Source organism: Streptomyces sp. NPDC042259 (genome assembly GCF_055582085.1).
This window is the reverse complement of record NZ_JBVJDW010000010.1, coordinates 280,440-326,779: the sequence shown is the minus strand read 5'-3', so window position 1 is coordinate 326,779 and position 46,340 is coordinate 280,440. Positions and strand designations below refer to the sequence as shown.

The following is a 46,340-nucleotide window of genomic DNA, read 5'->3' as shown; positions in this document are numbered from 1 at the left end:
GGGACCCCTACGACCCCGTCGCCAACATCACCGCCTCCTGCAACTACGCCGCCGACAAGTACGGCACCATGGACAACGTCAACTCCGCCTACTGAGGAGTCGACACCCCACGCCGAAGGGCGGCGGCACCGACACCGGTGCCGCCGCCCTTCGGCGTACAGCGGTCCGCCCGCCTCAGCGGTTCTTCGCGTGGGTCAGGGCCTCCCAGGCGACGAAGAGGTCGTCCGTTCCCACGTCCCGCAGTCGCCGCGCGACCCGCTCGGCCTGGGGCATCGAGATGCCCTTCCGGTTGTGGAAGTGGTTGAGGACCACCTCGGTGTCCGGCCCCATGTCGAGGTCCAGATTTCCGCCGCACAGCCAGCGCGGCACCTCGGCGCCCAGCTGGTACCGGGCATGGAGGGTGAGCGCGGCCCGCAACCGTTTACCGGCCTCGCCGTAGAGGTCGACGCCCTGGTGCCACGCGGTTTCCGCGATGTGGGCGGTGGCGGCGAGGGAGTAGCCGATGTGCGTGAAGTTCCGGCAGGTCTCCTGGCCGAGGCCGTTGACGAACTTCCGCTGCCCGAACCAGTACCCCCTGATCCCTTCGGGGGTTCTGATGTGGCCGCCCGGCGGGCGCTTGGGCAGAGGACCGTCGGATGTGAGATAGAAGTACGCCGGGACACGGGCCCGGAAACGGCGCACGGCCCTGTTGAAACCGCGCCGGTCGTCGAGGAACACCGAGATCCCCATGGCGGCGTCCGTCATGGCCAGTTCCCAGTTCCCGTTGTAGTCCGGTGCGGTGACCGTCACCTCTCGGAGGTAGACCGTGCGCAGCATGCCCGCGAACCGCTGTACGCGCTTGCGCGGCCAGCCGCCGTAGGTGTGTCGCATGATCTCCCCGGCCCGCGCCCAGGAGCTGCCCGCCCATGCCGCCTGCAATCCGGCGTTGCCGTCGGTGTGGTCCCGGACCACGGCCGACCAGGCGTCCATGATCTGCACGGCCTTGCGGGCGTGCGCGCGGTCCCGGGTGACGTACCAGAGGAGCGCGTGCGTGTACGCCGCGATCGCGTCCTGCCGCTCCTCGACGCACCCGTGTCCGGGCCGGTCGTCCGGCGGGCACTCCACGATCCGCACGGGCATCGCGGTGTAGTACGGCGACCCGTATCTGCTGTGCCGCATCGCGGCGAACATCGACCGCCACTCACCGCCGGCCTTGACTCGTTTGCGGAGGCGGTTGAGCTGAGCCCTGCTCACCAGCACTCCTGGATGGGTGAATCCGCGCGCGGCGGAGTGCCGTACCACCGGCTCCGCCGTGCCGGTGGCCGCCGCCGGTGGGACCGGCGACGTCAAAGTAGCGAGCAGAGCAACGGTCAGAGCCGTAAGGCGGAGCAACAGCCTGATGCCGTTGCCGCGTAGTCCGGACACAGCACACCTCCCAGTCGGTGCTGTAAGCGTCGCCCGACCTCGGGCCCCGGCGCCGGGTGGAGTACGCCAATGGGAGACCGGGACCGTGTGCCACGCCCACGTTCGGGCGCGTGGCACACGAGCGCTGACGGCCCGTCTACATTCGTCGGGGACGCCAGGCGCGGCCATGGTCGCGGACCGTCAGGTCACCCCTGCCCTGAGGGCGTGTCAGGGGGCGGGGGTGAAGACGAGTGAGGCGTTGTGACCGCCGAAGCCGAACGAATTGGTCAGTGCCGCCTTGAGTCCGCCTCGCCGGGGCCGGCCCGCGACGACGTCGAGTTCCACCTGCGGGTCCAGGGTGTCGAGGTTCTGTGTCGCGGGGATGACGCCGTCGCGGACCGCGAGGATCGCGGCAAGGGCGCCGATCGCTCCCGCCGCGCCGAAGAGGTGGCCGGTCATGGACTTGGTCGCGGTGACGGCCGGGTGGGTGCCGATGGCTTCGGTGATGGACTCGGCCTCGACGAGGTCGCCCTGGGGTGTGGACGTCGCGTGGGCGTGGACGTGCTCGATGTCGCGCGGGGACAGTCCCGCGGCCGCCAAGGCCTGGCGCATAGCGCGTATTTGGCCGTCGGCGTGTGCGGCGGTGATGTGGTACGCGTCGGAGGTGACGGCGGCCCCGGCGAGGGTCGCGTGGGCCCGGGCCGCTCGGGCAGCGGCGAACCCGGCGCGCTCCAGGACCACCACGGTGGATCCCTCGCCGATGACGAAGCCGTCACGGTCCACGTCGAAGGGCCGGGACGCCCGCTCGGGGTCGTCGTTGCGCCTGGAGTGGGCCTTGGCCTGGGCGAAGCCGGCCAACGGCAGCGGGTGGACACAGGCCTCGGTGCCGCCTGCCACGACCACGTCGGCCCGGCCGAGCCGGATCAGGTCCATTCCCATCGCGATCGCCTCGGCCCCGGACGCGCAGGCGCTGACCGGGGTGTGGGCGCCGGCCCGGGCACCGAGGTCGATGCTCACCCACGCGGCGGGGCCGTTGGCCATCAGCATCGGCACGGTGTGGGGGGACACGCGCCGCACTCCGGAGGCTTCGAGTATGTCGTCCTGGCCCAGGAGGGTCAGCGCTCCCCCGGTACCCGTGCCGATCACCACGGCCAGCCGCTCGGGGTCGACCTCGGGGCGGCCCGCGTCGGCCCACGCCTCGCGGGCGGCGACGAGCGCGATCTGCTCGCAGCGGTCCATGCGGCGGGCCTGCACCCGGTCCAGGACCTCCGTCGGTTCGGTCTTGAGCCTGCCGGCGATCCGCACGGGAAAGTCGGCGGCCCACTCCTCCGTTATCCGGCTGATCCCGGACTGCCCGGCCAGCATCGCCGCCCAGGTCGAGGTGACATCCCCGCCGAGCGGCGTCGTCGCCCCCAGCCCCGTGACCACCACATCGTTGGTGCCAGCGTTCACCGTACAAACCCCCTTGTCGCAGAGATACAACTCCCCGTCTGGATGGTGACGGGGAGCAATCGGCTCAACGTCCACACTGACAGGGGGTATGGGCGGGATCGGCTGCCGCGCTCCACGGAAGTTGACCTTGAAGTTTTGTAGGGAATCGATAGTTTCAGAACGTCACGCCAGCGGGACGCGCGGTACCGTCCCGGAGGTACCCGGTGGCTGACACGGCCGGCGAACGCACGGTGGATTCAGCGGCCTGGTACGGGCCCCAGGGGCCGCTGATCAGCAACGATGAGGCCGGCTGGGTCCGTCACCCGGTCCGGCGGACGGCTGCCTGGTCCGCTCCGAAGGGGCCGCTGCCCTAACCCGGTCGGCCGTTCTGCGCGGCGTCGAGGTTGTCGGTGAGCCGCTGGAGCAGCCCCCGCAGCGTGATGATGTCCTCCAGCGGCATCCTGGCCGCCTCGGCGATGCGGCGCGGGACGGACAGGGCCCGCTCGCGCAGCGCTTCCCCCTCCTCCGTGAGCCGTACGGTGACCGAACGCTCGTCCTCGGCGCTGCGTTCGCGGCGCAGCAGGCCCGCCGTTTCGAGCCGCTTGAGCAGCGGGGAGAGCGTCCCGAAGTCGAGTCGCAGCCGCTCGCCGATGGCCTTGACCGGCTGGGGGCCGTGTTCCCACAGGACCATCATCGCCAGGTATTGCGGATAGGTCAGGGAGAGGTCCTTCAGGGCGCCGCGGTAGACGCCGCCGAAGGCCCTGGACGCGGCGTGCAGGGAGAAGCAGAGCTGGTGGTCGAGGCGGAGCAGCTCCGCGTCGTCCGGCAGCGGGAGAGGCGGCGTGGTCATGGCTCCAGAATAGTCCCGACCCAATTAGATTGTGCACAACTTAATCGTGTGCAATCCTTCCGGTGTGCGGCGGGCACCCCAAGCCCGCCGAACCGAATCGAAGGGACCTTCCATGGACGCGCTGTACACCGCTGTCGCCACCGCCAACGGACGCGAGGGCCGGGCCGTGAGCACGGACGGGCAGATCGACCTGGCACTGGCCATGCCCCCGGCGCTCGGCGGAAACGGCCAGGGAACCAACCCGGAGCAGCTCTTCGCCGCCGGCTACGCGGCCTGTTTCGCCAGCGCGCTCGGCCTGGTCGGCCGCCAGGCGAAGGTCGACACCAAGGACGCCTCCGTCACCGCCGAGGTATCCATCGGCAAGGAGGGCCCGGGCTTCGCCCTCGCCGTCACGCTCCGCGTCGAGCTGCCGGCCGACCTCGCGGGCGAGACGGGCACCCGTCTCGTGGAGCAGGCGCACCAGGTCTGCCCGTACTCCAACGCGACGCGCGGCAACATCAAGGTCGACCTCGTCATCGAGTAGGGACCGCGTGGGAGTGGCTCGCACCACCCGCCGGCGGCCCTCCCCCGCGGCCGGCTCCCACGCCGTAGGGGATCACGCCAGGAGCAGGGGCCGGTCCCACATCGGTGCCACATCGGTGGCCGCCGCCAGCAGGGCGAGGACGACCCCCGCCGCGCCGTCGAGGTACCCGGGCCCTTCGGCCGGGAGCGCGGTGGGCGTGGCGAGCAGCCGCTCGGCGAGCCCGGCCGCCGCCCGCGCGAGGGCGGGGTCGCCGGTGTCCGACGCGAAGAGGGTCGTGATGTGGAGCAGCCCCGCCACCCCGTGACACAACCCCGGGGCGTCGTCGGTCCGCCGTCGCGCCGCGGGCCGCCGGAGGGCGGCTTCGAGGGCCCGCACCGCGAGGGCACGCAGGGCGGCGTCATCGAGTGCCGTCCCGGCGAGCCACAGCGTTCTGGCGACGCCGGGACTGCCGTAGCACCACGAGGCCCGGGCGGTGCGGCGGTCCCGGGGAGCGGGGCGGCCGGGGGGCGGGATCATTCCGGGCCAGTCGGGGCCCCACGCGTCGTCGGTGCGCTGTGCCGCCAACCACCGGGCCACGCGGGCGAGGGTCTCCCGCTGTCCGGGGACGGTGACGCCGGCGTCGAGGGCCATGGCAAGCAACGCGAGCGGTCCCGGAATGCCGTGCGCCAGGCCGCAGTTGAGAACGCCATGGGGGAACTCCGCACGCGTCCGGGGGTCCCTCAGGGCCTCGGCGGGGGTGTACCAGTGGGGTGTGCCCGCCCGTTCACCGCACAGCGTCACGAGGGACGTGAGGACGGCGTGCAGCGCGTCACGGGCAGCCGGGTCCTGGCGGCGGCAGAGCAGGTACGCGCCCGCACCGGTCACACCGGAGATGACGTCGAAGTCCCGGACCGGTATGCCGTGCGCGGCGCCGAGAGCCCGGGCCCGCCGCCCCGCCTCCCGGACGACGCCGTCGTGGAGACGACACAGCGAGGGGTCGTCGGGTGACAGCGTCCAGGCGGTGAACGCGAGACCACCGAGGCCGCCGAACAGTGCCGGTGTGCTCGTACCGAGCCGCTCGGCGCCGCGGAGCGCCGCGCGGAGATAGCCGTAGGCCATGGCGCCCCAGCCCGCCCCCGGCACGCAGGCGTCCAACTGGTGGTAGGCCAGGGCGAGTCCCGGTCCGCCTCCGGCGAGGTCGGGGTGGACGCGGCGGGGCGTGGGGCGCGGTCGTCCCGCCATGGTGGTGACGAGGTCGAGGGCCGCGGTGGCCGTGTCGGGCGGCAGTACGGCCGTCCATCGGGACACGTCGGCTCCTCGAACTCGCGGGGTTACCGTGCGGCCGTCGAACCGTCCGGCTTTGCCGCCTGCGGCGGCGGGGCGCCCTGCGGGCGCGTCCTCAATCGCCGGGCGGGCTGAATCAGCCTGTCCGGCGCTTGAGGACACAGCACAGCAGCCTGTCCGGCGCTTGAGGACACAGCACAGCAGCCCGTCCGGCGCTTGAGGACACCGCCGTCCCGGGCCACGCCCTCCGGGCGAACGGCGCTGCTTTCCGACACGGCCTAGCGGCAGCGAGGCGGCTCCGTGCAGCCGTCCGTGCGGTCGGTGGTGAAGATGGTGTCGCAGCACATCATCGGCTCCAGCGACTGCTCGTCCGTCTCGGGCAGTTCCTGGAGTTCCAGGACGTCGGATTCCATGGTGGGGTACTCCTTCCTGAGGGTGCCGGCTGGTCAGCGGTCGTCGACCAGCCAGGATCGGTTGCCGCCGTGGGTGAGGCGCAGCAGGAAATCCAGCACGCCGGCCAGGCCGACGCCGTAGCCGGCACCGACCTCGCGCAGGGTGTCGTCGGGCACCAGCAGACGGCCGTCACGCCGGACCGCCCGTGCGCACAGACAGGCGGCGACCTCGGTCGCCCGGGTGCGGTAGTGCTCCTCCCCCGTCGCGTCGGCGAGGTCGAGCAGCAGCTCGGCGTTGCCGGCCGCCCCGTGGCAGGTGCTGGTCCCGGTCCGGTGGCGGTCCCGGTGCACCGCCCGGGCCGCGCGGTCGGCGTACGCGCGAAAGCGCGCGTCGCCGGTGACGGCCCACAGCCGGACCAGGAACGTCCCGATTCCGGAGGCGCCGTGGCACCAGAAGTTCAGATCGGTCCGGTCCGTCCGGCCCGGGCCCCTCGGCCAGACGGCCGCGTCCCCGCGTGGCACGGCCACGGCGCACAGGGCGTGCCCGGCCCCCGTGGCGATGTCGATGAGGTCCGCCCGCCCCAGGTCCCGCCCCGCGGCGAGGAGGAAGGCGGCGTTCCCGGCGAGGCCGTGTCCGAAGCCGTACAGGGTGGAGCCGGCGAGTTCGCGGCGGTGTTCCGGGCCGACGGGCCAGTCCACGCCGCGCCCGGCCCCCGCGGTCAGTCGGACGAGCCGGTCGGCGCACTCCGTCGCGCGGTCGGCGAATCGCGCGTCGTCCGTGGCGTGCCACAGGTGCAGTTGGGCGAGACCGGCGCCGGCGAGACCGTGGCAGATGTCGGGGTTGTGCCAGTCGAGCGGGATGCGCAGGGCGTGCTCCACGGCCCGGTCCGCCATCGCCGGGTCGTCGAGTGTCCGCGCGGCGTCGTGGAGCGCCCACACCGGGCCGGAGCGGCCGAAGTGCAGGCCGGGCAGGATTCGGCCCGGCTGGGTGAGCCGTCGGTCCAGCCACCGGGCCGCCGTCCGCAACACCGGCTCGGCGGTGGTCTCGCCGGAGCGGACCGCCCGGGTGAGGACGGCCAGCACACCGGCCGCGCCCACGTGCACGTTGCGGGGGTCGCAGTCGGGGACCGACCGCGACCGCGGCCACAGGTACTCGGCGTCCGGTTCGGCCGTGGCCGCGAGGTGGGCCAAGCCGTCGGCCACGAGCCGGCCGACGGCGCCGCGCGCCGGCACCGGTCCCGCCGACACCGGCGCCTCGACGGGGTCCGCCCGGAGGAAGGCGGCGGCCTTCTCCAGCGGCCAGCGGGCCGGTCCGTCCGCCGTGAGGCCGACGACGAGGGGGCCGAGCGCCCGGAGCGCGGGCGTGGCCGGTGCGGCGGTGTCGACGATCTCCGCGAGCCGGTCACCGGCCGGACGCCGGGGCGGGGAGTCGTCGGCGAGCAGCGGGATGATGCCGGTGGCGGCGTACAGCAGGGTGGCTCCCAGGCTGTAGCAGTCCGCTTCGGGGCCGGGCGCGGGTGGTGGGGTGCCGCCGTCCCGGCCGGGGCCGTCGAGGTACTCCGGGGCGGTGAAGCCGGGTGTGCCCACGACGTGGGCCCGTTCGTCCGCGCGGACCACGCATTCCATGTCGACGAGGACGGGTGTGCCGTTGGGTGTCATCACGATGTTGCCGGGCTTGACGTCGCGCAGGACGAATCCGGCCGCGTGCACCCGGCCGATCATGTGCGTGAGTTCCCGGGCCAGCTGCCACAGGGCGGTGACCGGCATCAGGCCCCGGTCGTCGCGGGCGATGCCGTCGGTGGTCCACCGCTGCAGGCTCTTGCCGTCGATCAGGTCTTCCACGAGGAAGACGTGGCCCGCCCACTCGAAGACCTCGCGGACGGCGGGGGTGATGCGCAGGGGTGCGAGCCGTCGTAGGACGTCCGCCTCGTATCGCAGCCAGTACCGGGCATCCTTGCCGTCCGAGGTGGCTCCGACGTGCGGTCGTGCCTCCTTGAGCAGGACGTCGTCACCGGTCCGCCGGTCGTGTGCCCGGTATACGCCGCCCCGGTTGGAGTGCCGGACGGCCTCTCGGACGAGGTAGCGGCCGGCGAGGAGAACGGGCCCGCCGCGGCGGCGTCCGGCGGTGACGCGTCCGGGTGGCGCGAAGGGGAGGCGGGCCCAAGGGGGCGGGGAGAACCACGGGTTGCGCTCGTCCGCTACGAACGTTCCGTCGGGTGCCTGTAGCCGTCCTTCGTAGAGGCCTTCGTCGTTGAGTTCACGGGGCCGGGCGAAACAGCCGTAGCGGTAGTGGACCAGACTGTCCGGCCGGTACCGCCGGTCGGACAGGATCGCCGGTCCGGCGAGTGCCCGCGTGGCTTCGTGGAGCTGCCCGGCCAGGACGCGCAACTGATCGTCGTCGAGGGGATAGACGGTGAGGAATTTGCCCGACTGCGCGCGTGGCGCCCGGACCGAGGTGAGTTCGGCGGTGACCCGTGGTGAGACGGCGAACTTGAAGGCGCACTCGTGTGTCACCAGGACACGGGCCGCGTTCTCCAGAACGCGGGGCGCCGAGGCGGGGGTCGCGGACAGGTGCAGTTTCCAGCCCTGCTGCCGGGGCGTGTGACGCGGCGGGGTGACCATGCACCAGGTTTCGCCGTCGTGCAGCGTCCATCCGGAGGGACGATCCCGCAGCACGCGTTCGGTGATCGACCGATAGCTCACCGCCATGGGGTGAGCATGGCAGCTCGCCGGGCGGCGGGCGAGAGGCTGGGGAGGCCCGCTGCCCGGCGCCCGGGCGGTACGGCTGCTGCGGCACGCTTCGGCGCGTGCGGCGCGGACGCCGCTGTGTGCCGCCTCTTGCCGGGGGTGCGACGAAGGCGGTACGCGCGCTGCCGGCCGGGGCGCCGTCCCCGCCGCGTCCCCGTACGGACGTACCGCCGGGCGCCCCCAGGTGGGGCCGATCCCGCGTCGTGCGGCTCGACGCCGTCCCACCCTCGTGCCGATGACGTCGCCTTTCGCCGACGGGTCGCGGCGTGCGGGGCCGCTTTCAGCGTGCATGCTGGATGCGTCGGTTCACACGTGTGTGCGGTGACTGGGTTTCCGGGTGGCGTCATGTGCTGGAGTGCGACGGCGGACCTCGTGGCGGGGAGCGGGATCGCCGCGATCGGGGTGGTGTGCGTGGTGGGGTCGCGCCGTGCCCGCGATCTGCCCCTCGGTGCGCTTCCGTTGCTGCTGGGGGCCCACCAGATCGTCGAGTCCGCCGTCTGGCGCTCCGGCGGCGGTACCGGCCCCGCGACCTTGGCCTGGGCCGTCATCGCGCTGCCCCTGCTGGCGGTGTGGGTTCCGTTCGGCGTCCTGCTCGCCGCCCCGCCGTCCGCCCGGAGCCGATTGGTGGTACCGGCCCTCGTCGGACTCGCCACCTGCGGTGTCCTCGCGTACTTCCTCGGCACGCGGCCCGTGACGGCCGAGGTCCGCGGCCACACCCTCGGCTATGTCCTCGACCTGCCGTACGCCCCGCTGATCGTCGCGGGCTATCTCCTCGCCACGGTCGGCTCTCTGCTGCTCGGGGGTGATCCGCGGTTGCGTCTGCTCGGGATGCTCGTCGCGGCCGGGGCGGTGGTCTGCGCGGTGCTGTGGCGGCTGGAGTTCATCTCCACCTGGTGCGCCTTCGCCGCGGTGGCGGCTGTCGTGATGCTCGCCTGGGTACGGCGCCCGGAGGGGCCCGCGCCGCTCCCCGGGTCCGCTGCCCGGAGCCCGGCGGGCCGGTGACCGGGGCCGGGCGGGCCGGTGACCGGGGTGAGGCCGCGAGGCGCTTCAGGGGTGATCGCCGTCGGGCATCAGCCACGGTTCCCGGGGAAGAGCGCTCCCCGTCTCCAGCAGCGTCTTCAGGTTCGACAGCACCGCCGCCCACCCCGCGGCCGCCGCTTCCCGTTCGGCTTCGTCGGCCAGGTTCTCGTGGGTGAGGGTCAGCCGGAGGATCTCGCCGTACGGCTGGATGTCGAAGGTCACCCGGGACGGTTCACGGGAGCGCTCCGCGTGGGGGTCGGCCCAGGTGGTGACCAGCCGGGCGGGCGCCTTGCTCTCCAGGACGGTGCCGACGACGTCGGCGGTCCGCGAACCGTCCGTCCGCCGGTGCTCCCAGGGGGAGCCGACCTGCCAGTCGGAGACGTTGCTGTGGCCCCAGTACTCCGCCGACAGGTCGGCGTCGGTCAAGGCCCGCCACACCTTCTCGGGTGTGCTCCCGATGTAGGTGACATAGACGCATACCGGCTTGGCCGTCATGGTTTCCTCCCGTACCCGCGTGCCGGAGGGGCACCCTTGACACGGTAGGCGCGAAACACCCACCGGTCGCCTCGGCCGCCCCCGGGTGGGGGAACGACCGCTCAGCCCGACGTCGTGCGATAGCGTCCGCGGAACTCCGCCAGCAGTTCGTCGGTCACCTCCGCGCCCGCGGCCACCGCGGCGTGTACGTCGCGGAAGTACCCCTCGTACCCGGCGGGGGTGTACAGGCACAGGGCCCTCGCCGTCCGCGTGCCCGCGTTGCGGAAGCCGTGGGGTGTGCCCCGGACCGCCGCCAGCAGGGTGCCGGGGCCGGCGGTCACCTCGCCGTCCCCGTTGTGGAGGGTCAACTCGCCCTCCAGGACGTAGAAATACTCGTCGTGTCCGTGGTGGACGTGGGGCCGGGCGCCCACGGTCCCCGGTGCCAACGTGAACTCCTCGAAGGAGAACCGGCCCTCGGTGTGTTCGGCGGTCAGCCGGAAGAAATGCCCGACCCCCGCCACGTCTATCAACTCCCCTTCCTCGGGGCGGCGAAGGAGCGGGCGGGGCTGCGCGTTCTCGTGTTCGATCACCGTCGCATGATGGCAGGGATGCCGGCCGGACGTCACGGGACAGCGCACCGGCCGCCCCCTTGCGCTGTATTGACCCCGCCCGACGGGGGCCGCGAGACTTGACCGCCGGCAGCCTCCGGCACCGGCGCCGACCGACCGCCTCACGACGGGGGACGTGGTGACAGGACTGGTGATTCCGCACGAGGTCTGGGGCAGCGGCTCCGAACGGTGTCTGCTGTTGCACAACTGGTTCGGTGACCGGACGAGCTTCGCGCCGCTGCGCGCGCACATGAACGGTGACGCGTTCAGCTACGCGGTCCTCGACTGTCGCGGCTACGGCGAGGCGAGGGACGTCGACGGCGCGTTCACCATGGAGGAGATCGCCGGGGACGCCCTGGACGTGGCCGACCGTCTGGGCTGGGAGACCTTCTCGGTCCTCGGCCACTCCATGGGTGCCAAAGCGGCCCAGCTGATGCTGCTGGACGCGCCCGGGCGCGTCCGTTCGCTCATCGGGGTGTCCCCGGTGCCCGCGTCCGGATTCCCCCTCGACGCACAGACCTGGGGGCTCTTCGCCGGGGCCGCGGAAGATCCCGGCAACCGCAGGGTGATCATCGACAACACGACGGGCGGGCGGCGTGACGACGCCTGGCTGGACGCCATGGTGCGCCGCTCCGTGGAGAGGTCCGCACCGGCCGCCTTCCGCGCGTACCTGGACTCCTGGGCGCGCGATGACTTCCACGAGCGGGTGCGGGGCAATCCCACGCCCGTGCTCCTCGTCGTCGGAGCGCACGACCCGGCGCTGGGTTTTGAGGCGATGGAGACCTCGTGGCTGCGGTGGTATCCGAACGCGGAACTCGCAGTCCTTCCGGACGCGGGTCACCATCCGACGGAGGAGTCCCCCGCGGCCACCGTGGCGGCCGTGGAGCGATTCCTCGCCCGGTGACACGTGACGTGGGGCTTCCGGGGGTGCGGAAAACGGCCGTCGATATCGCGCCACGGTGCGGCGATTACCGCCGGACCACTCCCCCGAAAACCATCGGCCCCACGCCCCGGAGACGGCCAGCCGGAAGCATTTTCACGCCGTTCAACGGGCAGCAAAAAAGGCGACCACCGAATCAGTGGCCGCCTTTTGAGAATTACCTGCGGAGAAGATTTACCGCATCCTTATGCGGGTTCACCCGCGGTCGGCTTGGCCGTCTTCGCGCGGCGCTTCCGGGACTGCGCCGGCACCTGCTGAGCCTCCCGGGACGCGGCCGCGAAGGGCTCGAGTGCGGCCAGGTACTCCTTGAAGGTCTCCTCGCCCATGTCCAGCTCACGGCGCTCGTAGACCACGCACGGCCGCATGGCGATCTCCGGGCTGCCGTCCTCGTTCTGCTCCCCCGTGGCGTACTCCTCGGTACCCATGGCCGGAACCAGAAGCTCGACCGAGAAAACACCCTCGGTGACATCCGGCTTCAGGTCGTCGTGCTGGAGCAGACGTCCGTAGGTTGTCGTCGTAAGCGTCTGGCCGCCGACTACCGTAGTGGTGACAGCCTCTTCCACTCCCGGCTCACCCTTTTCGGATTCGTCGACCTGGACAAACTTGACGGCCATTGCGGTTTTCCCTTCTCGAAGACAGTCCAAATGATAGGCGAAAGTATGCCAGTTGAGCCAATCCGCAATAGAGAATGACCCCTTTTGGGCGAAGGATGATTTTTGGTGTCGCTCGGCGTCTCTTCCGGTGGGCATTCGTACGCCCGCCCCCCGGGGCGGTAAGGGGACGAACGGACAGTCACACATCCGGAACCCCCTCGTGGCGAGACCCGTGTCGCCGCCCGGAGCGGGGCGGGAGACCTACGGTGGTCCCATGCCCAGAGTGCGCGACTACCCCCTCCGTCTGAAGCAGCCGGTACGCGACGTACAGGCGTTCCTGTCCAGCGTGGGCGGCCTGCGGCCCTACGCCCTTGCGTCGGCCGATTTCGAACCGCTGGCGCCCGGGGAAGAGGGCGCCGACGTGCTCGCGTTCGTCAACAACGTGCCCGCCGCGGAGCTGCCGCCGGAGTTCGGCGCGGCGTTCGGTGAGGGCGTGCTCGCGGAGCTGGGCGCCTGGTCGTTCAACGGCGTGCCGCCGTACGCGGTGCGGGTGCGGCTGCGGGACGCGCGCTGGCGGGAAGGGGAATCGACCGCCGCCGGCTTCGCGTGGGCGGGCCGGCGTGCCGCCCGTGAGGCGAGCCACTGCATCCACGAGGACGTCCTCCCGCGCCCGTACGTCACGCGCTGGCCGCCCGCCCGCACGGCGGCGCACCCGGTGCGCGCGTACGACGTCCCCGGCCCCCGGCCGAGCGTGCCCGGCCGCGCCGTCCGTGATGTGCGCGTCCGGCTCGTCACACCCGCCGCTTGCGGAGCCTTCGCCATCGCCACCGCCGACTTCGAGCCCCTCCCCGCCGACTCGGGCCTGCTCTTCGAGTTCGCCGCCCAGGTGCCGGAGGAACGTCTGCCGCGTGAGTTCGCCGACGCGTTCGAGCACGGGGCGCACCACACGCTGTGCGCGTCCGGTACCCGCCGGGTGCCGACCATCGCCTTCCGGGTCCGGCTGCGCGACGCGAAGTGGCACGAGGTCGACTCCCACGAGGTGATCTTCGCCAAGGCGGGCCGCAGGGCCGCCGCGGAGGCACTGCGCTGCTGCGCGGAAGGCGGCGCCCCGCGCCCCGTCGACCCCTGGCCCGCGCACCCGTGAGCCGTGCGGCGTCCCATCTGACCGCCCCGTCGTAGATTGACTGCATGTCAGGGCCTTCCGCCCGCCTCGTACGCCGTGGGCCTGTTCGTCACCGCGCTGGTGCCGCGGCGGCGTCTGGATGGCCGGCCATCAGTTCCGGCCATCCCCGGCCTTGTCGTCATGGCTCAAGTGGCACTCTCCCCCTCGTCCCTCCCGGCGGTTTACCGTCCCTCGGTCGGCACGGGGGTCGCTTACGGAGAGAGGCTCACAGACTTGTTCTACTACGTGTTCAGGGCCGTGGTACTGGTGCCGTTGCTGCGGTGGCTCTTCAGGCCGAGAGTCGAGGGGCTGGAGCACGTGCCGCACACGGGTGCGGCGATCATCGCGGGGAACCATCTGTCGTTCTGCGACAGTTTTCTCATGCCCGTGATGATCAAGCGTCGGGTCACCTTCCTGTGCAAGAAGGAGTACTTCACGGGCCGGGGCGTCAAAGGCCGGCTGACCGCGGCGTTCTTCCGGGCCAACGGGCAGATCCCGGTGGACCGGTCCGGTGAGGGGGCCGGCCGGGCGGCGGTCGAGGAGGGCCTGCGGGTGCTGGGCAGAGGGGAACTGCTCGGCATCTACCCCGAGGGGACGCGCTCGCACGACGGGCGGCTCTACAAGGGGAAGGTCGGGGTGGCGGCCATGGCGATACGGTCGGGGGCGCCGGTGATCCCGTGCGCGATGATCGGCACGTTCGAGTCCCAGCCGATCGGGCGACGGCTGCCGCGTCTCACCCCCATCACCATCCGCTTCGGGAAGCCGCTGGACTTCTCCCGCTACGCGGGGATGGAGGAGCGGCGCGAGGTGCTGCGGGCCGCCACGGACGAGATCATGTACGCGCTTTTGAAGCTGTCGGAACAGGAATACGTCGACCGGTACGCGGCCGAGGCCAAGGCGGAACGGCAGACGCCCGTCCTGGCCCGCCAACCGCACTGACGCCCTGCCCGGCCCGGTCGGCCCGGTGTACTGCCGGGCCGGCCGGGCCGGTCCGATTCCGTGCCCCTGAGGAGGGCGGTCTCGTAGGGTCGTGGCCATGCTCTTGTGGATCAACGGACCCTTCGGTGGCGGAAAGACGCAGACGGCGCACGAGATCCGGCGCCGGCTCCCCGGCAGCGTCGTCTGCGACCCCGAACACCTCGGCTTCGGTCTGCACCGGATGACACCGCCGTCCCTGCGCGGGGACTTCCAGGACCTCCCGGCCTGGCGGCAGGGGGTGTACGAGGTGCTGGACCGGACACTCACCGCGTACGAGGGCACGGTGATCGTCCCGATGACGGTCGTGGAGCCCGCGTACTTCCGGGAGACCGTCGGCCGCCTGCGGGAACGCGGGCACGACGTACGGCACTTCGCGCTGCTGGCCCGGCGGGAGACGGTGCTGCGGCGGCTGCGGGAACGCGGCTTCGGGCACGCCGTGCGGCTCGTCGCCGGCCAGGACGCGCCCCTGCGCCGGGAGAGCTTCGCGGTGTCGAAGCTCGACCTGTGTCTGGAGCGGCTGCGCGAGGAGGAGTTCGCCGAGCACGTGTGGACCGACCACATCCCCGTCGCGCGGGTCGCCGACCACCTCGCGCTCTCCGCCGGCCTGACGCTCCGCCCGAACACGGACACCCCGCTGCGGGGGCGGCTGCGCCGGGCGTGGACGGGGGCACGCCACATCCGGTTCGACTGACACCGCCGCGACTTCGACTGACACCGCCACGGCGTGATCGGACACCCCCTTGAAGCAGAACGCCTAGACAACCCCGTCGGTCGTGCGGCGATAAGTGGTGCGGCGGTCCTCGATGGCGGCCCAGCGGTCGCCGTAGACGTTCTCCTTGATGCCCGGTTCCCGCAGGAAGTCGTGCGGGAACCCGAGCGGCACCGCGCTCACCGCGTCGAGCCGTTCGACGGCGTCGGCGTCCAGCTCGACGTCGACGGCGGCGAGATTGTCCGCGAGCTGGCTCTCCTTGGTGGCGGCGATGATCGGGACGATGTTGCCCGGACGGCTCCGGAGCCAGGCCAGCGCCACCTGCGCCGGGCTCCAGCCGCCCTGTTCGGCGATCTCCGTCACCGCGGTGACGATCTGCTCCTCCCGGCGGTCCGTGCCGCTTTCCCCGCCCTCGGTGGTCAGCCGGCCCGTCTCGCCGCGCCGGTACTTGCCGGTGAGCTTGCCGGCCGCGAGCGGGCTCCACGCCAGCACGGCCAGATCGAAGGCGCGGGCCTGCGGCAGCAGCTCGCGCTCCGGTGTCCGCTCCAGCAGGTTGTAGCGCAGCTGGGAACCCGCGAACGCGGTCCATCCGCGGAGTTCGGCGAGCGTGTTGGCCTGCGCGATCTCCCAGGCGGGCCAGTCGGAGACGCCGAGGTAGAGCACCTTTCCCGCACGGACGAGGTCGTCCAGCGCCCGCATGACCTCCTCGACGGGGGTGAAGTTGTCCCGCGCGTGCACCCACAGGACGTCGAGGCGGTCGGTGCGCAGCCGGCCGAGACTGTCCTCCACCGACCGCACGAGGTTCTTGCGGTGGTTGCCCGCCGCGTTCACATCACCCGCGCGGGTGGCGCAGGTGTACTTGCTGGCCAGGACGAAACTGTCCCGGCGGCCGTCGAGCAGTTCGCCGAGGATGGTCTCCGAGGCGCCGCCGGTGTAGTTGTCGGCCGTGTCGACGAAGTTGCCGCCGGCCTCGGCGTAGGCGTCGAGGATGCGCCCGCTCGTGTCCTTGGCGGTGCCCCATCCCGGGTCGCCGCCGATGGTCATGGTGCCCAGGCTCAGTTCGCTGACGCGCAGGCCGGTCCTGCCGAACAGTGTGTATCGCACGGTGTTCCCTTCGCTCGTGCCGTGACGTGTCGTGTCGTGAGGTGACGTGTTGTCGTCGACGCTACGAGCTGGAGCGTGCTTCAACGCAAGTACGACTCGGTGCGCCGCGGCACGAGCCGCCGTGCTCGGTGCGGTGGCCCGCGTCGTCAAGGTCAGCGTCCTCGCCCCCGGGGCGACGCGTGTCAGGCGATGTCCAGGACCGCCTTGCCGTGCAGCCGGCGTGCGAGCAGGGCGTCGATCGCGTCGGCGGCCTCGTCCCAGCCGCCGCGCCAGGAGATCCGCGGGTCGAGCGCACCCGTGGCGACCTTGCCCGCGAGCCAGGTCAGGTCCGGGGCGAGCCCCGGGCAGCCGAGCAGGAAGAAGGAGGTGATCGTACGGTCGTGCCGGCCCTGGTCGCCGAAGAGCGCGCCGAAGGGCAGGGTTTCGCTCTGCTGCGCGGAGTGCCCGACCGCGACCAGGGTGCCCCGCTCGGCCAGTTTGCCGTAGGCGTCCACGAGTTGCTCCCCTCCCACCAGGTCCACGACCCCGTCGACCGGCCCGTCGACCTGGAGCGGCCCGTTCACCACCTCATGGGCCCCCAGCGTCAGGAGGCCGTCGCCGTGCCTGTCCGGGTCGGCGGTGGAGGCGATGACGTGCGCGCCGCCGAGCCGGGCGAGCTGCACGGCGTAGCGGCCGACGCCGCCCGTGGCGCCGGTGACCAGGACGCGCCTGCCCAGGAGCGGGCCGACGCGGTGGAGGGCACGCAGGGCGCTGGCGCCCGCCACGGGCACCGTACTGACGGCCCCGGGGTCGGCTCCCGCCGGGACGGTTCCCATCAAGTCGGTGTCGACGGCCCGTAGTTCGGCCCAGGCGCCGTCGGCGCCGAGCGTGACCACGGGGGTGCCGGCCGCGGGGCCGGAGCCGTCGGCGGCGGCCCGTTCCACGACTCCGGCCGCGTCCCAGCCGAGGACGGCACCGTCGGGTGCGCCCTTGAGGCCGATGGCGACCTCGCCGTGGTTGAGCGACGTGGCCGTCACCCGCACCAGGGCCTGGTGCGGTGCGGGTTCGGGGTCGGGGGCCCGGCCGAGGCGGAGGCCGGCGGGTACGGAACGGTCGACGAGCAACGCACGCATGAGTGCACCTTTCATGGGATTCCCTGAGATCGGCCACCGCCGGGGATCGGGACGGTGACGATCGGAAACACAGTTATGCCACTGAGTGGCATAAGCGCGCAAGGGGCATTAACCCCTCGGGTACGCTTGTCTGCATGAGCAACGCGCTGCCGCCCCGCGACCCCGACAACCGGCTCCCGCTGCGCGAACGCAAGAAACTGCGCACGCGACAGGCTTTGGTGGACACCGCCCTGGACCTGTTCACCGAACGGGGTTTCACCGGGGTGACCCTCGACGAACTCTGCGACGCGGTGGAAATCTCCAAGCGCACGTTCTTCCGCTACTTCACCGGCAAGGAGGACGTCGCCATGGCACCGACCCAGGACCTGTGGCGGGCCTTCCTGGAGGACCTGGAAGCGTGCGATCCCGGGGGCCGAACGGTGCTGGAGATGCTCCAGGAGGCCCTGTTCGCCGCGCTGGACCGGATGACCGCCGACGGATGGTCCCACCGCGTCCTGCTCAGCCGCCGGCTCGCCGCGGTCACCCCCTCCATGGACGCGCACGGCCTGCACTTCTGCCATGACACGGGCCAGGCCGCGCTGGCCATCCTGTACCGCCGCCTCGATCTGGCCGCCCCCGACGACCCCCGCCCCCGGCTGGCCGTGGACATGCTGGTAGCCGCTTTCCACTGCGCCCTGGACGCCTGGACGACCGGACCGGGCACTCCCACGCGCGCGAGGCTGGCCGCCCACCTGCGTGACGCCTGCGCGGCCCTCCCCGGCAGCCTCACCCTGACCGCCGCGCCGCGCTCCTTGACGTAGCGTCCACCGATGAGCCGCCGACGCGTCGGTCCGTCACGACATCACCCGGTTCCGCCTTTTACGCGAACGGCCGGTGGGTAAGCATCGTCAATACCCATTTCGAAGGTCTTCGCGTCATCTAGGGGCCATGTCATGACAGCGACCGCTCTGCCGCTCCGTCCCGTTCCCGGCCCGCGCGGTATGCCGCTGCTGGGGAACCTGCCCGCCTTCGGCCGGGACCCGCTGGCCTTCCTCACCCGGTTGCGTGACGAGTTCGGTGACGCGGTGACGTGGTCGCTGGGGCCGAGGCGCAGCCTGCTCGTCTCCCACCCCGACCACATCGCCGAACTCCTCGGTGCCGTGGAGCGCACCTTCGACATCGTCGAGATCGGCTGGGCCCTCAAGCAGGTGACCGGCCGGAGCGTCATCCTCAGCCAAGGGGCCGACTGGCGCCGCAAACGCGCCCTCGTCCAGCCGACCGTGCGCCCCCGTCAGGTCCGCGTGTACGCCGCGACCATGGCCGACTGCGCACGGCTGTCGGCCGACCGCTGGACGGACGGTGGGCGCATCGACGTGCGTGAGGAGATGGCGCTCGTCACCCAGCGGGTCGTGGTGCGGACGCTGTTCGGCAACGACATCGGCGACCAGGCCCGCACGCTCGGCGACGCGATGACGGTGGCCCAGCAAGAGGTCGGAGCCGAGCTGCGCGGCATCGGCCTCTTCCTGCCGTCCTGGGTACGCACGCCGGCCCGGCGGCGGTTGCTCGCCGCCGTCACGACCATCGACGCCGAGGTGCACCGGCTGATCCGCGAGCGCCTTGCGGCAGGGGCGGCGGCCGAAGCGCGCGACGATCTGCTGAGCAGGCTGCTGGCGGCCCGGGACGAACAAGGGCTGCCGCTGACCGCCAGGGAGGTCCGGGACGAGGCGGTGACGCTCTGGGCCGCCGGCCAGGAGACCACCTCCACCGTGCTGACGTGGACCTGGTACCTGCTGTCGAGGTCACCGGAGGTCCGGGCCCGGCTCGACGAGGAACTCGACCGGGTGCTCGGCGGGCGGCTGCCCACCATCGACGACTACGAACGGCTGAGCTGGACCCAGCAGATCATCAAGGAGGCGCTGCGGCTGTACCCGCCCGCCTGGCTGATCGGCGCCGTCGCCCGGGAGGGTTCGGTCCTCGGCGGCACGACGGTCCCCCCGGGGACGCTCGTCTGGTGCAGCCAGTGGTCCACCCACCGCGACCCCCGCTGGTTCCCCGAACCGACGGCCTTCCGCCCGCAGCGCTGGGACCCGGACGCCCCCGACGCGGTCCCCGACCACGCCTGGTTTCCCTTCGGGGGCGGCCAGCGCACCTGCCTGGGGGCCCGCTTCGCCCTGGTCGAGGCCGCCATGGTGCTGGCCACGGTGGGCCGGCACCACCATGTGGACGTCGATCCGGGCGAGACGCCGGTCCGGGCCGGCCTGCTGCTCCAGCCGGCCACCCCGCTGCTCGCCACGGTGCGCCGCCGGGTGCTTCGGGCACCGCGTCTCGAAGCCGAGCTGGACACCGCTCCTTAGGCCGTGTCCAGCGGGTCTTCGGCCACCGGGCCGTTTCGCCGCGTCTCGCCTGGTCGGCGGGGCTACGGCTACGGGCCGGTTTGCCGCCTGCGGCGGCGGGGCGCCCTGCGGGCGCGTCCTCAGTCGCCGGACGGGCTGGTTTTGGCCGGACTCGGCCGAGTCCGGCCCAATCAAGCCCGTCCGGCGATTGAGGACACAACACATCAGCCCCTCCACCGATTGAGGTCGCCGCACGGCGGTGCGGCAAGGACACGGAGTGAAGAGCGCGTACAGTCGAACGCGTTCGACGCGGGAGGCTGAGGTGCTGGTACTGGGACCCTCGCAGGTGGAGAGCCTGCTCGACCTGGACGAGTTGATCGACGCGCTGGCGCCGGCGATGGCCGACCTCAGTGCGGGCCGGGCCTCGGCGCCGGACCGGGTCGCCGCGCTGGTGCCCGGGCGCGAGGGATTTTTGGCCGCCATGCCGGGCCATGTGCCGTCGGCCGGGGTGCTCATGAGCAAGCTGGTCTCCCTCTTTCCGCACAACGCGGGCACGCCGCTGCCCACCCACCAGGCGCTGATCGTGGTGTTCGACCCGGACACGGGCGAACCCGTGGGCCTGCTGGACGGCACGGCCATCACCGCGCAACGCACCGGTGCCTGCTCAGCGCTGTCGGCGCGGCTCCTGGCCCGCGAGGACGCTTCGGTGCTGGCGGTGCTGGGCACCGGGGTGCAGGCCCGTTCCCACGCCCGTGCCATGTGCCGGGTCCGCCCGATCCGGCACATCCGGGTGGCGGGCCGCGCCCCGGCGAGGGCGGCCGCCCTGGCCGAGGACCTGTCGCGCGTACTCGACGCCGAGGTGCGGGCGGTGCCGACCTGTGCCGAGGCGCTCGACGGCGCCGACATCGTGGCGGCGGCCACGCATGCCACCGACCCGGTGGTCCGCCGCTCCTGGCTGACCCCCGGAGCGCACATCACGTCGGTCGGGTACAACCCGAAGGGCCGTGAAGTCGACGATGCCACCGTCGCCGACGCGCTGGTGTGCGTCGAATCGCGGCAGGCCGCGCTGGCCCCCTTCCCCACCGGCAGCAACGACCTGCTGGAGCCGATCCGCGACGGCGTCGTCACCGCCGGGCACATCCATACCGAACTGGGCGAACTCATCGCGGGCGAGAAGCCGGGACGCACCACACCGGAGCAGATCACCCTCTACAAATCGGTGGGCGTGGCGGTGCAGGACGCCGCCGCCGCGGCGCTGGTCCTCGCCGCCGCCCGCGAGCGGGGCATCGGCGAGGAGATCACCCTCCGGTAGGCGCGGCGAGGGAGCGTGAAGCGGGGGCGGTGGGTGTGCGGGGTCAGGATTCGCCGGCGGCCCGGGCCCGGGCGAGCGCCCCGTCCGTGCGGTCGGTGACCGAGACGACGCCGTCGACGGCCCGGCACAGGCGCAGCACCAGCGGTACGAGTTCGGGCGGCTCGATCGTGCCGCTGAGCACCACCAGCCCTTGTTCCACCTCGACGCCGACCGCGGCGGGACTGACGCCGGTCACGTCGTCGAGGACCTCTTCGACGATCTCGGTGCGGATGGCCTTGTCGTCGCGGAGGAACACCCTCAGCAGGTCGCCCCGGCTGACCATGCCGACCAGCCGCCCGTGGCCGTCCACCACCGGCAGCCGCTTGACGTGCCGGCCGGCCATCGCCCGCGCGGCGGCCACCACACTCACATCCGGCGTGGTGCACACCGCGGGGCTGGTCATCAGCTGCCCGGCCGTCACGGCCGCGGGGCCGGGAGGCGGGGCCGGCAGGTCGGTCTCCGTGTCGTCCTGGGCGACCTGAGTGCGCATCAGGTCCGCTTCGGACACCACCCCCACGGGCCGGTCGTCGACGTCCACAACGGGGACGGCGGTGATGTCGAACTCCGTCAACAGGGTCACGATCTCGCGGAAGCCCGTTTCCGGGACCACTCTGACGACCTCTCGGGTCATCACGTCCTGCACTGTCCGGTGTTGCATGCCGGTCCATTCCACGCGCTCGCGGCGGCCGGGCGGCCGCCGTGGGTATCAGTCTCCCTCCGTGCGGTCGCGTCCTCGATGAGCCACCGCTTCCCTGGTGCGCCGCGCGGGTGTCCCGCGGGCGCGTCCGCGAACTCCCCCAGCTACCGCATGGGCCTTCATTCGAGCCCGTCCGGCGATTGAGGACAGGGTGGCTTCGGTCCGCCCGAGCGGCCCTGGGACGCTCGCTCCGTGCGGCGCCGCATAAGGTGACTCCTCATGTGGCCAGGAAAAACAGCCGCCGGGGGCGAGCAGGACCCGCGAGCGCATCCGTACCGACAGAACATGCACGAGCGGCCCACGCAGCCGAATCCGTATCTGGAGCCGCCTCAGGCACCGCAGTGGAACACCCCGGCCGCGGCACCCCCGCCGCCGGGCGGTGGTGGCAGGAGAACGACGGTCGTGGCCGTCGCCGTGGCGACCGCCGTCGTCGTCGCCGCCGGTGTCACCGGTTTCCTGGTGCTGGGCGGTGACAAGGACGACACGGCGAAACCGGAACCGACCGCGTCCGCCTCGCCCGCGACATCCGGGCCGGCGCCCACCGGCGACGGGCGCGGCGGCGCCGAGCCCGAGCCGGTGGTTCCCGGCTGGAAGGTCGTGGTGAACCCCCAGCGGGGTATCGCCTTCGACGTGCCCTCTTCGTGGCAGCGCAAGAATCCCGACTGGGCCAGCTACGTCGCCGACGACAAGGACCCGGAGGACACCCCTCTGGTCGGCTTCCTGGCTCCGGCGATACTGGACGAGCAGTGGTGCACGTCCGACGAGGACCACAACGGCACCACCGAGAGCACTGCGGTCGCCGCCGCCGGCTCCCGCGGTGAGAACGGTGTCAAGAGCACCGAGGAAGCCGCCCGCCACAACGCCGACCAGTGGATCTACGGCGGGTACGCCCAGCCGGACCGGTCGAAGGTCAGGCCCGGGACGGTGAAGCCGTTCACGACGGCGTCGGGCATCACCGGCAGCGTGGCGACGGCCACGTCCTCCGGTGCCGGGAAGAAGGGCACGTGCCACACCGACGGCAAGGCCACCGCGTTCGCCTTCAAGGACGCCAAGGGCGACTTCGTGTCGTGGACGTTCCACGGCGTGAAGGGTGTGAAGGAGGAGGTCCCGGACGCGACGGTCCAAAAGATCCTCAGCACGGTGCGGCTGACGGGCGGTTCGTCCCGCCCGTGAGCGGGTGGCCGTTCTCCCTGGCGGCGGCGGTGGTCAGGCGGGAGCGGCGCTCTGCCCCATGAAGGTGTCACGGCTGAGGAAGACCAGCCGTGCCCGCTTCTCGGGAAGGTCTATCTCGGGTCCGGGCACGAAGCCCGCCCCCGTGAGCCGGGCGATGGCCTTGGTGTTGCGGGCGTCCGGTTCGGCCACGACGCGTTGCCTGCCGGGGTCCGCGAGGACGAAGGTGAGGAACACCGAGAGGAGAGTGTCGGTGAAGCCCCGTTCCGGCTCTCCCTCGGCGGGTCCGATCAGGAGGTGGATGCCGAAGTCACCGGGCTGGACGTCGTAGCACGCGCCGACCGGGTCGGACTCCGGTTCGTATGTCTGGAACAGCGCGACGGGCCGGCCGTCGCGGTGGAGGAGATAGGCGTGGTGGGTGGTGAGGGAGTCCAGGTACGTGTAGATCTCCAGAACCCGCTCGCGGCTCGCCTCCCGCATGCCCCAATAACGGGCCCGCTCCTGGCCGACCCAGGTGTGGATCACGTCGAGGTCGTCGCGGGGGCGCACGGGGACGACGTGTACCGTGCCGAATCCCTCGACCACCTGCTCGTGCACGGCGGTCCGGTGGGTGGGGGTCTCAGAAATCATCGTGTTCCTCGGTCAGCAGGTTCCAGTCGGTGACCACGGGGAGGAGTTCTCCCCGCAGCCACCGGGGCAGTTGGTCTCGGTGGTGGGGGCTGTCGGGGGCGCCGTCGGCGCCGAGGGGGACCACCCACAGACTGTCCTCACGCCGTGCGAGGTCCCAGACGTAGCGGGCCGCTGGGCCCCGCACGCTGAGGTCGGTGACGCCGGGGACGCTGGAGGTGGAGAGCACACAGTCGTGGTCGCCCGAGAGGCCCGGCCAGCCGCCGGGCTCTTCGCGGGGCAGCGACTGCCACGGGGCGAGCCGGTGTGTCCGCCCCCACGGCCCCGGTGCCTCCGCCGCCGAGGCCACCTCCTCGACGGCCGCGCGGACGAGTGCGGCCCTGTCGAGGCCGGGCAGTACGTCGTCGCGCAGCAGGTGCTCCAGCGCGAAGGCGACCCGGGGAACGAGGGCGAGCCACGGCAGGAACAGGTCCGGGTACGGAGCGGGGCCGGACAGCCCGGCCAGTGCCGGGTCGGCGGCCAGGCGCCGCACCACCGCCGCCCGCACGGCGGCGTACGCTCCGGCGTCCGTGCTGTCGGCCTCCATCTCGCGGTCCCAGCCCTGGAGCCGCTCCCGCAGGCGACGGGCCCCGGTGCTCAGCCCGTCCAGTTCGGCGAGCAGGTCCAGCAGCGGTCCGGCGGAGGCCAGCCGGGTGTCGGTGTGGACGGCCGCCATGTCCTCGGCGGACCAGGACGCCGACGCCTGGAGCAACTGGCTTATGCGGTCGGCCCGGTGCGGTGGTGCGAACTCGACGCCCAAGGGTGCGGCCAGGCCCCGCTCGTTCGCCATGACGGCGATGGAGTCGACCGCCGCGCGCGGCATCGGCTCGTGCCACCCCCGCCACGCGTGGCCGGGCACCCATGCCGGTACGACGCGCAGCCGGTTGTCCGGGTGCCGTAGCGGTACCCGGCCCGCGACCCGGTGCAGCAGACCGCCCTCGGTGTCTGCGGCCTGTACGACGTTGACCGGCTCGACCCACCGGTCGAAGGCCCGGTCGACATCGGCGACGGTGGTGGCGCGCAGCAGCGCGGGCAGGGCGCCGAAGCCCAGGTCCCCGCACACCCGCGACGGGCAGCGGAGGCTGAGGGCGCGCGGGGCGTCCGGGCCGCCGATCACGACCGGGCCCCGCTCGGTCTCGATCACCTCGACGTCGACGGGCTCTCCCCCGGCGACCTCGATGGTCTCGGTGTGGGCCACGGCCGTTCGCCAGCCCCGTGGCCCGAGCGCCTCCACGGCCGTTCCGCGGCGGCGCAGCCGTTCCTCGTAGAGGTCCTGGTAGTCGGCCATGGCGTTGGTGATCGCCCAGGCCACATTGCCGGTGTGCCCGAAGTGGGCGATGCCGGGGACGCCGGGGACGGCCAGTCCGACCACGTCGTACTCCGGGCACGCCAGATGGATTTGCTGGTAGATGCCCGGGTCCTCGATGAACCGGTGGGGGTCGCCCCCGATGAGCGGGGCCCCGGTGGCCGTGCGGTCTCCGGTGACCAGCCAGCCGTTGCTTCCCGAGGTGGCGGGGCCGTCGGTGGCGAACAGGGTGGTCATCGCGGGGCCGAGCCGGCGGGCGACCTCCTCGCGCCAGAGTTTGGCGGGGAAACCGGCGAAGAGGAGGTGATGGGACAGCCAGATCCCCAGCGGCGTCCACGGCTCCCACCGGCCGGGGGCCAGTCCGGTCGCCGTGAACTGCCCGGCCCGCCGTGCTCCGGCGGCGAGGCCGGTGTTGACGCCGTCGACGTACGCCGTGACCCAGGCGCCGGTGTCCGCGTCGAGGCCGTCGAAGCAGCGGCGGGCGGTGTCCTCCAGCCGGGCCTGGCGGGCCAACCGGTCCCAGCCGACGGCGTCGGAGCCCAGGAAGGCGGCCGAGGCCCCCTGGGAGCGGTGCCGTTCGACCTCGAGCTGCCAGGCCCGGTCCACGGCGGTGGTGCGCCCCTGGGCGAAGGCGAGTTCGGTCGCGCTGCCGGCCCGCAGATGCGGGATCCCCCAGGCGTCCCGGTAGACCTTGATGCTCACGTTGTCTCCTTGGGCGCGTTGCGCCGGTAGGGCCACCGCCGGTGTCGGCGGAGCAGCGGGTACGGCCGGACTGTCGGCTACCCACGGGGCCGCGCCCGGTCACCGAACCGCCCTTGTTTTCCCGCTACTTGGGGGCGGGAACACAGCGGCCGGCGTGCGGTGAGGCAGCACCCATCCGGGATGGAACTTAGGTTAGGTTAACCTAAGTCACCTCCCTCGGACTGCCGCGCCTCGGCGCCGCCACGAGCCCCGCACTCTTCCGTGTGCGGCCGCCGCGCCGAGTCACCCATAAGGCCAGCTCACCCCCAGGGCCGACACGTTCCGACCTGGACGTAAGTTAGGTTAGCCTTACCTAAGTCGATCACGGATCGGAAGGACAGATCATGAGTTTCCAGGGGCACATCGCCGAAGCTCCTTCGGCAGGAGCCGTGCCACAGACCCCCGGGCCCGAGGCGGTGGGCGCGAGCCCCCACCTCTTCAACCACCGCACGGTCGAGACCTACCGCCGTTCCCTCGCCGACGGCGTCGACCGGGTGGCCGCCCGCATCGCCGGTGCCCGGCGGCCGTTCACGGGGATGACCCCCGCCCGGCTCGCGCCCGAAATCGCCGGGATCGACCTGGAACAGCCCCTGAACGACCCCACCGCCGCCCTCGACGAACTCGAGGACGTGTATCTGCGCGACGCCGTCTACTTCCACCACCCGCGCTACCTCGCACACCTCAACTGCCCGGTGGTGATTCCGGCCCTGCTCGGCGAGGCGGTGCTCAGCGCCGTCAATTCCTCGCTCGACACCTGGGACCAGAGCGCGGGCGGCACGCTCATCGAGCGCCGCCTGATCGACTGGACGGCCGAACGCATCGGCCTCGGCCCGGACGCCGACGGCATCTTCACCAGCGGCGGCACCCAGTCCAACTTCCAGGCACTGCTGCTCGCCCGCGAGGAGGCCTGCGCGCTCGCCGCGAAGAACTCCCCGGTCCCGCTCTCCCGCCACGACATCCTGCCGCGACTGCGCATTCTCACCTCCGAGGCCAGCCACTTCAGCGTCCAGAAGTCGGCGAAGCTGCTCGGTCTCGGCCAGGACGCCGTCATCGCCGTCGGCACCGGCCCCGAGCGGCGCATGCGCCCGGCCGCCCTCGCTCGCGAGATCGAGCGCTGCCACGCCGACGACCTGGTGGTCATGGCCGTCGTCGCCACGGCGGGCACCACGGACTTCGGCTCCATCGACCCCCTGCCCAAGATCGCCGACCTGTGCGACTGGGCCGGCCTGTGGCTGCACGTGGACGCCGCCTACGGGTGCGGCCTGCTGGTCTCCCCCACCCGGCGCCATCTGCTCGACGGCATCGAGCGCGCGGACTCCGTGACGGTCGATTACCACAAGTCCTTCTTCCAGCCGGTCAGTTCGAGCGCGCTCCTGGTGCGCGACCGGGCCGTGCTGCGGCACGCGACCTACTACGCCGACTACCTCAACCCGGCCCGCATGGCCGAGGCGCACATCCCCAACCAGGTCGACAAGAGCATCCAGACCACCCGTCGCTTCGACGCGCTCAAGCTGTGGCTGACGCTGCGCATCATGGGCGCCGACGCCGTCGGCACGCTCTTCGACGAGGTCATCGACCGCGCCGCCGAGGCCTGGGAGCTGCTCACCGACGACCCGCGCTTCGAGGTCGTCACCAAGTCCCAGCTGAGCACCGTCGTCTTCCGCTACCTGCCACCGGAGGGCCCGGCCCGGGAGCTGGCCGACGGGGCCAATCTGTTCGCCCGGGAGGCCCTGGCCGCCTCCGGCGAGGCCGTCGTGGCCGGCACCAAGGTCGACGGCCGCCACTACCTGAAATTCACCCTGCTCAACCCGGAGACCTCGCTGGACGACATCGCCCACGTCCTGGACCTCCTCGCCGAGCACGCCGGCCGCTATGTGAACGAGCGGCTCGCCCCCGAACTCCGCCACCGCGCCGGCTGAACGACACCCCGCCGCCCCCACCCCTGCCACACGTCTGCCTCACCCCGTACGGAGACCACCACCCCCATGTCCACTCACGACTTCATCGCGATCGGGCTGGGGCCCTACAACCTGGGCCTCGCCTGTCTGACCGAACCGCTCGACGAACTCGACGGCCTCTTCCTGGAGAGCAAGCCGGACTTCGCCTGGCACCCGGGGATGCTGCTGGACTCCGCCACGCTGCAGACCCCCTTCATGGCCGACCTCGTCACCCTGGCCGACCCCACGTCCCCGTACTCCTTCCTCAATTACCTCAAGGAGTCCGGGCGGCTGTACTCCTTCTACATACGCGAGAACTTCTATCCCGTGCGCATCGAGTACGACGACTACTGCCGCTGGGCCGCGGCCAGGCTCCGCAGCGTCCGGTTCGGCCACGAGGTGACCTCCGTCGAGTACGACGAGGGCGACGGCCTGTACACCGTCCACGCGGTCGAGGCCGCCACCGGCGAGAGGACGACACACCGCGCCCGGCACCTCGTGCTCGGCACCGGCACCCCGCCGTACGTCCCCGACGCGTGCCAGGACCTGGGCGGGGACTTCCTGCACAACTCCGGCTATCTGGAGGGCAAGGCGGAGCTGCGACGCAAGGAGAGCATCACCGTCGTCGGCAGCGGGCAGAGCGCGGCCGAGATCTACTACGACCTGCTGGGCGACGCGGACACCCACGGCTACCGGCTGAACTGGGTCACCCGGTCCCCGCGCTTCTTCCCGCTGGAGTACACCAAGCTCACCCTGGAGATGACGTCCCCGGAGTACGTGGACTACTTCCACGCCCTCCCGGAAGACACCCGGTACCGGATCGAAGCCGAGCAGAAGAGCCTGTTCAAGGGCATCGACGCGGAGCTGATCAACAACATCTTCGATCTGCTGTACCAGAAGAGCGTCACGGGCCCGGTCCCCACCCGGCTGATGACCAACACCGCGCTGGAGAGCGCCTCCTACGACGAGGCGGCCGGCACCTACACGCTGGGGCTGCGCCAGGTGGAGCAGGAGCGGGACTTCTCGCTCACCACCGAGGGCCTCGTCCTGGCCACCGGCTACCGCTACCGCCCGCCGGCCTTCCTCGAACCGCTGCACGACCGGATCCGCTGGGACGGGCACGGACGCTTCGACGTCGCCCGCAATTACAGCATCGATGTCACCGGGCGCGGTGTCTTCCTGCAGAACGCCGGTACCCACACGCACAGCATCACCTCCCCCGACCTGGGGATGGGCCCCTACCGCAACTCCTGGATCATTCGCGAGCTGCTGGGCCGCGAGCACTACCCCGTGGAGAAGTCCATCGCCTTCCAGGAGTTCGGGGCGCCGGAGGGTGTCGTCCGATGACGGAGACCGTCTTCACCCGTACCGACGAGCGGCTCGGCACCTTCGCCCTGCGGCCGCTCGACCCCGCCGCCGACGCCGCGCTCGTGCACGGCTGGGTGACCCACCCCAAGGCGGCGTTCTGGATGATGCAGGACGCGGAGGTGGCCGAGGTCGCCCGGGCGTACCGCGAGATCGCCGAGCATCCGCACCACGACGCCTTCGTCGGACTGTGGGAAGGCCGCCCCGCCTTCCTGGTCGAACGCTACGATCCCGCGCGGGTGGAGCTGGTGGGCCTGTACGCGCCGCGGCGCGGTGACGTCGGGATGCACTTCCTGTGCGCGCCGGCCGACACCCCGGTGCACGGGTTCACCCGTGCCGTGATCACCACGGTCATGGCCTGGCTCTTCGCCGACCCCGCGACCGTGCGGGTCGTGGTCGAACCCGATGTACGCAACACCGCCGTCCACACGCTCAACGCCGCCGTCGGCTTCGAGGCCCTGCGCACGATCTCGAAGCCCGAGAAGGACGCGCTGCTGAGCATCTGCACCCGCGACCGGTTCGTCGATTCCACCGAGCCGGCCGCCACCCGAGGAGTGACCGCGTGAACCCCCGTGATGCCGTCTCCCATCTGACCCCGGACGCCTGGGACCGTGCCAACCGGCAGCTGGTCCGCAAGGCGCTCGCCGAGTTCTCCCACGAACGGCTCCTCACCCCCGAACGGGCCCCGGACGGCCGGTACGTGGTGCGCGGCGACGACGGGTCGGTGGAGTACCGCTTCGCCGCCCGGCTGCTGGCCCTCGACCACTGGCACATCGACGCCGACCGCATCACCCGCCACCGCGGCGAGGACGAACTCCCCCTGGACGCCCTCGATTTCCCCATCGAGTTGCGCGAGACGCTCGGTCTGACCGAGAAGATCCTCCCGGTCTATCTGGAGGAGATCGGCTCCACCCTGGCGGGCACGGCCTACAAGCTCGGCAAGCCACCGGTCACCGCCGCCGAACTGGCCGGGGCCGACTTCCAGGCGATAGAGACCGGGATGACCGAGGGCCACCCCGGCTTCGTCGCCAACAACGGCAGGCTCGGCTTCGGGGTGCACGAGTACCACGCGTACGCCCCCGAGACCGCGCAGCCCGTCCGGCTGATCTGGCTGGCGGCCCACCGCGACCACTCCACCTTCAGCTCCGGCGCCGGCCTCGACTACGACGACCTGATGCGCGCGGAGCTGGGCGAGCCGGCCCTCGCCCGGTTCGGTGACACCATGTCCGGCCTCGGTCTCGACCTCGCCGACTACCACCTCATCCCCGCGCATCCCTGGCAGTGGTGGAACAAGCTGTCGGTGACCTTCGCCGCCGAACTCGCCCGGCAGCGCCTGGTCTGCCTCGGCCCCGGTGACGACGACTACCTCGCCCAGCAGTCGGTCCGCACCTTCTTCAACACCAGCGCCCCGTCCAAGCACTATGTGAAGACGGCCCTGTCGGTACTGAACATGGGCTTCATGCGGGGTCTTTCGGCGGCGTACATGGAGGCGACCCCGGCCATCAACGACTGGCTCGCCCACCTCGTCGACCGCGACGACGTCCTGCGCCGTGCGCGCCTGTCGGTCATCCGCGAGCGGGCGGCCGTCGGCTACCACCACCGCCAGTACGAGGCCGCCACCGACCCGCACTCCCCCTACCGCAAGATGCTCGCCGCGTTGTGGCGCGAGAGCCCCGTCGCCGGTCTCGAACCGGGCCGGCGCCTGGCCACCATGGCCGCTCTGCTCCACACCGACCACCAGGGCCGCTCCTTCGCGGGCGCCCTGATCGAGCGGTCCGGGCTGGCCCCCGAGGTGTGGCTGCGGCGTTACCTCGACGCGTATCTGACCCCGCTGCTGCACAGCTTCTACGCCTACGACCTGGCCTTCATGCCGCACGGCGAGAACGTCATCCTGGTCCTGGACGGCGGCACGGTCGAGCGGGTGATCTTCAAGGACATCGCCGAGGAGATCGTCGTGATGGACCCCGACGCCGCCTTGCCGCCGGAGGTCCGGCGGGTGCGGGCCGAGGTGCCCGAGGACATGCGACTCCTCTCGATCTTCACGGATGTCTTCGACTGCTTCTTCCGCTACCTCAACGGCATCCTGGCCACCGAGGGCATCCTGGCGGAGGAGACTTTCTGGCGGACCGTCGCCGAGTGCGTCCACGACTACCAGGCGTCCGTCCCGCACCTGGCCGAGAAGTTCGAGCGGTACGACATCTTCGCGGAGCGGTTCGCGCTGTCCTGCCTCAACCGGCTGCAGTTGCGCGACAACCAGCAGATGGTCGATCTGGCGGACCCTTCGGCCGCCCTGCAACTGGTGGGCGACCTTGCCAATCCCCTCGCCCGCTTCGCCCCGCGGCCCCGGCCGTGACGGTGCCGACGGCCGCCCCCGGGACCACGGCCGGGGCCGAGCTCCCCACCCGGTGGCTGGTCCTCGCGGTGATCTGCCTGGCGCAGCTCACCGTGGTGCTGGACAACACCGTGCTGAACGTGGCGGTCCCGTCCCTCACCAGGGACCTGGACGCGAGCACCGCGGACGTCCAGTGGATCATCAACGCCTACTCGCTCGTGCAGTCCGGGCTGCTGCTCGCCGGGGGTGGCGCCGCCGACCGCTACGGCCGCAAGAGGATGCTGCTCATCGGTCTCGCACTGTTCGGTGCGGGATCGCTGGCGGCCGCCTTCGCCGGTACCACCGGGGAGTTGATCGCGGCCCGTGCGGGCATGGGCGTCGGTGGTGCGCTGCTGCTGACCACCACGCTCGCGGTCGTCATGCAGATCTTCGACGCCGGGGAGCGCCCGCGGGCGATCGGTGTCTGGGCCGCGGTGAACGCCCTCGGCTTCGCCGCCGGCCCGCTGCTCGGTGGTGTGCTGCTCGCCCACTTCCGGTGGGGGGCGATCTTCCTGGTCAACCTGCCGGTGGCGCTGCTCGGCCTCGTCGCGGCCTGGGTGTGGGTGCCCGAGTCGAGGAGCGCGGCCGGGCGGCGGCCCGATCTGTTCGGTGCGCTGTTGTCCACCGTCGGCATGGCCGCGGTCGTCCTCGCGGTCGTCTCGGGCCCCGAGCACGGCTGGGGCACCGGCCGGGTGCTGCTGCCGGCCCTGGGCGGGGTGCTCGTTCTCGGTGCCTTCGCGCTCTGGGAGAGCCGTGTCGCGCACCCCATGCTGGATCTGCGTCTGTTCCGCGACCGCCGGTTCACGGGGGCCGTCGTGGGCGTCGTCCTCGTCACCTTCGGCAGCGCCGGTGCGCTCTTCCTGCTGACCCAGCAGCTTCAGTTCGTCCGCGGCTACACACCGCTGGAGGCGGGTCTGCGGACGGCGCCGTTCGCGCTCACGGTGGTCGCCCTGAACTTCACGGGAGTCTCGGCGCGGCTGCTGCGCCGGCTCGGACTGCCGCTCGCCATCGCCCTCGGTGTGGGGACGCTGGCGGGCGGGTTCGCCGTGGTCGGGGCGTTCCCGGCGGAGGGCTACGGGGTGCTGCTGGGCGGCCTCGTCCTCATGGGCGCGGGCTGTGCGCTGGCCAACCCGGCCATCGCCGAGGCGATCATGGGCGCGATTCCGCCGGAGAAGGCCGGGGCCGGTGCCGGGGTGGACGGCACGCTGTCCGAACTCGGCGGCAGTCTCGGGGTCGCCGTCCTGGGTGCCGTCATGAACTCCCGGTTCACCGCCCTGCTCCCCGTGGGCCTCGCCGGCGCGGGGTCGCTTCCGGCCGCCCTGGCGGACGCGCGCACGCAAGGGGCGCGGGCGGACGTGCTGGACGCGTTCGCGTCGGGTGTGGAGACCAGCCAGTTGGCGGGCGCGGCCGTGGTGTGCGTCGGCGGTGTCCTCGCGGCGCTGCTGCTGCGCAGAGCGGAACGACGGGCGGGGCGGGCCGAGGAGGCGTAGAGCGGGCCCTTCGGCGGCGGTGGCGGTGGGCGTCCCGGGGGGTGCTCCGTCGTCGGCCCCCGCACCACCGAGCGCACATACGTTCGACTATGGGGGGTCCGTTCGCCCTCCCGGCGTCGCGCATATCGTTCGCGTCGCGGAAGGGCGCAAGGTAGACATGGGGTATGGCCCGAATCCGGGGCCGGTCCTGGGGGCTCTCGGGCCGCTGGTTCGCCGGTCGGCGCCCAGGTAGCCGGCGTGAGCGGCGCACGCGCCACGGCTCGCGGGCGCCGTCGGCACGGCGTCTGTGGGCCGTGGCGCGTTCGCGCAGCGTCGCCGGGCAGATGTTCGTGCTCCAGGTTCTGATCGTGCTGCTGCTCGTGGTGGCCGCCGTGGTCACCCTGCTGCTCCAGGCCCGCAGTGACAGATTCCAGGCGGCCCGCGACCGCTCGCTGGCCGCCGCCCAGACCTTCGCCCACTCCCCCGGACTGGTGGAGACGCTGCGCGGCCCCGATCCGAGCGCGGTGCTCCAGCCGCTGACGGAGGCCGCCCGGATGGAGGGCGGGGTCGACTTCGTCGTCGTCACCGACCGGGGCGGCATCCGCTACACCCACCCCAGGCCGGAGCTGATCGGCAAGAAGTTCATCGGCACCATCGGGCCGTCGCAGCACGGCGAGGTCACCGTCGAGAGCGTCGACGGGCCGCTCGGCGAAGAGGTACAGGCGGTGGTCCCGGTGAAGGACTCCCGCGGCACGGTCGTGGGCCTGGTGTCCTCCGGGATCAAGGTCAGCGCGGTGAGCAGCGCCTTCGACCGGCAGCTGCCCGTCGTCCTCGGCGCCGGCGGCGCCGGGCTGGCCCTGGCGACGGCCGGTACGGCGCTGGTCAGCCGACGGCTGCGGCGCCAGACCCACGGTCTCGGACCGTCGGAGATGACCCGGATGTACGAGCACCACGACGCGGTGCTGCACGCGGTGCGCGAGGGCGTGGTCATCGTCGGCGGCGACGGCCGTGTGCTGCTCGCCAACGACGAGGCCCGCCGGCTGCTCCGGCTGCCCCCGGACGTGGAGGGCCGGCACGTCGCCTCGCTCGGTCTCGACCCCCGGATGGCCGAACTGCTGGAGTCCCGCCGTGTCGCCACCGACGAGGTGCTGCCCGTCGGGGACCGGCTGCTGGCGGTGAACAACCGGCCGACGGACCGTCGCGGTGGCCCGCCCGGCAGCGTCGCCACCCTGCGGGACTCCACCGAGCTGCGCGCGCTCGCGGGGCGGGCCGAGGCCGCGCGCGGCCGGCTGCGGCTGCTGTACGACGCGAGTGTGAGCGTCGGTACGACCCTGGACGTCCAGCGCACCGCCGAGGAACTCGCCCGGGTGGCCGCGCCCCGCTTCACCGACTACGCCACCGTCGACCTCGCCGAGCCCGTCCTGCGCGGCGAGGAGCCCCGGGCGGGGGTGGGCGGCGAGGCGCCGCAGCTGCGGCGCGTGGCACTCACCGGCACACCGGACGACCACCCCCTGTACCGCGCCGGCGAGCTGATCACCTTCGCCGCGCCGACGCCGCAGGCCACGGGGTTCATCGCCGGGCAGCCCGTCCTCGTGCCCGATCTGGCGGCCTCCGCGAACTGGCGCACCCAGGACGCGAGCCGCACGCAGGCGGTCCTGGACTACGGCTTCCATTCGCTCATCACCGTCCCGCTGAAGGCGCGGGGGGTGCTCATGGGGATCGTCAATTTCTGGCGCACCCGGGAGAGCGAGCCCTTCGAGGAGGACGACCTGTCGCTGGCCGAGGAGCTGGCGGCCCGGGCCGCGGTCTGTATCGACAACGCCCGCCGCTTCACGCGCGAGCACGCCATGGCGGTGACCCTCCAGCACAGCCTGCTGCCGCGCGGGCTGCCCGAGCAGACCGCCCTCGACATCGCCTACCGCTATCTGCCCGCCCAGGCCGGGGTCGGCGGTGACTGGTTCGACGTCATTCCGCTGTCCGGTACCCGCGTCGCCCTGGTCGTCGGCGACGTGGTCGGGCACGGGCTGCACGCCGCCGCCACGATGGGCCGGCTGCGCACGGCCGTACAGAACTTCTCCACCCTGGACCTGCCGCCGGACGAACTCCTCGGGCACCTCGACGAACTCGTCGGCCGCATCGACCAGGAGGCCGAGGCCGCCTCGGCGGACGAGGAGGCCGCGATCGCGGGCGCCACCTGTCTGTACGCGATCTATGACCCGGCCTCCGGGATCTGCCATCTGGCCAGGGCCGGCCACCCCCTGCCCGCGATCGTCGGGCCCGACGGCACGGTGGACTTCCCGGAGATCCCCGCCGGCCCGCCGCTCGGCCTGGGCGGCCTGCCCTTCGAGGCCGCGGAGCTGCGCCTGCCCGAGGGCAGCAGCCTGGTCCTGTACACCGACGGGCTCATCGAGGACCGCAAGCGGGACATCGACGTCGGCCTGGAGATCCTGCGCGGCACGCTGGCGCACCCCGGCCGGACGCCCCACGAGGTCTGCGAGGCGGTGATCGACGCCCTGCTGCCCGCCCGGCAGAGCGACGACATCGCCCTTCTCGTGGCCCGCACCCGCGTCCTGGAGCCCGACCGGATCGCCTACTGGGAGCTGCCCTCCGACCCGGCGGCCGTCGCCGGCGCACGCGCCGACGTCACCCGGCAGCTGACCCGGTGGGGCCTGGACGAGACGGTGTTCACCACCGAGCTGATCCTCAGCGAGCTGATCACCAACGCCATTCGCTACGCCTCCGGTCCGATCGGGGTGCGGCTGCTGCACGACCGCACCCTGATCTGCGAGGTCTCCGACACCAGCAGCACCTCGCCGCACCTGCGTTACGCGGCCGCCGAGGACGAGGGGGGCCGCGGCCTGTTCCTCGTCGCCCAGCTCGCCGAACGCTGGGGCACCCGGTACACCCCCGAGGGCAAGGTCATCTGGGCCGAGCAGCTGCTCCCGTGACGCTTCGCGCGGCGGTGCTCTCCCACGTCCTTGAGCCCGTCCGGCGCTTGAGGACGCGCCCGAAGGGCGCTCGCCGCCGCCGGTGGCAACGACCGCCTCCACCCGAAAGTCCGCCGGAGGAGAACCGCGTCAGGACGTGGCGGGCAGCAGGCCACGACGCACGGCGGCGTCCCGGACCTCCTCGTACAGTGCCGTGAGCGTCTCGCTGACGCCTACGCGCGGGAGTTGCAGGTCGTCCAGTGCCGCGGCGTCCGCGCCGACGTCCTGCCAGCCCTGGCCGGTGAGACAGCGCATCAACGCGGGGTTGAGGCGGTCCACCCCGCGCACGAGGCGGGCCTCCGGTGTGACTCCCTCCTCGTACTCGTGCCACAGGGCGAGGAACTCCGGCCCCAGGCCGCCCGGAAGGGGCGTGAAGCGACGTCGGGCCACCTCCTCCTCGATACGGGCCTTGTCGCGGGTGTGTTCCTCGCTGTGCCGGGTGATCCACGCCGAGGGGTCGCCCGCCTCGATTTCCACGAGGTCGTGCATCAAGCACATCTTGAGCATGCGCTCCAGATCCAGCGAATGTCCGCATTCGCGCTCGAAATCCCGATGTAAGACCCAGGTCACCACCGCCAGATGCCAGGAGTGTTCCGCGACGCTCTCCTTCCGGTCGGCGGTGGCGTTGTTGTGGCGTTCGACTTCACGCAGCCGAGCGCTGAATGCGATGAAGTCGAACGCTTCTCGGAGACCGTCCCGCATGCCTGTGCCTCAATCTTCCACAATCCGTTGACGCGGCCGCGGCCCCGCGACCCTCGCCGAATTCCTCGCGCCCGGCACGCTCTGGCAACCGGTACTCCAGCGCACCGTCATGGCGAACACCGCCGACGGACCCAGCGTATTAACGGGCACCCGCCGGGCGGACACCAACCCCACCCACCCAAATGTCATCAGCACGCCGACCAGCATGCTGCCACTCGAATTCGCGCGATGTTGCTTCGACACCCGTAGTCCCCCGAGCCGCTGTACGAGCCCCTGCTGATGTTCGGCGCGATCCTCGAGATCGAGGACCCCACGGTGATCCCCGAGCACACCTCCTCGTACAAGGACCTGTGCTGGACCGCGCCCCGGGACTACGCCGAGGGCGTGCGCACCAAGCGCATCGAGAGCTTCAACCCCAAGTTCCTGGATCTGGCGGGCGAGGCGGACAGCGACACCGTCACCGTATGCGCCCGCGGACTGTGCCTGCAGACCACCGACAAGGTGCTCGCGGACCTCGGCCCGGCCGACGCCGCCGGCCGGAGCGCCGGCGGTACCTCCGCATGACCGCGGCGACCACCGCGGCCGCCGCGTGCGGTCCCCTGGCCCCGGCCCGGCTCCGCACAACGGCCTCACGGACGTCGAGGAGCTGGCGGCGGGCATCGAGCGGGCGCGGGTGCTCTTCGCGACGGGCACCGGACCGCAGGGGGCGGCATGCGGCTGACGGCGGAGAACCAGGCGGTCATCCTCGCCCACTACCGCGCCCCGCACCGCATCGGCCTGCGGGAGCCGTACGACGTCGAGGTCCGGCACTTCAACCCGACGTGCGGGGACGAACTCACCCTACGCGTCAGCCTGTCGGGGCCGGCACCGGGCGCGGACGCGACCGTCGGCGACCTCTCGTACGACGTGCAGGGGTGCTCGATCAGTCAGGCGTCGGCCTCGGTGATGGCCGGGCTGGTCGTCGGCCGGACCGTGTCCGAGGCCGCCGCGCTGCACACCGAGTTCGCGGCGCTGCTGCGCGGGCGGGTGACGGAGGCTGCCGCGTGGCCGGTGCACCTGGGCGATGCCGTGGCCTTCCGGGAGGTGTCCCGCCATCCGGCGCGCGTCAAGTGCGCGCTGCTGGGCTGGGCGGCCCTGGGGAAGGCACTGGCGTGAGCCGGGGACGACGGTGGAACGACCGTCGGGGCACCGGCACGGCGGGCGGTCCGGCACGTGCCGGCGGTGGTCTCCTGAGGTGACCCCGCCGGCCCGGCGTGCGCCGGACTCACGCCACGGGGAAGACGAACTCCGGCCGGTCCCACATCACGGCGGGCGGATTCGCCTCCCGGGTGCCGACCCATCGCGCTCCCACACTGCGGTAGAAGCCCTCGGCCGGGGGATGGGAGACCACCCGGACGTCGGCGAGGCCGGCCCCGCGGGCCTCGTCCAGCATGTGTGCCACGAGCAGCCGGCCGATGCCCAGCCCCTGGGCGGCGTCGGCGACGAACATCAGGTCCAGTTCCGGCGGGTCGAGGACGAGGGCGTAGAAGCCGAGCAGCCGGTCGTCGGCGTCCACGGCCAGGAACACCCGGTGGGTCTCGATGTAGTCGGGACCCACCCGGTATCCGGCGACCATCGGGGCGTACGGGCCGTCGTAGGCCTTGGAAGCACGGATGAGCTTGGTGAGGCGCTTGGCGTCCCGGGCGGTGGCCCGCTCGACCCGCACGGCCGCACCGTGGGCCCTGCGGGTCTGGCCTGTCCTGCGTGCAGTCATGGGAAGAGTATGGCCCACGCTCGGGGTGTGGTCCTTACACCATGGGCCGGGGCCGGCTGTGCGGCCTACGGCGGCGAGCGCCCTTCGGGCGCGTCCTCAAGCGCCGGACGGGCTGGTTGTGGCTGGGCCCAGCCCCTCAAGCCTGTCCGGCGCTTGAGGACGCAGCACGGCAGCCCCCGCCGAAGCGGCCGACCGCCAGGTCACCCCGTCGCGTCCGTGAGCAGCTCCGCGGCGGCCCGCCAGGCGTCGTCGGCGAGCCGGGCCGCCTGGGGGTGTGCGCCGTGCGAGGGGTAGGCCAGATGCGTGCGGACCGTGGGGGCTCCGGTGAGGGGGACGAACTGTACGGCGGGGTGGGTGAAGCGGCGGGCCGCAGAGACCGGGGCGGTGCCCACACCGTGGCCGGCCGCCACCTTCTCCAGCCATTCGTCGTAGTTGCGGCACTCGGCACCGACCTCCGGACGCCCGCCCTCCGGCCACATGTGGGGGTAGGTGGTACCGCTGACGGTGTTGACCACCAGGGGCCAGTGGGCCAGTTCCGCCCAGCTCAGCGCGGTGCGGCCGGACAGCGGCCCGGGGCGGGGGACGGCGGCGACGCGCGACTCCTCGAAGAGGAACACTCCGCGTACCCCCGACGGCAAGGTCTCACCGCGCAACAGCCCGAGGTCGACCACGCCGGTGTCCAGCCCGGCCAGGGGGGTGTCGCAGCGTACGAACTCCACCTCGATCCCCGTCTCGCTCTCGAAGCGCGCGACCACGGCTGATAACCCGTCAGGCAGCCCCCAGCTGAACCCCAGTCGCAGCGTCTCCCCCTCGCGGATGTCGGCGAGCGCGGTGTCGAGCTGCTGCAGGAGCGGGACGAGCGCGCCGCGCAGTTCGCGCCCCTTCGCGGTGAGATCGCATCTGCGCGTGTTGCGGTCGAAGAGGCGGACGCCCAAGAGGTCCTCCAGCGTCCGGATGTTCCGGGTCAGCGTCGGCTGAGCGAGGTGCAGCCGTCTGCTCGCCGCCGTGAAACCGCCTTCCTCTGCGACGACCAGGAAGTTGCGGAGATGACGTAGTTCAACATCCATACGGCCAGAGCATAGGCGATACGGCAAACGTATTTCTCTGATCGATGCGGTCTGCCTAGTCTTATCGATGCACCGGGCGGACGGATTCACGAACGAAGCGCGTCGACGACGCGCCGTATCCGTATCGTCAGGTGTTCGCAAAGAAAGTTGACGGGGGTTGACAGTGCGAATTTTCCCTTGCCTTGCCCATAGGCAATCAATGCGGCAGCCAAGAGTCATTAAAGAATTGGCCAACGGGGTCGACGGCAGGCCGTCCGAGTCCCGACGGAGACCGCTCCGAGCAGCGAAGTAGCAGACGGGACGCACGGATCGGGCATGCCTGCCCTCGGGCTGCGGCCTTCGTGACCGTAGGCCGGACACCGCGTCGAGGATGTCCGACATGTCATGAGGCCGTCCCGCTGCGCCTTAATCGGAAGTATTTCTCCGATTCCTGCCACAGCCATGTGGTTTCGTGATGCATCCGTCTGTTGCGGCTGCCCGTATCTCCTTTTGCGTATCCCCTCCCGCATGCGTGCGCCCCGTTGTTCCGACGGCTGTGCGCACGGGCTGAACAGACCTCCGAGAAGGGTATTGATGTGCCGGTAGTCGACACACGGAACGGCCCCGTCGAGCATGTATTCATCGACGGCGACCCGGAATTGCCGCCCCTGGTCTTCCTGCACGGCGGGCTCGGCTGCGTGGCGTCGTGGGGGCGGTTCCCCGCCCGTCTCGCCGCGGCCACCGGCCGACGCGCGCTGGTGTACTCCCGGCACGGCAGCGGTGGTTCCGGGCCGGCCCGCCGGCCGCGGACCCCCCGCTATATGCACGAGCACGCCCACGAGGACCTGCCCGAGCTGCTGGACCTGCTGGGTGTGCGCAGCCCGGTTCTCGTCGGACACAGCGACGGCGGTTCCATGGCGCTGCTGTACGCCTCCGTGCGGCCCGTCGAGGCGGTCGTCGTCATGGGCCCGCACATGTACTTCGAGGAGCAGAACCGGCTGGGCATCGAGGCGGCCCAAGCCTCCTACGAGGCCGGTCCGCTGGCCAGGAAGCTGGCGTTGGTGCACGACGAACCGCGCTCGGTCTTCGAGAGCTGGAGCCGGGTGTGGCTCTCCCCGGAGTTCCGCGACTGGACCATCGAGGAGGACCTCGAGGTGACCGCGCCGGTCTTGATGATCCAGGGCGACCGGGACGAGTACGGCACCCTCGACCAGCTCGACGCCGTCGAGCAGGCGGTCTCCGGCGTGGTGCGGCGTCTGGTGCCCGAGGGATGCGACCACTACCCCCATCTCGTCTGCCCCGACCTCGTCGCCGACGCCACCCGTTCCTTCCTCGCCGAGTACGGACTCGGCGCCCGCACCGTGGAGGCGCTGTCGTGAGCACCGTGACCGACACACCACGGCTGGACGCCCTGCTGGCCCGGTCCGCGGTGGTGCACCCCGACCGCCCCGCGCTCGTCGCGGGCACGGAGAGCTGGACGTACGCCGAACTGGAGCACGCGGTCGGGGAGCTGGCCCGGGAACTCACCGCCGTCGGGGCGGGCCCGGGGGTACGGATCGGGGTGTACGCCGCCAAGGGCCCGTCGACGGTGATCGCCCTCTACGCCGCGCTCCGCGCGGGCGCCGTGGTCGCCCCGATGGACGTCGCCGACCCCCCGGCGCGCACCGCGCGGATGGCACGCAACGCGGGCCTATCCCTGCTGCTCACCACCGACCGGTCCCTGGCCGCGTGCCGCCGGGCCGTCGAGGAGGCCGGCGAGGGGAACACCTCGGGGGACGGCACCGGCACCGAGGGACCGCTGGCGCACGGGCTCAACTGGCTGCGGGTCGCCGCGGCGGACTGTGCACCGCTGCCCCCGCCCACGGACCAGGGCGGCTACATCCTCTTCACCTCCGGCAGCACCGGCTGGCCCAAGGGCGTGCTGCTCTCGCACACCAACGTGGCGCACTACGCGCTCTGGGCCGCCCGGGAGTTCGGCCTCACCGAGACCGACCGCATCGGCTCGCAGGCCGCGCTCACCTTCGACCTCACCACCTTCGACCTCTTCAGCGCGGCGGCGGTGGGGGCCTGCACCGTCCTCATGCCGGACCTGCTGCGCGCCTTCCCGCGCGATGTCGTCGGCTGGCTCAACGAACAGCGCGTCACCGCCTTCGTCGCCGTGCCCTCGCTGTACCACGGCATGCTCCAGCAGGGCGGGTTCGCCGAAGCGGTGCCGCCGTCGCTGCGGGTGGCCGCCTTCGGTGGCGAACCCTTCGCCCCGCACCTGCTGGAGCGCTATCTGGAACTCCTGGGCGACGTGCCCTTCTACAACCTCTACGGGCCCACCGAGACCAACGCGTGCACCTACTTCCGGGTACCGGCCGACTGGACCGCGGAGCAGGAACTGACCATCGGCCGGGGCATCGGCGGCGTCGACATCGAGGTGCTCGACGAGGAGGGGCGCCCCACCGACGGCGAGGGCGAGATCCACATCGCCGGGCCCACCGTCTTCCAGGGGTATCTGCAGGGCGGCGCGCTCCGCGACCCCACGGTCACCGTGGCCTTCCGCGACGGCCGCACCCGGCGCGCCTACGCCAGCGGCGACATCGGCCGGATCACCGCGGACGGCCGGGTCTTCCTGCGGGGCCGTCGTGACTCGCAGGTCAAGCGGCGCGGCCACCGCATCGATCTGCTCGACGTCGAGAGCGCCGTGCTCGATCTGCCGCAGGTCGCCACCGCCGCCGTCGTCGCCAAGGACGCCCCGCACGCCGGTGAGATATGGGCCTACGCCCAGACCGCCGCGACCGAGCGGGAGGTACTGGCGGAGCTGCGGGCGGTGCTGCCCCAGCGGATGCTGCCGGACCGCGTGATCCCCGTCGCCACGCTCCCCACCCTCACCAGCGGCAAGGTCGACCGCCGCGCCCTCAGCGGCGATGCCGCCGCACCGACCCTCATACCCACCACCACCGAAAAGAGCCTGATATGACCACCGCGAACCCCGCCGTGTCCCCCGTGACCCGCGAGATGAACACCGTCGAAGACCTCTGCGTCCTCATCAGCGGCAAGATCACGTGGGGCCGGGGCGAGACGCCCGCACGGCTCGCCCCCGACACCCCGCTCCTCGAACAGGGCCTGCTGGACTCGCTGGCCATCATGGAGATCGTCGCGGCGCTGGACAAGGAGGCCGGGATCGCACTGCCCGACACCGAGATCGTGGCGGCCAACTTCCGTACCCCCCAGGCCCTCTGGTCCGCGGTCGAGGGCCACCGGGGCACCGCCCGGGCGGGCGCGTGAGCGCCCCGGCCGACCTGCTGCTGCGCACCGGGCCGAAGGCGGCGGAGGAGGTCGTCGACACCTACCGCGAACTGGCCGGGCCGGTCGTGGACAAGACACGCGACGCGGACTTCCGCACCCAGTGGCAGGCGATGGCCGACCTCGGCGTGCTGCGCCTGGCGGCGGCCGACGACACCGCTCCCGGGCCCGTCACCCGCTCCCTGGCCATGATCGAGGGCATCGGGCTGGCCGGCGCCGACCCCGGTATCTGCTACGCCCTGGCGTCCCAGGTGTTCGGCATGCAGTTCCCGCTGCGCGCCGCCCTCACCGAGGACGCGTGGCAGGCGATCGCGGAAGTGCAGGACGGGGGCACGCTGCTGTGTCACGCGCTGACCGAGCGCTCGGGCGGCAGCGACCCCTTCTCGATGGAGACCCGTGCCCGGCGTGAGGGCGATGTCTTCGTCCTCGACGGCGCGAAGTCGTTCATCACGGCCGCGCCGGTCGCCGACCGGGCGATCGTCTTCGCCCGCACCGGTGAGGGCCGCTCGCCGTTCGCCCTGTCCGCCTTCCTCTTCCCGCTCGACCTGCCCGGCGTGCTGCGGGGCGAGTCCTTCACCAAGTCGGCGCTGCCGAGCGTCCCCATGGGCGAGCTGGTCTTCGAGGGGGCCCGGCTGCCCGCGGGCGCTCTGATCGGCGACGAGGGGTCGGGGCTCGCGGTGATGTCCTCCACCACCGCCTGGGAGCGGGCCGTCATCCTCGGATACGCCCTCGGCCCCATGCGCCGCACCCTGCGGGGCATCGTCGAATGGGCGGCGGGCCGCGAGCACTTCGGGCGCCGGATGGGTGCGAGCCACCAAGTGGCCTCCCGGGTCAGCGACATGGCGCTCGCCCTGCACCGCTCCCGGCTGCAGCTGTACGCGATGGCCGCCCGGCTGGACGCGGGCACCCCCGCACGGCAGCTGGCGGCGGAGGCGGCGCTGACCAAGATCTCCGTATCCGAGGACTATGTGCGCCTCACCGAGCACGCCACCGCGCTCTCGGGCGTACGTGCCTTCATCACCGACTCCGAACTCCCCGCCGATCTGCACAGCCCGATGGCCGCGCTGACCTATGCGGGCCACAACGACCTGCTGCGGGTGGGAATCGCCCGTCAATTCGGCCTGCCGGTCGAGAACTGACCCGAAGGACATCGATGACGCTGCCGACACACTTGGACGACATCCTCAAGCTCGCCGAGGAGACCGGCGCGGCCCTCGCGCCCCTGGCCGCCGGCGTGGACGCCGGACTGAGCGACGGCCAGGAGACCTACCGCATCCTGCGCGAAGCCGGACTGCTCGGGCTGCTGCTGCCGCGCGAGGCCGGCGGCGCGGGCCTCGGCTACGGCGGGTACTCCCGCGTACTGGCCGTACTCGGCGCCCACAACGGGGCCGCCGCTCTCGGCTTCAACATGCACAACGTGGTGATGGGGGCGCTCGCGGACGCGGCGGCCACGCCACTGCCGCCCGCCGCCGACCGGTTCAGGTCCTGGATGAACGACGAGGTGATCCACGGGCGCAAGCTGTTCGCGTCCGCCACCTCGGAGGCCGGTCGCGGAGCCAAACTCCGCGAGGTGCGCACCAGTTACACCCTGAGCGAGGACCGCGAGACCTACGTCATCACCGGGGAGAAGTCCTTCGTCTCCCTGGCGCGCGTCGCCGACTACTACGTGGTGGCGGCCCGTGCCGAGGGCACCGAGGGCAGCAGCGAGGTCTCGCACTTCGTCGTCGCCGCCGACGACCCGGGGATCACCTTCGGCACGGTGCACAGCATGTCCGCGATGAACGGCACCAGCACCGCCACCATGACCCTGGACCACGTGCCCGTGCCGCGCTCCCGGCTCTACCTCGGCGTCGAGGGCATGTCGCTGTTCAAGCTCGTCCGCGAACCGCACTGGATGATCGCCGGGTACACCGGCGCCTACCTGGGCATCGCCGAGGCCGTCTACCGCTACACCGCCGACTACGTGGCCGCCTCCGAGGCCCGCGCCTCCTCCCCGGTGCTCCAGCAGGACCTGGGGCGGATGTCCGCCCGGCTGCGGGCGGCGCGGGCGCTGGTGCACGAGGCGGGTGACCTCGTCGACGCCGAACGCGGCAGCCTGGAGGCCAACGCCATGGTGCACGCCGCCAAGTACATCGTCGGCGAGGTGGGCCCGGAGCTCGCCCACGACGCCCTGCGCATCTGCGGCTCCGCGGCGGTCAGCCGTTCGCAACCGCTGGAACGGCTCATCCGCGAGGTGTCGTTCTCCTCCGTGATGCCCGCCAAACCGCACGAGTGCCTGGAGTACCTCGGCAAGGCGGCCGTGGGCGTCAACCTCTACGACGCGCGGGCCTTCGCGTGGTGAGCCCCGTCGCGGGCACCGCCCCCGTGGCCGCCGACGCCTTCCGTGCCGTGATGGGCGCCCACCCCGGCGGTGTCTCCGTCGTCACCTCGGCGGACGAGACCGGACAGCCGTACGGTTTCGCGTGCACGGCGGTGTGCTCGGTGTCCCTCGACCCCCCGCTACTGCTGGTGTGCGCGTCGAACACCGGCAGTACGCTGCCCGTCCTCACCGCACGGGGCGCCTTCGTCGTCAACTTCCTGCACGGGCCGGGGCGGCGGGCGGCGGAGGCCTTCGCGAGCCGTACCGCCGGCCGCTTCACCAAGGTCCCCTGGGAGCCCGCCCCCGCGACGGGGCTGCCGGCCCTGCGCGAGGACTCCCACGCCCTCGCGGAGTGCCGCGTCGAGCAGCTCGTACCCGCCGGTGACCATACGGTCGTGATCGGCGAGGTGCTGCGCACGGAGACCTGGCACGACATGGCCGCCTCCGGCGGGGGCACCACGTCACCGCTGCTGTACGGCATGCGCCGGTACGTCACCTGGCCCGCCTGAACCACCCCCGGGCCTTTTCTTTTTCACCTCACCCCACCTCATAACGAAAGCCGAGTTTCGTCATGGACCGCACCCTCATGAAGTCGAAGATCCACCGTGCCACCGTCACCCAGGCCGATCTGCACTACGTCGGCTCGCTGACGATCGCGGCCGATCTCATGGCGGCCGCCGATCTGCTGCCGGGCGAGAAGGTGGACATCGTCGACGTCGACAACGGCTCCCGGCTGTCCACGTATGTCATCGAGGGGCCGAGCGGCTCCGGTGTCATCGGCATCAACGGCGCCGCGGCACGCCTGATCAGCCCCGGTGACCGCGTCATCATCATCGCCTACGCCGCCATGAAGGACGAGGAGGCCCGTTCCTTCGTGCCCAGCGTCGTCTTCGTGGACGAGCACAACAACGTCGTCGACCTCGGCGGTGACCCGGCCGCCGTCCCCGCCGACTCCGGGCTCAAGCGCGGCGACCTCGTCGCCGGCTGACCCGCGCGGTGCGACACCCCCTACGAACCGAGGAGAACCATGCGTCTGCACCAGCGACAGGTGGACCAGTACCACAGGGACGGCTTCCTGATGATGGAGTCCCTGCTGGACGAGCGGGAAGTGGAGCGGCTGCGCGAGTCCTTTGCGCGTGACTGCGAGGTACCCGGCCCGCACCTGGTCGTCGAGGACGACAGCGCGGAGGTACGCGCGGTGTACGCCTCGCACCACCGGCAGCCGGAGTTCGCCGGACTCGTCCGGGATGCCCGGGTGCTCGGCCCGGTCCGGCAGTTGCTCACCGACGACGTGTACGTCTACCAGTTCAAAATCAACGCCAAGCCCGCCTTCGGCGGCGAGCGGTGGGCGTGGCACCAGGACTATCTGGCCTGGCGGATCGCCGACGGGCTGCCCGCGCCGCGGCAGGTCAACATCGGGGTGTTCCTCGACGACGTCACCGAGTTCAACGGCCCGGTCATCTTCGTGCCCGGCTCCCACCGGGGCGGCCTCGTGCGGGAGAGCCGCAAGGCGGACGCCAAGTCCGA

General features: G+C 72.0%; 44 protein-coding genes and 1 pseudogene (1 of these 45 only partly in view). 28 read left to right on the top strand and 17 right to left on the bottom strand.

The features are described from left to right. Positions 1-95: pseudogene (locus tag ACZ6MA_RS25860) on the top strand (transglycosylase SLT domain-containing protein); the annotation flags it as partial. A gap of 79 nt (positions 96-174) precedes the next feature. Here ACZ6MA_RS25860 and ACZ6MA_RS25855 read toward each other — a convergent pair. From ACZ6MA_RS25855 to ACZ6MA_RS25845, 3 genes are all read right to left on the bottom strand, one after another. Further along, positions 175-1,380 carry an alginate lyase family protein gene (locus tag ACZ6MA_RS25855; RefSeq protein ID WP_469436339.1) on the bottom strand — a complete coding sequence of 402 codons (1,206 nt, stop codon included), beginning with the start codon at positions 1,378-1,380 and terminating at the stop codon, positions 175-177. Between the two features lie 231 nt (positions 1,381-1,611). Beyond that, positions 1,612-2,835 carry a beta-ketoacyl-[acyl-carrier-protein] synthase family protein gene (locus ACZ6MA_RS25850; RefSeq protein WP_469436325.1) on the bottom strand — a complete coding sequence of 408 codons (1,224 nt, stop codon included), beginning with the start codon at positions 2,833-2,835 and terminating at the stop codon, positions 1,612-1,614. Between the two features lie 349 nt (positions 2,836-3,184). After that, on the bottom strand, positions 3,185-3,664 hold the full coding sequence (locus ACZ6MA_RS25845; protein ID WP_469436324.1) for a MarR family winged helix-turn-helix transcriptional regulator: 480 nt from the start codon (positions 3,662-3,664) through the stop codon (positions 3,185-3,187). 112 nt (positions 3,665-3,776) lie between these two features. Between ACZ6MA_RS25845 and ACZ6MA_RS25840 the strand changes: the two genes are divergently transcribed. Next, positions 3,777-4,187, top strand: a complete 411-nt coding sequence (locus tag ACZ6MA_RS25840; RefSeq protein WP_184737562.1) for an organic hydroperoxide resistance protein — start codon at positions 3,777-3,779, stop codon at positions 4,185-4,187. Between the two features lie 72 nt (positions 4,188-4,259). Here ACZ6MA_RS25840 and ACZ6MA_RS25835 read toward each other — a convergent pair whose 3' ends face one another. From ACZ6MA_RS25835 to lanL, 3 genes are all read right to left on the bottom strand, one after another. After that, positions 4,260-5,474, bottom strand: coding sequence for a lanthionine synthetase C family protein (locus tag ACZ6MA_RS25835; protein ID WP_469436323.1), 1,215 nt, complete (start codon positions 5,472-5,474; stop codon positions 4,260-4,262). Between the two features lie 254 nt (positions 5,475-5,728). Further along, positions 5,729-5,863 (bottom strand): hypothetical protein, encoded by a 135-nt coding sequence (locus tag ACZ6MA_RS25830; protein WP_469436322.1) that lies wholly within the window; start codon positions 5,861-5,863, stop codon positions 5,729-5,731. A gap of 33 nt (positions 5,864-5,896) precedes the next feature. Beyond that, positions 5,897-8,551, bottom strand: a complete 2,655-nt coding sequence (gene lanL, locus ACZ6MA_RS25825) for a class IV lanthionine synthetase LanL (RefSeq protein ID WP_469436321.1) — start codon at positions 8,549-8,551, stop codon at positions 5,897-5,899. Positions 8,552-8,935: 384 nt separating this feature from the next. Here lanL and ACZ6MA_RS25820 point away from each other — a divergent pair, with 384 nt between their 5' ends. Continuing rightward, positions 8,936-9,592 carry a DUF6629 family protein gene (locus ACZ6MA_RS25820; RefSeq protein WP_469436320.1) on the top strand — a complete coding sequence of 219 codons (657 nt, stop codon included), beginning with the start codon at positions 8,936-8,938 and terminating at the stop codon, positions 9,590-9,592. A 45-nt stretch (positions 9,593-9,637) separates the two neighbouring features. Here the strand turns inward: ACZ6MA_RS25820 and ACZ6MA_RS25815 are convergent, their stop codons facing one another. After that, on the bottom strand, positions 9,638-10,105 hold the full coding sequence (locus ACZ6MA_RS25815; RefSeq protein WP_469436319.1) for an SRPBCC family protein: 468 nt from the start codon (positions 10,103-10,105) through the stop codon (positions 9,638-9,640). Between the two features lie 101 nt (positions 10,106-10,206). Further along, positions 10,207-10,674 (bottom strand): cupin domain-containing protein, encoded by a 468-nt coding sequence (locus ACZ6MA_RS25810; RefSeq protein ID WP_469436318.1) that lies wholly within the window; start codon positions 10,672-10,674, stop codon positions 10,207-10,209. A 157-nt stretch (positions 10,675-10,831) separates the two neighbouring features. Between ACZ6MA_RS25810 and ACZ6MA_RS25805 the strand changes: the two genes are divergently transcribed. Further along, positions 10,832-11,596 (top strand): alpha/beta fold hydrolase, encoded by a 765-nt coding sequence (locus ACZ6MA_RS25805; protein ID WP_469436337.1) that lies wholly within the window; start codon positions 10,832-10,834, stop codon positions 11,594-11,596. A gap of 221 nt (positions 11,597-11,817) precedes the next feature. On the opposite strand, the gene ACZ6MA_RS25800 is transcribed toward ACZ6MA_RS25805, so the two are convergent. Beyond that, complete coding sequence (locus tag ACZ6MA_RS25800) at positions 11,818-12,246, bottom strand: hypothetical protein (protein ID WP_469436317.1); 429 nt, start codon at positions 12,244-12,246, stop codon at positions 11,818-11,820. A gap of 253 nt (positions 12,247-12,499) precedes the next feature. Between ACZ6MA_RS25800 and ACZ6MA_RS25795 the strand changes: the two genes are divergently transcribed. From ACZ6MA_RS25795 to ACZ6MA_RS25785, 3 genes are all read left to right on the top strand, one after another. Next, positions 12,500-13,369, top strand: a complete 870-nt coding sequence (locus ACZ6MA_RS25795) for a hypothetical protein (protein ID WP_469436316.1) — start codon at positions 12,500-12,502, stop codon at positions 13,367-13,369. A gap of 252 nt (positions 13,370-13,621) precedes the next feature. After that, complete coding sequence (locus tag ACZ6MA_RS25790; RefSeq protein ID WP_469436315.1) at positions 13,622-14,326, top strand: lysophospholipid acyltransferase family protein; 705 nt, start codon at positions 13,622-13,624, stop codon at positions 14,324-14,326. 97 nt (positions 14,327-14,423) lie between these two features. Then, entirely contained in the window at positions 14,424-15,056 is a 633-nt protein-coding gene (locus ACZ6MA_RS25785; RefSeq protein WP_469436314.1) for an AAA family ATPase, read from the top strand. A gap of 63 nt (positions 15,057-15,119) precedes the next feature. Here ACZ6MA_RS25785 and ACZ6MA_RS25780 read toward each other — a convergent pair whose 3' ends face one another. Both ACZ6MA_RS25780 and ACZ6MA_RS25775 read right to left on the bottom strand, forming a co-directional pair. After that, on the bottom strand, positions 15,120-16,178 hold the full coding sequence (locus tag ACZ6MA_RS25780) for an aldo/keto reductase (protein ID WP_469436313.1): 1,059 nt from the start codon (positions 16,176-16,178) through the stop codon (positions 15,120-15,122). 182 nt (positions 16,179-16,360) lie between these two features. Further along, complete coding sequence (locus ACZ6MA_RS25775; RefSeq protein ID WP_469436312.1) at positions 16,361-17,290, bottom strand: zinc-binding dehydrogenase; 930 nt, start codon at positions 17,288-17,290, stop codon at positions 16,361-16,363. Positions 17,291-17,424: 134 nt separating this feature from the next. Between ACZ6MA_RS25775 and ACZ6MA_RS25770 the strand changes: the two genes are divergently transcribed. The 3 genes from ACZ6MA_RS25770 (at position 17,425) to ACZ6MA_RS25760 (ending at position 20,914) form a co-directional block, all read left to right on the top strand. Then, positions 17,425-18,090, top strand: a complete 666-nt coding sequence (locus ACZ6MA_RS25770; protein ID WP_469436311.1) for a TetR/AcrR family transcriptional regulator — start codon at positions 17,425-17,427, stop codon at positions 18,088-18,090. Positions 18,091-18,222: 132 nt separating this feature from the next. Then, positions 18,223-19,623, top strand: a complete 1,401-nt coding sequence (locus ACZ6MA_RS25765) for a cytochrome P450 (protein WP_469436310.1) — start codon at positions 18,223-18,225, stop codon at positions 19,621-19,623. 301 nt (positions 19,624-19,924) lie between these two features. Beyond that, positions 19,925-20,914, top strand: a complete 990-nt coding sequence (locus ACZ6MA_RS25760) for an ornithine cyclodeaminase family protein (protein ID WP_469436309.1) — start codon at positions 19,925-19,927, stop codon at positions 20,912-20,914. 43 nt (positions 20,915-20,957) lie between these two features. On the opposite strand, the gene ACZ6MA_RS25755 is transcribed toward ACZ6MA_RS25760, so the two are convergent. Then, positions 20,958-21,611, bottom strand: coding sequence for a CBS domain-containing protein (locus ACZ6MA_RS25755; protein WP_469436308.1), 654 nt, complete (start codon positions 21,609-21,611; stop codon positions 20,958-20,960). Positions 21,612-21,935: 324 nt separating this feature from the next. Between ACZ6MA_RS25755 and ACZ6MA_RS25750 the strand changes: the two genes are divergently transcribed. After that, complete coding sequence (locus ACZ6MA_RS25750; RefSeq protein ID WP_469436307.1) at positions 21,936-22,823, top strand: DUF8017 domain-containing protein; 888 nt, start codon at positions 21,936-21,938, stop codon at positions 22,821-22,823. A gap of 33 nt (positions 22,824-22,856) precedes the next feature. Here the strand turns inward: ACZ6MA_RS25750 and ACZ6MA_RS25745 are convergent, their stop codons facing one another. Both ACZ6MA_RS25745 and ACZ6MA_RS25740 read right to left on the bottom strand, forming a co-directional pair. Further along, the gene (locus ACZ6MA_RS25745; protein ID WP_469436306.1) at positions 22,857-23,450 is read right to left on the bottom strand and encodes a GNAT family N-acetyltransferase; all 594 of its coding nucleotides are present in this window, start codon (positions 23,448-23,450) and stop codon (positions 22,857-22,859) included. Beyond that, complete coding sequence (locus tag ACZ6MA_RS25740; protein ID WP_469436305.1) at positions 23,440-25,494, bottom strand: penicillin acylase family protein; 2,055 nt, start codon at positions 25,492-25,494, stop codon at positions 23,440-23,442. Before ACZ6MA_RS25740 ends, ACZ6MA_RS25745 begins: the two co-directional genes overlap by 11 nt. 383 nt (positions 25,495-25,877) lie before the next feature. Here ACZ6MA_RS25740 and ACZ6MA_RS25735 point away from each other — a divergent pair, with 383 nt between their 5' ends. From ACZ6MA_RS25735 to ACZ6MA_RS25710, 6 genes are all read left to right on the top strand, one after another. Further along, positions 25,878-27,452, top strand: coding sequence for a pyridoxal phosphate-dependent decarboxylase family protein (locus ACZ6MA_RS25735; RefSeq protein ID WP_469436304.1), 1,575 nt, complete (start codon positions 25,878-25,880; stop codon positions 27,450-27,452). Between the two features lie 66 nt (positions 27,453-27,518). After that, positions 27,519-28,817, top strand: coding sequence for a lysine N(6)-hydroxylase/L-ornithine N(5)-oxygenase family protein (locus ACZ6MA_RS25730; RefSeq protein ID WP_469436303.1), 1,299 nt, complete (start codon positions 27,519-27,521; stop codon positions 28,815-28,817). After that, positions 28,814-29,401, top strand: a complete 588-nt coding sequence (locus tag ACZ6MA_RS25725) for a GNAT family N-acetyltransferase (protein WP_469436302.1) — start codon at positions 28,814-28,816, stop codon at positions 29,399-29,401. The genes ACZ6MA_RS25730 and ACZ6MA_RS25725 overlap by 4 nt, the downstream gene beginning before the upstream one ends. Further along, entirely contained in the window at positions 29,398-31,188 is a 1,791-nt protein-coding gene (locus ACZ6MA_RS25720) for an IucA/IucC family protein (protein ID WP_469436301.1), read from the top strand. Before ACZ6MA_RS25725 ends, ACZ6MA_RS25720 begins: the two co-directional genes overlap by 4 nt. Beyond that, positions 31,185-32,696, top strand: a complete 1,512-nt coding sequence (locus ACZ6MA_RS25715) for an MFS transporter (RefSeq protein WP_469436300.1) — start codon at positions 31,185-31,187, stop codon at positions 32,694-32,696. The genes ACZ6MA_RS25720 and ACZ6MA_RS25715 overlap by 4 nt, the downstream gene beginning before the upstream one ends. Positions 32,697-32,860: 164 nt before the next feature. Beyond that, positions 32,861-35,623, top strand: a complete 2,763-nt coding sequence (locus tag ACZ6MA_RS25710) for a SpoIIE family protein phosphatase (protein WP_469436299.1) — start codon at positions 32,861-32,863, stop codon at positions 35,621-35,623. A 129-nt stretch (positions 35,624-35,752) separates the two neighbouring features. Here the strand turns inward: ACZ6MA_RS25710 and ACZ6MA_RS25705 are convergent, their stop codons facing one another. Next, a complete protein-coding gene (locus ACZ6MA_RS25705) occupies positions 35,753-36,364 on the bottom strand; it encodes an HD domain-containing protein (protein ID WP_469436298.1) in 612 nt (203 codons plus the stop codon). 279 nt (positions 36,365-36,643) lie between these two features. On the opposite strand from ACZ6MA_RS25705, the gene ACZ6MA_RS25700 reads away from it, so the two are divergent. The 3 genes from ACZ6MA_RS25700 to sufU are packed head-to-tail and all read left to right on the top strand — an operon-like array spanning position 36,644 to position 37,519. After that, positions 36,644-36,928 (top strand): hypothetical protein, encoded by a 285-nt coding sequence (locus tag ACZ6MA_RS25700; RefSeq protein WP_469436297.1) that lies wholly within the window; start codon positions 36,644-36,646, stop codon positions 36,926-36,928. Positions 36,929-36,953: 25 nt separating this feature from the next. Next, a complete protein-coding gene (locus tag ACZ6MA_RS25695; RefSeq protein WP_469436296.1) occupies positions 36,954-37,085 on the top strand; it encodes a hypothetical protein in 132 nt (43 codons plus the stop codon). Continuing rightward, positions 37,076-37,519, top strand: coding sequence for a Fe-S cluster assembly sulfur transfer protein SufU (gene sufU, locus ACZ6MA_RS25690; RefSeq protein WP_469436295.1), 444 nt, complete (start codon positions 37,076-37,078; stop codon positions 37,517-37,519). The genes ACZ6MA_RS25695 and sufU overlap by 10 nt, the downstream gene beginning before the upstream one ends. Positions 37,520-37,628: 109 nt before the next feature. Here sufU and ACZ6MA_RS25685 read toward each other — a convergent pair whose 3' ends face one another. Then, complete coding sequence (locus ACZ6MA_RS25685) at positions 37,629-38,117, bottom strand: GNAT family N-acetyltransferase (protein WP_469436294.1); 489 nt, start codon at positions 38,115-38,117, stop codon at positions 37,629-37,631. Between the two features lie 200 nt (positions 38,118-38,317). Further along, complete coding sequence (locus tag ACZ6MA_RS25680) at positions 38,318-39,184, bottom strand: LysR family transcriptional regulator (RefSeq protein WP_469436293.1); 867 nt, start codon at positions 39,182-39,184, stop codon at positions 38,318-38,320. Between the two features lie 575 nt (positions 39,185-39,759). Here ACZ6MA_RS25680 and ACZ6MA_RS25675 point away from each other — a divergent pair. From ACZ6MA_RS25675 to ACZ6MA_RS25640, 8 genes are all read left to right on the top strand, one after another. After that, positions 39,760-40,542 (top strand): alpha/beta fold hydrolase, encoded by a 783-nt coding sequence (locus ACZ6MA_RS25675; protein WP_469436292.1) that lies wholly within the window; start codon positions 39,760-39,762, stop codon positions 40,540-40,542. Next, a complete protein-coding gene (locus ACZ6MA_RS25670) occupies positions 40,539-42,128 on the top strand; it encodes an amino acid adenylation domain-containing protein (RefSeq protein ID WP_469436291.1) in 1,590 nt (529 codons plus the stop codon). The genes ACZ6MA_RS25675 and ACZ6MA_RS25670 overlap by 4 nt, the downstream gene beginning before the upstream one ends. After that, a complete protein-coding gene (locus ACZ6MA_RS25665; protein ID WP_469436290.1) occupies positions 42,125-42,436 on the top strand; it encodes an acyl carrier protein in 312 nt (103 codons plus the stop codon). Before ACZ6MA_RS25670 ends, ACZ6MA_RS25665 begins: the two co-directional genes overlap by 4 nt. Next, positions 42,433-43,593 carry an acyl-CoA dehydrogenase family protein gene (locus ACZ6MA_RS25660; RefSeq protein ID WP_469436289.1) on the top strand — a complete coding sequence of 387 codons (1,161 nt, stop codon included), beginning with the start codon at positions 42,433-42,435 and terminating at the stop codon, positions 43,591-43,593. Before ACZ6MA_RS25665 ends, ACZ6MA_RS25660 begins: the two co-directional genes overlap by 4 nt. Before the next feature lie 14 nt (positions 43,594-43,607). Beyond that, complete coding sequence (locus tag ACZ6MA_RS25655) at positions 43,608-44,795, top strand: acyl-CoA dehydrogenase family protein (RefSeq protein WP_469436288.1); 1,188 nt, start codon at positions 43,608-43,610, stop codon at positions 44,793-44,795. Further along, positions 44,792-45,322, top strand: coding sequence for a flavin reductase family protein (locus ACZ6MA_RS25650; protein ID WP_469436287.1), 531 nt, complete (start codon positions 44,792-44,794; stop codon positions 45,320-45,322). The genes ACZ6MA_RS25655 and ACZ6MA_RS25650 overlap by 4 nt, the downstream gene beginning before the upstream one ends. A gap of 62 nt (positions 45,323-45,384) precedes the next feature. Further along, complete coding sequence (gene panD / locus ACZ6MA_RS25645) at positions 45,385-45,801, top strand: aspartate 1-decarboxylase (protein ID WP_469436286.1); 417 nt, start codon at positions 45,385-45,387, stop codon at positions 45,799-45,801. A gap of 39 nt (positions 45,802-45,840) precedes the next feature. Next, positions 45,841-46,340, top strand: the 5' portion of a protein-coding gene (locus ACZ6MA_RS25640) for a phytanoyl-CoA dioxygenase family protein (protein ID WP_469436285.1). The gene runs 313 nt beyond the window's last position; 500 of the gene's 813 nt are visible here — the first part of the coding sequence; its start codon is at positions 45,841-45,843; the stop codon falls past the right edge of the window.

Excerpts from the sequence above, each read along its gene's own strand:
- ACZ6MA_RS25775 (WP_469436312.1), bottom strand. The coding sequence starts at position 17,290 with ATGCGTGCGTTGCTCGTCGACCGTTCCGTACCCGCCGGCCTCCGCCTC.
- ACZ6MA_RS25680 (WP_469436293.1), bottom strand. The coding sequence starts at position 39,184 with ATGGATGTTGAACTACGTCATCTCCGCAACTTCCTGGTCGTCGCAGAG.
- ACZ6MA_RS25765 (WP_469436310.1), top strand. The coding sequence starts at position 18,223 with ATGACAGCGACCGCTCTGCCGCTCCGTCCCGTTCCCGGCCCGCGCGGT.
- ACZ6MA_RS25735 (WP_469436304.1), top strand. The coding sequence starts at position 25,878 with ATGAGTTTCCAGGGGCACATCGCCGAAGCTCCTTCGGCAGGAGCCGTG.
- ACZ6MA_RS25725 (WP_469436302.1), top strand. The coding sequence starts at position 28,814 with ATGACGGAGACCGTCTTCACCCGTACCGACGAGCGGCTCGGCACCTTC.
- ACZ6MA_RS25705 (WP_469436298.1), bottom strand. The coding sequence starts at position 36,364 with ATGCGGGACGGTCTCCGAGAAGCGTTCGACTTCATCGCATTCAGCGCT.
- ACZ6MA_RS25830 (WP_469436322.1), bottom strand. The coding sequence starts at position 5,863 with ATGGAATCCGACGTCCTGGAACTCCAGGAACTGCCCGAGACGGACGAG.
- ACZ6MA_RS25745 (WP_469436306.1), bottom strand. The coding sequence starts at position 23,450 with ATGATTTCTGAGACCCCCACCCACCGGACCGCCGTGCACGAGCAGGTG.
- ACZ6MA_RS25785 (WP_469436314.1), top strand. The coding sequence starts at position 14,424 with ATGCTCTTGTGGATCAACGGACCCTTCGGTGGCGGAAAGACGCAGACG.
- ACZ6MA_RS25710 (WP_469436299.1), top strand. The coding sequence starts at position 32,861 with ATGGCCCGAATCCGGGGCCGGTCCTGGGGGCTCTCGGGCCGCTGGTTC.
- ACZ6MA_RS25655 (WP_469436288.1), top strand. The coding sequence starts at position 43,608 with ATGACGCTGCCGACACACTTGGACGACATCCTCAAGCTCGCCGAGGAG.
- ACZ6MA_RS25665 (WP_469436290.1), top strand. The coding sequence starts at position 42,125 with ATGACCACCGCGAACCCCGCCGTGTCCCCCGTGACCCGCGAGATGAAC.
- ACZ6MA_RS25800 (WP_469436317.1), bottom strand. The coding sequence starts at position 12,246 with ATGGCCGTCAAGTTTGTCCAGGTCGACGAATCCGAAAAGGGTGAGCCG.
- ACZ6MA_RS25730 (WP_469436303.1), top strand. The coding sequence starts at position 27,519 with ATGTCCACTCACGACTTCATCGCGATCGGGCTGGGGCCCTACAACCTG.
- sufU (WP_469436295.1), top strand. The coding sequence starts at position 37,076 with ATGCGGCTGACGGCGGAGAACCAGGCGGTCATCCTCGCCCACTACCGC.
- lanL (WP_469436321.1), bottom strand. The coding sequence starts at position 8,551 with ATGGCGGTGAGCTATCGGTCGATCACCGAACGCGTGCTGCGGGATCGT.
- ACZ6MA_RS25815 (WP_469436319.1), bottom strand. The coding sequence starts at position 10,105 with ATGACGGCCAAGCCGGTATGCGTCTATGTCACCTACATCGGGAGCACA.
- ACZ6MA_RS25750 (WP_469436307.1), top strand. The coding sequence starts at position 21,936 with ATGCACGAGCGGCCCACGCAGCCGAATCCGTATCTGGAGCCGCCTCAG.
- ACZ6MA_RS25685 (WP_469436294.1), bottom strand. The coding sequence starts at position 38,117 with ATGACTGCACGCAGGACAGGCCAGACCCGCAGGGCCCACGGTGCGGCC.
- ACZ6MA_RS25755 (WP_469436308.1), bottom strand. The coding sequence starts at position 21,611 with ATGCAACACCGGACAGTGCAGGACGTGATGACCCGAGAGGTCGTCAGA.
- ACZ6MA_RS25770 (WP_469436311.1), top strand. The coding sequence starts at position 17,425 with ATGAGCAACGCGCTGCCGCCCCGCGACCCCGACAACCGGCTCCCGCTG.
- ACZ6MA_RS25795 (WP_469436316.1), top strand. The coding sequence starts at position 12,500 with ATGCCCAGAGTGCGCGACTACCCCCTCCGTCTGAAGCAGCCGGTACGC.
- ACZ6MA_RS25700 (WP_469436297.1), top strand. The coding sequence starts at position 36,644 with ATGTTCGGCGCGATCCTCGAGATCGAGGACCCCACGGTGATCCCCGAG.
- ACZ6MA_RS25845 (WP_469436324.1), bottom strand. The coding sequence starts at position 3,664 with ATGACCACGCCGCCTCTCCCGCTGCCGGACGACGCGGAGCTGCTCCGC.
- ACZ6MA_RS25840 (WP_184737562.1), top strand. The coding sequence starts at position 3,777 with ATGGACGCGCTGTACACCGCTGTCGCCACCGCCAACGGACGCGAGGGC.
- ACZ6MA_RS25820 (WP_469436320.1), top strand. The coding sequence starts at position 8,936 with ATGTGCTGGAGTGCGACGGCGGACCTCGTGGCGGGGAGCGGGATCGCC.
- panD (WP_469436286.1), top strand. The coding sequence starts at position 45,385 with ATGGACCGCACCCTCATGAAGTCGAAGATCCACCGTGCCACCGTCACC.